Consider the following 54,032-nt stretch of genomic DNA (forward strand, 5'->3'; position numbering starts at 1 on the left):
ACCAGCGGCACGAGGTGGAGGCGGCGCGTTTCGCGTTCCAGCAGGCCTGGCAGAAGGAGACCGTCGGGACCCGGCCGACCGGCACCGGCGGGCTCGGCTTCGGGCTGAAGTGGAACATGGGCTGGATGCACGATTCGCTGGAGTACATCGCGCACGAGCCGGTGCACCGCAAGTACCACCACCACGAGATGACGTTCTCGATGGTGTACGCCTACAGCGAGAACTACGTCCTGCCGATCTCCCACGACGAGGTCGTGCACGGCAAGCAGGCGCTGGTGTCGAAGATGCCCGGCGACTGGTGGCAGCGGCGCGCCACCCACCGGGCCTACCTCGGCTTCATGTGGGGCCACCCCGGCAAGCAACTGCTGTTCATGGGGCAGGAGTTCGCGCAGGGCGCCGAGTGGTCGGTGGAGCACGGCCCGGAGTGGTGGCTGCTCGACGACGGCTACCACTCGGCGGGCGACCACCGGGGCGTGCGCGATCTGGTGCGCGATCTGAACGCGGCGTACCGGGCGACTCCGGCGCTGTGGCAGTGCGACACCCGCCCGGAGGGCTTCCGGTGGGTGGCGGTGGACTCGGCCGACGACAACGTCTTCGCGTTCCTGCGCCACGACGCCGAGGGCAGGCCGCTCCTGGCGGTGTCGAACTTCTCCCCCGTGGTCCGGCAGGACTACGGCCTGTGGGTGCCGGGTGACGTCGTCGCCTGGGAGGAGCGCCTCAACACCGACGACACGCGCTACGGCGGCAGCGGTGTCACCAACCCGGATCCGGTCAAACCGGAGGACGGCCATGTCCGGATCACGCTGCCTCCACTGGCCACGGTGTGGCTGACGCCGTTCGCCGGGTGAAGTCCCGCCGTCCCACCAGGTGTCCTCCCCGCTGAGAGGGGCACTGGGGGTCGTACCACCGGGAGCACCCGGTGGTACGACGCGGCAGGGCACAGAAGGGCGGGCATCAGGTGCGCACCGTGGGAGTGGAGGAGGAACTCCTCCTGGTCGATCCGGAGACCGGGGAACCGCGGGCGCTGTCCGCAGCGGTGCTCGCCCGGGCGGAGAAGAACGGCGCGGATCAGGACGTGTTCGAGAAGGAACTCCACGAGCAGATGCTGGAGTTCGCCACCCATCCGCAATCGTCCATGGAGAGCCTGCGCGCGGAGATCGTCCGCTGCCGCACGGAGGCGGCGCGGCACGCGGAGGAGATCGGCTGCACCGTGGCGGCGCTCGCCACCTCACCGCTGCCGGTCAGCCCCGCCGTCGGCTTCGGCCGGCGCTACCAGTGGATGGCGGAGCAGTACGGCATCGCCACCCGCGAGCAGCTCGTCATGGGCTGCCACGTGCACGTGTCGGTCGAGTCCGACGAGGAGGGCGTCGCGGTCGTCGACCGGTTGCGGCCCTGGCTCCCGGTGCTGCGGGCGATCAGTGCGAACTCGCCGTTCTGGCAGGGCAGGGACACGGGCTACAACAGCTACCGCAGCCGGGTGTGGCTGCGCTGGCCGTCGGCCGGCCCGACCGAGATCTTCGGCTCGGCCGAGCGGTACAACCGGCTCATCGCGGACATGGTGGCCACCGGGGCGCTCCTCGACGACGGGATGATCTACTTCGACGCGCGGCTGTCGCAGCGGTACCCGACCGTGGAGCTGCGCGTCTCGGACGTCTGTCTGCACTCCGGCACGGCCGTGCTGATCGCCACGCTGGTCCGGGGGCTCGTCGAGACCGCCGCACGTGAGTGGCGAGCGGGCCGCGAGCCGCTGGACCACAGTGTCAGCCTGCTGCGGCTGGCCGACTGGCAGGCGGCCCGGTCCGGACTCGCGGGCGAGCTGCTGCACCCCGCGACCATGCGGCGCATGCCCGCCGAAGCCGTCGTCCGCGCCCTGCTGGACCACGTCGGGGAGGCCCTCGACGATTCGGGTGATCTGGCGCGGGCCGAGGCCGCCTGTGACGAACTGCTGCGGGAGGGCAACGGGGCTCAGGTGCAGCGCGCGCTGATGGAGCGCACGGGAAGTCTTCGGGACGTCGTCACGGAGTGCGTCCGCCGTACGCAGGCGTGAGGCGTCCCGGCATGCCCGGACGGTGGGCTCAGAGGATCAGGACGAGGGCGTAGGCCAGGAAGAACGCCGCGATCAGCACGGTGACGACGATGATCACGGTCAGCGGGGCCTTGGCCCAGCCCTTGGTGGGGTTGTGCGTCTCGCGGGGCAGCGTCTCCGGCATGCTGCTCTCCGCGGGTGGGGTCTCGCCCGGCGGAACACCGCCGCCGGGTTCCAGACCTGGGGTGCGTTCGGGTTCGGGATCGGGGCTGATGTGAGTCATGTCGTCCGGGTCCCCCGATCACGCCGAGATCATCAGCGGGTCCAGTTCCGTATTTTCCGACCCCGAAGGGTCCCGACTCGACTACATTCGAGCACCGCCGATGACGGTACCCGTCGGCAATGTCACACCCCGTACACGTCAGGAGCAGTGCATGCGCGACCTCGCCCTCGCTCCCCCGGCCGTGGCGCCTCTGACCGGCGGGCTCGCCGACAGCGTCTTCGAGACGGCGGACCGCGAACCGGCCCGGCCGATGCTCGCCCGCCGGGCCGATCCCGCCTCCGCGGTCTGGGAGGAGGTGACGGCGATCGAACTGCGCGACGAGGTGGTGGACGCCGCCAAGGGGCTGATCGCCTCGGGGATCGCGCCGGGCCATCGCGTGGCGATCATGGCGCGCACCCGGTTCGAATGGACGATCCTGTGCTACGCGCTGTGGGCCGTGGGCGCCGAGGTCGTCCCGGTCTACCCGACGGCCTCACGCGACCAGGTGGAGTGGATCCTGCGGGACGCGGGGTGCGTGGCGGTGGTCGTCGAGGACGAGCAGGGCGTCATGACCGTCGGCTCGGTGTGCGCGTCGCTGCCGCTGCTGCGTCACGTCTGGCAGCTGGACGCGGGCGCCCTGGCGGACCTGACGATGCGCGGCGAGCTGATCCCGCTCGCCACGGTCGACTCGATGCGCCGCATCGTGCTGCCGGACTCCACCGCCGTCATCGCCTACACCTCCGGCACCTCCGGCCACGCCATGGGCTGCGCTCTCAGCCACCGCAACCTCGCCGGCCCCTGCGACACGCTGCTGGCGGGCTGGGGGCACACCGCGGCGCCGCGCGGGGAGCAGGGCTCCGTGCTCGCGTTCCTGCCCTTCTCCCATGTGTACGGGCTGATGATCCAGGGTCTGTGCGTGCGCGGCGGGCTGCTGATGGGGCACCAGGCCGACCTGAGCGGGGAGGCGCTGTCCTCGGCGCTCCAGTCGTTCCGGCCCACGTACCTCTACGCGGTTCCGTCGGTCCTGGAGAAGATCTACAAGAACTTCCTGCGCACCGCTCAGCAGGGCGGTCACGGCGCCCTCTTCGAGCGGGCCGCCGAGACCGCCCGGGACTTCGCCGCGGCCCTGGAGCGCCAGCGGCTGGCCCGCGGCCGCGGGCCCGGCTTCGACCTGCGGCTCCAGCACGCGCTGTACGAGCGCACGGTGTACCGCAGGCTGCGGGCCGCGCTGGGCGGACGGGTGCGGCGGGCGACGTCCGGCGGTTCCCCCCTCAGCCGCGAGCTGTCCCTCTTCTACGAGGGCATCGGCATCTACGTGCACGACGGGTACGGCCTGACGGAGACCGCGGGCGGGGTGACGATGCAGCCGCTCGGGCGGGAGAAGTCCGGGACGGTCGGGCAGGCCCTGCCGGGCATGGAGATCCAGGTGGCCGGGGACGGGGAGATCCTGGTGCGGGGCCCCTCGGTGTTCCAGGGATACGTGGGCGACCAGGCCGCCACCCGGGCGGCGCTGCGCGGCGGGTGGCTCGCCACCGGCGATCTCGGGCAGCTGGACACGGAGGGCTATCTGACGATCACCGGCCGCAAGAAGGACATCATCGTCACCAGCAGCGGCAAGAGTGTCGCCCCGCTGGCACTGGAGCAGCGGCTGCGGATGCACCCGCTCATCCACCAGGCGGTGGTCGTCGGGGACAACCGGCCCTGTGTCGGCGCCCTGATCACGCTGGATCCGGAGTTCCTGGCGCACTGGCGGGCCGGGCTGGCGCTCCAGGGCGAGATGCGGGAGGCCCGGGAGGAGAACGCGCTGCGGGAGGAGGTCGCGCGGGCCGTGGCAGCGGCCAACAGCGTGGTGTCGCCGTCGGAGTCGATCCGGGTGTTCCGGGTTCTGCCGGAGTCGTTCGACGTGACCAACGGGCTGCTCACACCGTCGATGAAGCTGCGCCGGGACGAGATCGTGCGCCACTACGCTTCCGAGATCGAGGCGATGTACCGGTCGCGGAGGCGTCCCGGGCGGCCGAGCGCCCCGGACGAACCGTCGAACTGGGACGATTCCGACAACGTGTTCCGCTGAGCGTGCGGCCGGACGCGTAGGCCTCGTCCCCTCGGGAACACGCAACAGTGGCGACGCAAGAGAAAGGACGACAGCCCTGACGACAGCCCTAGCTGACGCCCGGGCCGGAAAGGCGATATGTCAACCGAGCCGCGTGGGGACGACGCCCTGACCTCCGAGGAGATCCCGAGCCGCACGAACAGCTTCGTGGGCGAGCCGCATGACGTGACAGGCGCGCGGCTGGCCGCGGAGGAGTTCCTGCGTGATCTGGCACGCTCCTCCCCGCCCTCTGCTCCCGAGTACTGGGACGACATCCTGCTGGTGGTGACGGAACTGGCCGCCAACGCGGTCCAGTACGCCCCGGGTCCGTTCGCGCTGCGCATGCGCAGGACGTTCGACGGGGTGCATGTGGTCCTGCACGACACCAGCACCACTGAGCCCGCCCCTCGCCCCTTCGATCCGCGCAGCGGCGGCGGGGGCATCGGCTGGCATCTGATCCACACGCTGTGCGACCAGGTCAGCGTGGTGGCCGACGACCGGGGCAAGGACGTGCACGTGTTCATGCCCTGGTGAGCCGGGAGCGTCACGGGCGCGCCGCGCCCGTGACCAGCCCGGACGGCTCAGACCGCGGCCGTCTCGCGTGGCGGCAGCCGGTCGTAGTAGTCACCCACGGCCCGCAGGTACTCCCGGTCCCGGGTCTCGCTGTCGGTCTGGAAGCGCGGCGCCGCCTTGGCGTCCCCCCTGCTGCACGCCAGTGTGACCTTCCTCCCCGTGATGTCGATGCCGGTGACGACTCCGGCCGGTACCAGGACGCTGCGGCCGAACACCCAGACGCCGGTGTCGACGACCAGGTGCCGCATGCCGTGTGGGTCGGCCTCCCGGTCCACGTGCCCGATCGTTCCGTCGGTCGCGGCGACGGCGAAACCGGTCAGGTCCTGCCCCTCCGTGTGACCGCTGTCCGGCGCGTACGACCAGATTCTGTCGATGGCCACGCTGCCCCATCCTCCCTGGCGATGTGCGGATCGCATGTTCTCCGGCGGGCGCCCCGCGCCCGCCCCGTCCCACAGCAGCAATTACCCTCCTGTCGCAAGCGCATTCGGCGCACACGCCTGCTACCGCACGCGACTTCCGGCGGCCGGTCCCGACGATGTCCGGCCGAGGGGGCATGGAGGACGGTTTCCGGGGTAATCGCGGGGGCGCGGTGACATCCGAGTCCGCCGGTGAAGGGAGGCGCATGAGGAACGGAAGTCGAGTCCGGAGAACGACCGGGATCCCCTCGCACCGCGGTCATCCCCAGAGGTGACCAGCCCAGGCCGTAGTACTTGTTGGAGGTATCCGTGCCCCTCGCCCAGAACCCGCTGTCCGTGGAAGTCGAACTGCCCCGGGAGGACGTGGCCCTGATCACGGTCGACGGCTACCTGGACGTCGACACCGCGACCGAGTTCCAGGCCCATCTGGCCAACCAACTCCACCACGGCCGACGGCACTTCCTGCTCGACCTGTCGTCCGTCCCCTTCATGGACTCGTCCGGGATGAACATCATCCTGCGGGTGTACCAGGAGACCCGTAAGACCGAGGGCAGCGTGCACGTCATCAGCCCGGCACCGGCCGTGCGGCGCATCCTCGACCTGACCGGCGTCAGCATCACCGTGCCGATATCGGAGAGTGTCGACGAGGCCCTGACCCGTGTCGACGAAGGACAGCAGCAGCCCGCGGACCCGGAGGGGCCGAACGTCTGACGGTCCGGGTGCACCCCAGGGCAGGGCGCCGGCGAAGGCCGGTGGCCCGGGGCCCTCGCTCCGCCCTGCCCGGGCGACGGCTCGCTCTTCGCACACCTCCGACGGCGGCTCCAACCGCCGTATCCCTGAACCGGATCGCTTGCGCCGGAGCAGGTGTCGTGCGAGGTCGGCGCATGGTTAGAGTTGTCGCCCGGCAAGTGTCACATCGCCGTCTCGTTGCCAGAAGCGGGCTCGGCCGACGCAACGCGGATGAGGAGAGAACCAGGTGCCGGAGCACGAAGCGGACGGACAACTCGCCACGCCCAGCCACGAGGTCAGGGACTTCCTGCACCGCCGGCGTGAGCAGATCGCCCAGCGGTGGGCGGACGAGCCTCTGTTCCGCACCGTGTTCACCGTCTCGCGCGACGAGGCGGTGGAAGCGGGCAAGGCCGTCGTGGACGCACTGGCCCAGGTGGCCGACTCGGAGCAGGTGGAGGACCCGGACGCCGCGGGATTCAGCGGCGTGCGCGAGCAGCTGGCCCGGATGGGAGCGGCCCGGTCCCGGGCCGGACTGAGCAACACCCAGGTCTCCGGCGAACTGGCCGCCCTGCGACCGCCCGTGGAGAACCTGCTGGCCGCCGATCTGGAGCAGGCTCCGCCCGAGCACCTGAGGGCCTGTTCGACCGCCCTGACCGTGCTGATGGGCACCCTGCGGCTGGTCGCCATGCAGACCGCGCTGAGCGAGTGGCAGGCGCTCAGCGACCGGCAGCGGATGCAGCTCATGGAGGTGGCCACGCCCGTGATCCGGCTGTGGGACGGCATCGTGGCCGTGCCGCTCATCGGGACGCTCGACAGCGCCCGCAGCCAGATCGTGATGGAGACGCTGCTGAACGCCGTCGTGGAGCAGCACGCGCGGTTCGCGATCCTCGACATCACCGGGGTCCCGACGGTCGACTCGCTGGTGGCGCAGCATCTGATGAAGACGGTCGCCGCGGCGCGGCTCATGGGCGCCGAGTGCATCGTCTCGGGCATCCGCCCCGCCATCGCGCAGACCATCGTGCATCTGGGGCTGGACCTGGACGTGATCACGCGTGCGAACCTGGCCGACGCGCTGGGCTACGCGCTGCACCAGCTCGGTGCGGACATCGTGAACCCGGGTACGGGTCAGCGGTGAACGACGCCCGCTCCCGCCCCGTGACCGGCCACGTGCCGGTCCTCCGGCTCGGCGACGTCCTGCTCGTCACGCTCCAGGGGGACCTGCACGACAGCACGGCGCAGCAGCTCCAGCAGGACCTCGCCGAGACCATCTCCCGTACCGGGGTGCACGGGGTCCTCATCGACATCTCCGGTGTGGAGATCGTCGACTCCTTCCTCGGCCGGGTGCTGGCCGAGATCGCCGCGCAGGCCAAGCTGCTGGCCGCGCGCACGGTGGTGGCCGGTATGCGCCCGGCCGTCGCCATCACCCTGGTCGAGCTGGGACTGACGCTGCCGGGGCTGAGCACCGCGCTCAGCACCGAGGCCGGCATGGAGCTCCTCGCCCAGCGGGCCCCGGTGCGCCTTTCCGGCGGCCCGCGTCAGGAGAGTCCGTGATGCACACCGCCGCGGGCGTGGAGGCCTGCTTGCCCATCCGGTCGGACATGGACCTGGTGTGGGTGCGACAGCACGTACGGCAGGCCGCCGCCCGGCTCGGCTTCGGTCTGGTGGACCAGACCAAGATCATCACCGCGGCCAGCGAGCTGGCCCGCAACACCCTGGTGCACGGTGGTGGCGGACAGATGGAGGCGACGCGCGCCGGCACTGCTGGTGCGCAGGGGCTGCGACTGGTCTTCAGCGACGAGGGGCCGGGCATCGCCGACCTGGACCTGGCGCTGAGCGACGGTTACACCTCCGGCGGCGGTCTGGGGATGGGGCTGAGCGGCGCGCGACGCCTGGTGCACGACTTCGACATCGACACCACGCCGGGGTCGGGCACCACGGTGCGGGTCACCTGCTGGGTGGGCCGGCCGCCGCGTCCGCGCGAGGAGGTCTGATGCCACGGGTGTGGGACGTGCCGGTGCGCGACGCGACCCGGGTGCGCGACGCGCGGGTCGCGGCGGAGGGCGCGGCCGCGCTGGCCGGGCTGGACGAGCGGCGGACCGCTGCGGCCGCGCTGGTCGCGACCGAGCTCGCGACGAATCTGCTGAAGCACGCCGACGGCGGTCAGGTGCTCATCGACATCGTCGCCCCGCCCGTGCTGAGGGAGGACCGGGAGGGGTCCAGGGTGGTGCAGATCGCCGCGATCGACCACGGCCCGGGCATCCACGACGTTTCCGCGGCGCTGCGCGACGGCTTCTCCACGACCCGCTCGCTCGGCGCGGGCCTCGGCACGTGCCTGCGCCTCTCCGACGACTTCGCCCTGCACAGTGTTCCCGGCCGCGGCACGGTCGCGGTGGCCCGCGTCAGCGCGACGCCCCGGGCCGGTGAGGCGTCGGTGCGGCCCGGAGGCAGGGTGGCCGCCGGCGGACGGTGGCCGGGCGGCGAGCCGCCGTTCGGCGCGGTGGCCTGCGGCGGCCTGACGGGCCACGCGGCGGTGCCCGGCACCGCGCCGGACTTCCCGGGGCCCGGCCCGGCGGCGGCCGGCCGTACGCGGGAGACGGAGCCGGGGCTCCACGGAGCAGCGGGCCGCGACGACCTCACCGGCACTCACATGCCGTGCGGCCGGCCCGGGCCGCACGCGGAACCGGCCCACGGCCTCACCGGCACCGGCACCGGCACCGGCACCGGCACAGCGGAGGCGGAAGCGACGTCCTCGTGGGCAGCGGCGCACGCCACGGCAGGCGCCGGCGCTCCCGGCGAACAGGCCGGCCTCCCGGCAGCGCCGGAGCACGACTCGTCCGGCCCCGGGATGCCCGGCCGCCGGGCCGGTGACCAGGCCGCACCGCCCCAGGACCCGGCAGACGGCAGGCGCACGGGCAGAGGCCCGCGGACGCACGAGCCGGACGAACGAGCACCGGTCCGCATCGCCCCTGGGGCCGCCTCGCAGAACCGTTCCTTGCCGGTCGCGGGCGTGCGGGCCGGCGGGGTGAACGTCCCTTATGGCGGAGCCGAGTACTCCGGGGACGCCTGGGGCTGGGTCCGGGCCGGGGACCGGGTGACGCTGATGCTGGCGGACGGGCTGGGTCACGGGCCGGAGGCCGCGCGGGCCTCGTCCGCCGCGGTCACGGCGCTGCACCGCTGGGCCCACCTCTCCCCCGCCGAGTCGCTGCGGCGGCTGCACGACGCGCTGCGGGACACCCGGGGCGCGGCCGTCGCCGTGGCCCAGCTCGACCTGTCGGCCGGGCGGCTGCGGTTCGCCGGCATCGGCAACGTGGGAGCACGGCTGCGCACCGGCGGTGTCTGGCGGGCCCTGCTGTCGCGGCCCGGCATCGTCGGGGTCCACCGGCCCGCGACCCTGCGCGAGGAGCAGGCCGACTGGACGGACGACCCCCTGCTGATCCTGCACACCGACGGCCTGCCCAGCCGCTGGACGCCGCCGTCCGACCCCGGTCTGCACGCGACCGACCCGGCCGTGACGGCCGCCGTGACGATACGTGACGCCAGCAGTCCCGCCCGGCCGGTGCGGGACGACACCGCCGTGGCCGTGCTGACCTCGACACCGCCGGAACACCCATGATGCGCACTTGGCAGATCACCACCGTCACCGACGCGGCCCGCGCCCGCATCTCGCTCGCGCGCCTGGCCGCCGCGTACGGTGTGCCCACCGTCGAACGGACCCGGCTGGCCTCCGCCCTCAGCGCCCACCTGCGTCAGTGCCTCACCAAGGGCGGCACCTGGCGGCTCACCATGGACCTGGCGGGCTCCCCCACCGAGGAGGGGCTGCTGCACGTCGTCGTGACCCCGTCGCCGGAGGCCTGCGCCGCCGGGGAGCCGCTCTGGGAGGTCACGGTCCCCTGCCCCGAGACGGCCGAGGCCGCCGAGGACGGCACCGTCGCCGCCGACCCCGCCGCCCTGTCGGAGGCGCTGCTCGGCGCCGACGAGGACACGGCCGTCGTGCTGGACAAGCTCACCGAGCAGGAGGACCTGGTCCTCTTCCACCGCGAGGAGCTGCACCAGACCAACCAGGGCGTGCTGGCCCTGCACGCCGAACTGGACGCGGCCGGGCGGGCCCAGCGCGAGGCCTTCGCCGCCGAGCGCAGCGCCCGCAACGAGGCGGAGAGCGCCCGGCGCCGGCTGACGTTCCTCGCGGACGCGAGTGCCGTGCTGACGGCGTCGCTGAATCACGAGGAGATCGTGCGCCGGCTGCCGGACCTGCTGGTGCCGGAGTACGCGAGCAGCGTCGACGTCTGGCTCTTCGACCACGAGGAGGACAAGCACCGGTCGGCGCCGCATCCGGCCGCCGCCGTCGTCGCGGCCCGCACGGGGCGGCCCCAGTACGCCGCCGACCACCCGGGCAACCTGCCCGGCGTCGAGGACCAGCCGCCGTCGGCGCTGGATCCCGGGCGGCCGCTGCTGTGTGTGCCGCTGCCGACACGACGGGCCCCGCTGGGGGTCCTGACGCTGTCGCCGCCCGGCGGGCGCTGGGATCCGGACGACGCGGTGATGCTGATCGAGCTCACCCGGCGGGCCAGCATCGCCATCGACAACGCCCGGCGCTTCGAGCACAACCGGGACATCGCCGAGACGCTTCAGCGCGCCCTGCTGACCGACCTGCCCGCCACTGCGGGCCTCAGTCTGGCCGCGCGGTACCTTCCGGCCACGCACGGGCTGAACATCGGCGGCGACTGGTACGACGCGTTCCCCCAGCGGGACGGCGGTCTCATCACCGTCATCGGCGACGTGACCGGACACGGTCTGCACGCGGCGGTCATGATGAGCCAGCTGCGCACCGCGCTACGGGCGTACGCCGTCGACGGCGACAGCCCGGGCCGGCTGCTGACCCGGCTGCACCGCTTCCTGCACCACCTCCAGCCGGACCTGTACGCCACCGCCGTCATCGCCCGGTTCCACCCGGACGAGCCCACCCTGACCTGGGCCGCCGCGGGGCATCCGCCGCCGGTGCTGCGCCTGCCCGACGGCACCGTGCGCACCCTGGACGCCAAGCCCGGCGCGATGCTCGGCATCCCCCTCACCCAGGAGATCGCCGACCACACGGAGCAACTGGAGCCCGGCTCGACCCTCGCGCTGTACACGGACGGGCTGGTGGAGCGGCGTGCGCAAGGCATAGACCCGGGTATCGAGCGGCTGGCCTCGGCGCTCGGCGGATTCCGTTCCGCGGAACTGGACGCGGACCTGGAGGGCTCGGCGGACCGGCTCCTGCATCCGCTGCTGAGCGACTCCGAGCGGGACGACGACGTATGCCTGTTGCTGTGTCATGTCCAAGGTGGCGCAGGGTCCTGACGGCGGGTCCGGCCGGCCGGGTATGCACGCGTTCTTCACTCCCGCCTGGTGCTTTTCGGCCACGGTGCGGGCATGGTGGTGATCGACGCGTTCGTCTGCCTGCCGCGTCCGACTGGCGCGCCCGTGGGACACACGGTGGGATCGAAAGGGTGCGAACCAGCGATCCAGGGGCAGTCGGAAGGCGTTCGAGGCAGACCGCCTGGAGCCGCAGAAAGGGATGAACACCGTGACACGACCCAGGATCCTGGTGGTTGGCGCAGGCTTCGCCGGTGTGGAGTGCGTCCGCCGTCTGGAACGGAAACTCTCCCCGGACGAGGCCGACGTCACGCTGGTGACGCCGTTCGCCTACCAGCTCTACCTGCCGCTGCTCCCCCAGGTCGCCTCCGGCGTGCTGACGCCGCAGTCGATCGCCGTCTCGCTGCGCCGCAGCAAGAAGTACCGCACGCGGATCATTCCGGGCGGCGCCATCGGCGTGGACCTGAAGTCCAAGGTCTGTGTCATCCGCACCATCACCGACGAGATCGTCAACGAGCCGTACGACTACATCGTGCTGGCGCCCGGCAGCATCACGCGCACCTTCGACATTCCGGGGCTGACGGATCACGCGTTCGGGATGAAGACGCTCGCCGAGGCGGCGTACATCCGGGACCACGTCATCTCGCAGCTGGACCTGGCCGACGCGAGCCAGGACCCCGCGGAGCGGGCCTCGCGGCTACAGTTCGTGGTGGTCGGCGGCGGTTACGCGGGCACCGAGACGGCGGCGTGCCTGCAACGGCTGACGCACGCGGCGGTCAAGCGCTACCCGCGGCTGGACCCGGGTCTGATCAAGTGGCACCTGATCGACATCGCGCCGAAGCTGATGCCGGAGCTGGGCGACAAGCTCGGCAGCAGCGCGCAGGAGATCCTGCGCCGGCGGGGCATCGAGATCTCCCTGGGCACCTCCATCGCCAAGGCGGGCCCCGAGGAGGTCACCTTCACCGACGGGCGGGTGATCCCGACCCGCACGCTCATCTGGACCGCCGGGGTCGTCGCCAGTCCGCTCATCGCCACGCTCGGCGCGGAGACGGTCAAGGGGCGGCTCGCGGTCGCCCCGGAGATGAACCTGCCGGGCGACGACGGGGTGTTCGCGCTCGGCGACTCGGCCGCGGTTCCCGACCTGGCCAAGGGGGACGGGGCCATGTGCCCGCCCACCGCGCAGCACGCCCTGCGGCAGGGCAGGCACGTCGCCGACAACGTCATCGCGTCGTTGCGGGGTCAGGTGATGAAGCCGTACGTCCACAAGGACCTCGGGCTCGTCGTCGACCTCGGCGGCACCGACGCGGTGTCCAAGCCGCTGGGCATCGAACTGCGGGGGCTGCCCGCCCAGGCCGTGGCCCGTGGCTACCACTGGTCGGCGCTGCGCACCAACGTGGCCAAGACGCGGGTCATGACGAACTGGCTGCTCAACGCCGTCGCGGGCGACGATTTCGTGCGGACGGGGTTCCAGGCCCGCAAGGCCGCCCGGCTGAAGGACTTCGAGTACACGGACGCCTATCTGTCGCCGGAGCAGGTGCGGGCGCAGGTCGAGGGGGCCGGCCGGCCGGAGTAGGACCGGGCCGGGCGGGAGCGTCCGCCCGTGGCGTGTCATGCTGAGATACGGATCTTGGTGTGAGTCGGGAGAGAGTGCGGCGGTGTGAGGGCAGCGGGACGCGCGGTGCGGGCACGACTGCGGGACCGGATCGCGGCGAACGACCCCGGTCTGCTGCGTCTGACGGCCGGGCTGCGGACGGTCGGCGCGATCGCGCTGACCCTGGCCGTGCTCTCCCTGCTGCGGGCCGATGTGCACGTTCTGGTGGCGGGGGCCATGGCGGCGATGGTCGCCACCTTCGCCATCCGGGAGAAGCAGCTCTCCGCCCAGGCCGTGACGCTGGCGCTGGGGCTGCCGGTGGCCGCGGCCTCGCTGTCCCTGGGCGCGGTCCTCAACACGCGTCTCTTCGTCGGTGACGTCTTCTTCGTCGTCCTGATCTTCTGCGCGGTCTACGGCCGCCGGTTCGGAGACCGGGGCACCGCGCTCGGGCTGATCGGCTTCCAGATCTACTTCCTGTCCCTGTTCGTCGGCGCCACGGCCGCCACGCTGCCCGCGCTGTGCGGTGCCATGGCCGTGGCGTTCTGCTCCAGTGCCCTGATGCGGTTCGCGGTCGTACCCGCGACGCCCGCCGGTGTGCTGTTGCGGCTGCGCCTGGCCTTCCGGGCGCGGCTGGCCCAGCTGGTGGCCGCCCAGGCCGAACTCCTCGACGCTCCCGCGGACGAGATGGACAAGGCGCTGGAGGCCGTCCGCGACGGCACCGCGCGGCTCCACGAGACGGCGATGATGATCCAGGGACGGCTGGAGGAGGGCACCCCGGACGAATCGGCGGCGCGGCTGGTGCAGCGCAGGATCGCCGACGCCGAGATCGCCGCAGAGCGGCTCGGCCTGCTGCTGCTGACCGCCCGGACCGCCGAACGGGCGGACACGCTCACCCTGCACCTGCCGGGCGCGCCCGCCCCGTCGGTGGCCGCGCCGGAGCTGCCGGACGAGGCGGGCGCCACGCTGCGCCGCGATCTGCAGGCGCTGCATGCCCTGGTGCTGCGGGCCGGCAGCGGTGACACGGGCACCGGTCTGGCCCATGTGCGCAACCGGCTGCTCGGCTACCGGGACGAGGAGAACCTTCCGCCCGCCTCGGCCGCCGTCCAGGACGTCTTCCGCGGCATCGGCGAGTCGGCCCGCGCGGTGCTCGGGCTGCGGATCGCCCTGGACGGCCCGCAGGACGAGTCGGACGACAGCCCCGCGACGGCCCGCTCCCGCGAGGAACTGGACGCCGAGGACGCCGCGATCGACGGCGGCGGCGAGGAAGCGGCGCAGGAAGAGCAGACCGGGCTGCGGCGGCCCACCACACGGGCGGCCGTGCAGGTCGCCGTCGGATCCTCACTGGCCATCGTGGGCGGTGAACTGCTGTCCACGCAGCGCTGGTATTGGGCGGTGCTGACGTGCTGGATCGTCTTCCTCAACACCGCGTCCACGGGCGAGATCCTGGTGAAGGGGTACCGGCGGCTGCTGGGCACGGTGTTCGGCGTGGTGGCCGGCATCGTCCTGGCGGGGCTGGTCGGCCGGCACACCTGGACGGCGTTCGCCCTGGTCCTGGTGCTGATCTTCGCCATGTTCTACACGGCGCCGCTGTCGTACACGCTGATGTCGTTCTTCGTCACGGCGATGCTGGGGCTGCTGTACACCCTGCTGCACACCTACAGCCTCGACGTGCTGGTGCTGCGGATCGAGGAGACGGCCCTCGGCGCGGCCTGCGGGGTGGTCGCGGCGGCGCTGGTCCTGCCCGTTCGGACGGACCGCCGTACGGACGAACTGCTCGGCACCGTGCTGGAGCGGCTGGCCGAGGTCACGGAGGCCGCGGTCGGCCAGCTCAGCGGCGGACCGGCGGACGAACTGCTGGACAAGGCGCGCGACCTCGACCAGGCGCTGGCCGATCTGCGGGCCGCGACCCAGCCGCTGATCCATCCGGTCACCCCGCTGCGGACCCGCCGCCACACGGCCCGGTACGTGGTGGCGCTGCTGGAGACGTGCGCGTACCACGCACGGACGCTGGCCGCGACCGCCGAGCTGCTGCCCACGCACCCCTCGATCGCGGCGGACCCGCGACTGCGCGGGGCCGCCGGGCGCACGGTGCGCAACATCGGGGTCATCGCGGCCCGGGTCGCCGACGAGCACGCGGGCGTGCAGGTCGAGACCGGGCCGAGCATCGCCTCCCTGCTGGGATCCGACGCCGGCACACCGCGCTACGGCCGCATCACCGACCGCGTGCTGCGGCATCTGGAGCGGCTGGACGAGGCCGTGGTGGGCCTCGCCCGGCCGCTGGGCGTGCCGGTGGCGGCGCCCAAGGCGTGACGCCCCGACGGGCTTACGGCCGCCGTCAGAAGTCGGTGGGCAGTCCGCTCACCTCGGCGATGCCCCGCAGTTCCTCGGTCTGCTTGTGCCGGTCCCGGATGTAGTCGGCTATCTCGCCGAGCCGGATCGGGTCGGATGCGGTGGTGGCGTCCGTGACGATCCGGACCGGGCCGGTGTCGTCGACGTGGAGTTCGACCACCTCGTTGTCCAGGCGGCCGGTGACGGCGGTGGCGATGACGAGGGCCACCTCGTCACGGACCTCCTGGGGCAGTTCGTCGTCGGGCCCGGAGTCGAGCGCGAAGTCGAGGCTGGACAGGCGTTCCTCTTCGATCGCCTCGAGGACCGGTTCCACCGCGCGCATCAGAAGGCGGTAGTCCTCCGTGTCCATCCGGATGCGCAGGAGGTCCAGGTACACGTCCACGGGCCGGCCGTCGCCATGCGGAATCTCGGAATCGCTCATTGGCTTCGTGTTCCCCACGAGACGCGGCTCAGACGCGTCGCCACCGGGCCATGGCGAACGAGAACACTCCGAAGAGCACCAGCCCGGCCGCGACGCACACCAGCAGCCAGGGCCCGAGCGGGGTGTCGGCGAAGGTGCGCAGGGTGTCGTCGAGTCCCTTGGCCTTGTCGGGTTCGTAGTCGATGGCGGCGCGGACGGCGAAGATGCCCGCCACCGCGAACACCAGCCCGCGGGCGGCGCCGCCGCCGACGCCGGTGACGTCCACGAGCTGCCGCGTCCGCCGGCTCATCTGCCCGAGCCGGAGCTTGTCGTGGTACTTGCGCAGCACCGCGCGTACGGCGATCCAGCCGCCGGCGCCGACGATCACCAGGCCGGCCGCGCCGACCAGCCACTGGCCGCCGGGTATCTCCAGGGCCCTGGCCGTGGCGTCGCGAGACTGCTGGTCGCTGGATCCGCTGCTCTGGTGGCGGCTGATCGCGAACGTCAGCACCGAGTAGGCGACGAAGACGTAGAAGGCGAAGCGGACCGTCGCCATCAGCCGCTTGCGGGCGCTGCGGCCGTCCTTGCCGACCGACCCGAAGAGCGCCTCGGACAGCCGCCACAGGGCCATGCCGACCAGCCCGATGCCCAGCGCCCACAGCAGCACCGCGCCGAACGGCTTCTGCGCCAGTTCCTGAAGCGCTCCCCCGCGGTCGGCCTGCCGGCCGGTGTCGCCGAAGGCGATCTGCAGGGCCAGCGCTCCGACGAGCAGATAGATCACGCCCCGGGCGGCGAAACCCGCCCGTGCCGCCCCCTCGGTCACCGAACCCCGCGCCATCCGCCGGGCCCGGAACCGACCGCTCTGTGCCATCGCACTCGTGTTCATGTCGACCTCCCGGCAGTGCGGATGCCCCGGGTCGGCGTTCACACACCCTGCACAACGCCCGGACCAGCGGATTCCGGTTCCGCGCCGGGTGCTGCCGGCACAGCCGTACGGTGACGCCCCTCCCACAGCGGGCTCAGGAGCGCCGGAACCTCGAACCGCGGCCGGCGCGGCCGAGGGCGTGCAGGTGCTCCAGGGCGTCCAGGACCACCGTGCGGTCGTGCCAGGCGAGCCAGCGCCCGGCCTCGCCGCCCACGGTGTCGAGGGCCTTGGTCTGGGCCGCCGTCAGTCCGTCCAGGGGCCGGTCCATGTGGGCCGAGACCATGCCGACGCACAGCCCGGACTCGGTCGTCAGCGGGACGCTGTGGCAGGCCCTGCTGCCCGCCGCGAGGATGGCCTGCCGGGCGGGTTCGGTGAACACCGGAGCGCTCTCCACGTCGTGCACGGTGACCTGGGAGACGTCCCGGGCGGCCTGCGCGCAGGACGTGCCGTCCTCGCCGACGTGGGCGAAGAAGTCGACGAAGTCGGCCGTGAGCCCGGTGTGCTTCACGATGCGCAGGCCTCCCCGGACCGGATCGGTGAGCTGCACGTTGCCCATGTCGGTGCCGGTCACCGTCAAGGTGGCCCTCAGCACGGCCTTCAGGACGGCTCCGCGGCTGCCGGAGCCGGACCGGTGCGCCTCGGTGAAGGTCAGCTCGGGCTCCGGCCCGCGGACGCGCTGCGGGAACCACAGGGCGTCCGGACCGCCGGGGCGCGGTGCGGTCACCAGGACTCCGGCCAGGGTGTGCAGCTTGACGTTGTAGCGCTGGGACGCGCGCTGCATCAGCGCGAAGGCGCTCTCCCCGTCCGGCAGCGCGTACCGCTCCTGAAGGATGCCCTGCGCCTGCGAGATCAGCGGGCGCACCCGGGCCCGGGCGCGCAGGTCGCGCAGCTCGGCGCGCAGGCGCTCCAGCTCGCCGTCGTCGGCGGCTGCCGCCCGCCCCGCTGTGGACATGGAACTCCTAGGGTGTCGTCGTCGTGACGCGCAGGGGCCCGGCCGCGGCTTGTGCCGTCGGCCGGGCCCCGTCGCGCCTCGTCTCCCCCGGCGTCAGGGGCGCGCGGGGATCAGGCGGGCTCCGTGGCCGGCATGCGCCGTCCGGCCATCGGCGCGACGGGTTCGCGTGCCGGTGCGGGTGCGGCCGCGAGCCACTGGTGAGCGGCTTCCAGGGCACGCTTGACGTCCCGGGTGCCGGTGGACACGCACAGCGTGTATGCCAGGTCCCGTGCCCTGGGGTTCAGCTCCACCGGTCCGCGGGCGGACTCGGCGGCCGCCAGTGCCTCGTACTCCTCGACGAGTCGGCGCAGCACGGCGGGGTTGGGCCTCAGCATGGTCATTGCTCCTCGTGGGGTCGGATGGTCAGGCCGTCGCGGAGGTGCCGCCGCTCCCCCGGTTGCCCGTCCGCTGCCCCAGGACCTCGTCGCGCACGCGGGCGCAGCTGCGGTTGATGAGGCGGGAGACGTGCATCTGGGAGATGCCGAGGTGGTCGGCGATACGGCTCTGGGTCATGTCCTCGAAGAAGCGCATGTAGAGGATGGCCCGTTCGCGTTCCGGCAGCCGGCGCAGGCCTTCCTTGGCGGACTCGCGGTCCACGACGACGTCGTAGGACGAGTCCGACGCACCGAGGGTGTCGGCGAGGCTGTAGCCGTCGTCGTCGGCCGACAGCTCGGCGTCCAGCGACAGGGTGCTGAAGCTGTCCAGGGCTTCGAGCCCGGCGTTGACCTCTTCCTCGCTGAGGCCGGTGTGGGTGGCGAGGTCCGCCACCGAGGGCTCGGGGCTGCCCGGGTTCTGGGTGAGTTCACGGCGTGCCACCCGCACCTTGTTGCGCAGCTCCTGCACACGGCGGGGGACCCGCAGGGCCCACATGCGGTCCCGGAAGTGCCGCTTGACCTCGCCGGTGATGGTGGGGACGGCGTAACTCTCGAAGGCACCCCGGCTCGGGTCGAACCGGTCGACGGCCTTGACCAGGCCCAGGGCGGCGACCTGCCGGAGATCTTCGATCGACTCCCCGCGGTCGCGGAAGCGGCCGGCGATGCGGTGGGCCATGGGCAGCCACAGGGTGACCAGTTCGTCGCGGACGGCCTCCCGCTCGGGGCCTTCCTCCAGCTCCGCCATCCGGGCGAAGAGAGCGGCGGTGTCGGGGGCGTCGTCGTGACGCCGCCGGGAAGCGGGGGCCGTCGTTTCGGGCGTGCCGGGACGATGGGTGGGCGTTTCGATGAGCATGCGGATTCGCTCCTGAACGGTGGTTTCAGGGACTGACCGCGGGAAGGACGCTGCCCGGATCGCCTGGAGGGCCTCCGGGGCAGTCATACCGCTCCCGCTGGCGCGCCTCCGGTCCGAAGCACGAAACTGCGTCTGCCCTGACCCCGGTGGAACAAACTCCGCTTTGCAGTGCAATCTGTCGAGTGCCGGCTCACGGGCGTTCAGGACAGGGGGACGACAGCAGTGATGCACTTGCCCCCGGCGGGCAGGTCCGACACCCGTACGTCGCGGGCGAGCCGGCAGACGATGGGCCAGCCGTGGCCGCCGTGCCGCAGCCGGCCGTGCGGATCGGTGCGGGGCGCGGTCACGGGCAGCGCGTCACTGCGGTCACTCACCGAGACCCGTACACCCGGGCCGTCGACGTCCACCTGGAAGTCGGTGACGCCCCCGCCGTGCAGGATCGCGTTGGTGGTGAGTTCGGAGGCGACGAGCAGGGCGTCGGACAGGGCGTCCGTGTCGCACGGGGTGTGGGTGGCGCGGCAGCGCTCGGCCACGGCCCGCTCCACCGCCCGGCGCGCCTCGGCGGGTTTGCACGGCCGGGCCCGGTGGGCGCCGGGCGGCTCGAACACGGAATCGATCATGTGCTCCTCGCACATTCTGCAGCTCCCTGACAGCACGGACGGAAAACGGGTCCGGACCGCGTTCCGGGGCCGCCCGCACGGGCCTGCCCAGGGGTCCGCCGACCCACTGCTTGCCTAGACCTGCCGCGACATCCGGGGCGCGCACCGCGCGAGCGCCGCGGTCTTACTCTTCGGCTCACCTCTCCCCGCACCTGCAAACCTCCGGTCCGCCCGGAAGACCCGAAAACACCCCGGACGGCCGGGACTCGATGTCATCTCCGTGCTCTGGACGGGTAGGCGGGGTGCATGACCGATGTGGTGGATTCCGACGAGCTGTTGCGGCGCATCCAGCGTGCGAGGGAGTGCGCGGTGCAGGAGGAGCGGACGTGGCGGACCAGGAGCGAGGAGCTGGACGCGACGGATCCGCAGGGGGCCCGCGACGCGACCGTGCGGCGGATGTCGTACGAGGCGGTGCTGCGGGTGCTGGACGAGATCGTGGCCCCGGGCACACACGCCCCGAAGGGGTGAGCGGGCGCGGAGCGGTGCCGGTGCGGGCACGGCCGGATTGCGAGGGCACACGCCGGGAACCCGGTGCGCATGACAGCCGACCACACGCGAGCACCGGTTCTGGAAGCCCTGGAGGAGTACCGCCGCACGGGGCACCTGTCGTTCACGCCGCCCGGGCACAAGCAGGCCCGCGGAGCGGACCCGGCGGTCCGGAGGATCCTCGGTGACGCGGTGTTCCACGGCGACGTGCTGGCCTCGGGCGGCCTGGACGACCGGCTCACCAGGGGCCGGGTGCTGCAACGCGCCCAGGAGCTGATGGCCGACGCGGTGCACGCCGAGCACACGTTCTTCAGCACCTGTGGGAGCTCGCTGTCGGTGAAGGCCGCGATGCTGTCGGTCGCGGGCCCGCACGAGAAGCTCCTGGTCGGGCGCGACGCCCACAAGTCGGTGGTGGCGGGGCTGATCATCTCCGGTATCGAGCCCGTCTGGGTCGAGCCCCGGTGGGACGCCGAACGCAACCTCGCCCATCCCCCGTCCGCCGAGGAGTTCGACCAGGCCTTCGACGCGCATCCGGACGCCCGCGGCGCCCTGGTCACGAGTCCCACGCCGTACGGCGGCTGCGCGGACCTGCGGGCGATCGCCGATGTCTGTCACCGGCGCTCGCGCCCGCTGATCGTCGACGAGGCGTGGGGCGCCCATCTGCCGTTCCATCCGGACCTTCCGTCCTGGGCGATGGACGCGGGGGCGGACATTTGTGTGACGAGCATCCACAAGATGGGCAGCGGTCTGGAGCAGGGCTCGGTCTTCCACCTCCAGGGCGACCTGGTGCCGCCGGAGCTGCTGGGGATGCGCGCGGACCTGCTGGGCACCACCAGCCCCTCGGTCCTGATCTTCGCGGGCCTCGACGGCTGGCGGCGGCAGATGGCGTTGCGCGGCAAGGAGTTGATGGGCGGTGCGTTGGAGCTCGCCGCCGAGGTCCGGGCCGCCATCGAGGAGATCGACGGGCTGCATGTCAACGACCGCAACGACTTCTGCGGCCCGGGACTGGCCGACGACCTCGACCCGCTGCCCGGCGTCATCGACCTCACCGGCCTCGGGATCACCGGTTTCCAGGCGGCGGACTGGCTGCGCGAGCACCGGCACATCGACGCGCACCTCGTGGACCACCGCCGCATCGGCGCGCAGATCACCCACGGCGACGACCGGGAGACCACCGGGGAGCTGCTGGAGGCGCTGCGCGACCTCGCCCGGGCGGCCGGCGACCTGCCCAGGGCGCCGAGGGTGGAGGTGCCGTCGCCGACGGCGCTGCGGATGGAGCAGGCGGTGCTGCCCCGCGACGCGTTCTTCGGTCCGGCCGAAGGCGTGCCGGTGTCCGAGGCGGCCGGGCGGGTCGCGGCCGAGATGATCACGCCGTATCCGCCCGGCATCCCCGCGGTCCTCCCGGGCGAGCGCCTGACCGAGCCGGTCCTGGCGTACTTGCGGACGGGCCTGGACGCGGGCATGCACCTGCCGGACCCCGAGGACCCGGAGTTGGCGACGGTCCGCGTGCTCGCTCGGTGACTCCCGGGCGTGAAACAGGTCACGCCACCCGGTCCTGGGGGCGCATACACCGCCCAGATGGTTTACCGTTCATTCATACGTGGTGACGGAGTCGACCCCTCGTCCTCCGTGCGCCACCGCTTACGGCCCTGGCTGGTCTCCCCCGTCCAGCCAGGGCTTTTTCATGCCCGGCGCATCGGCCTGAAGAAGTCGCGTACGCCGAGGTGCTCAGGGCCCCGGCAGCGGCTGAAATGGGCTTAGGGGCCCGTGCACCCCAGCGACAGCACCGCAGTCGACCACCCGGCGAGGAGCTCCGCATGACCAAAGCGATCAAACTCCTGACCGCCCTGCCTCCGCCCCAGCGGCAGCGTCTCATGACCCTCGCCCGGGAGGTGTCCTTCCCCGAGGACGCCCGCATCTTCGAGGCGGACGGCAGGGCCGACCGCTTCTGGGTCATCCGCTCGGGCGCCGTCTCGCTGGACCAGCAGGTGAACTCCCTCCAGCGGGTGACCGTGGCCAGCCTCGGCGCGGGCGACCTGCTCGGCTGGTCCTGGCTGTTCCCGCCGTACACCTGGGACTTCGGCGCGGTGGCGTTCAGCCCGGTGCGGGCCTACGAGTTCGACGCCCAGGCCGTGCTGGGGCTGTGCGAGGAGGACCCGGAACTGGGGATGATGCTGGTGCGCAATGTCGCCGAGGTGCTCGCGCACCGGCTGGAGATGACCCGGGGCAAGCTCATGGAGCAGTACACGCTGCACCGGCGTGGAGCCCTGTGAGACGTCAGACGCGGTAGCGCCGCAGCGCCGGAACGGCGGCGGCCAGCACCAGCATCACGGCGACGACCAGCAGTCCGCCGCCCGCGACGGCGACGCGGGGGCCGAAGGCGGAGCCCGCGGTGCCGTGCAGCACGTCGGCCAGGCGCGGGCCGCCCGCCACGACGACGGTGAAGACGCCCTGCATGCGCCCGCGCATCTCGTCGGTCGCGGCGGACAGCAGGATCGCCCCGCGGAAGACCATGGAGACCATGTCGGCCACCCCGGCGAGGGCGAGGAACGCCACCGCGATCCACAGGTTGCGGCTCAGACCGAAGCCGGTGATGGCCACTCCCCAGGCGACGACCGCGCCGATGACCATCCAGCCGTGCCGCCGGGCCCGGGAGAAGGTGCCGGAGAACAGCCCGCCCAGCACGGCGCCGACGGGGATCGCCGCGAACAGCAGGCCGAGCGCCAGACCTTCGCCGTAGGGGGCGTAGGTCTGGGAGGCGAGCTGCGGGAACAGGGCGCGGGGCATGCCGAGCACCATGGCGATGATGTCGGCGAGGAACGACAGCAGCAGCACGGTGTGCCCGGAGATGTAGCGGAAGCCGGCGGCGATCTCCTTCACGCCCGCGCGCCGCACCGCCGCGCCGGCCAGGGGCGGCAGCGACGGCAGCCGGTACACGGCCCACACCGTCACGCACAGGGCCAGGGCGTCGATGAGGTACAGCTCGGGCAGCCCGATGACGGGGATGAGGGCACCGGCGAGCAGCGGACCCGCCACCTGCCCGGTCTGCATGACGGTCGAGCCGAGGGCGCCCGCCGCGGGCAACTCGTCCTCGGGGACGAGCCGGGCTATGGAGGCGTTGCGGGCCGGCGCGTTGAGGCCCCAGAAGGCCTGCTGGACCGCCAGCAGCAGCATGAGGGCTCCCACCGACTCCAGGCCCACGAAGGCCTGGAGCCAGAACAGCAGCGAGGTGACGGCGATGCCGCTGTTGGTGATCAGCAGCAGTCTGCGCCGGTCCATGGTGTCGGCGATCGCCCCGCCCCACAGCGCGAACACGATCAGGGGCACGAGACCGGCCAGGCTCGCGGCGCCGACCCATGCGGAGGAGCCGGTGATGTCGTAGATCTGCTTGGGGACGGCGACGGCGGTGAGCTGACTGCCGACGGCCGTGACGATGGTCGAGCCCCACAGCCGCCGGTAGGCGGGCCGGCGCAGGGGGCGGGTGTCCATGGCCCAGCGCCGCCGGGACGTCCGGGGTTCGGGCTCCCGCTCTTCGGTCGTGCTCTCGCTCGCGTCCACGCGCCGCTTCCTCGATGCTCGCTACATCTTTCGGGCGGGCATCACTATCGCACCCGTCACCGCCGGGCCGGCGGCGGGTCTCAGCTTCCGGCGATCAGCACGGCACCGAGCACGATCATGGTGGCGGCGACCAGGCCGTCCAGCACGCGCCAGGCGGCCGGCTTGGCGAGGAACCGGCCGAGCATCCGGGCGCCGAAACCGAGGGCGGTGAACCAGCACAGGCTGGCCAGCACCGCGCCGAGGCCGAACGTCCAGCGCAGGGAACCGTGGTCGGCGGCGACGGAGCCCAGCAGGAACACGGTGTCCAGGTAGACGTGGGGATTCAGCCAGGTCATCGCCAGGCAGGTGAGCACGGCCCGGCGCACCGAGCCGGCCGCCTCCCCGTCCGTCCGCAGCCCCTCGCCGCCGGGCCGGAACACCCGGCGGGCGGCCAGGGCCCCGTAGACCAGCAGGAACGCGCCGCCTGTCCAGCCGACCGCCGTCAACACGCCCGGCCACCGCACCACCACCGCGCCGACCCCACCGACCCCGAGGGCGATCAGCGCCGCGTCCGACAGGGCGCAGATGGCGACCACGGCGAGGACGGCCTGTCGGCGCACGCCCTGGCGCAGGACGAAGGCGTTCTGGGCTCCGATGGCGACGATCAGGGACAGGCCGGTGCCGAAACCGGCGGCGCCGGCGGTGAAGGTGCTGGTCATGGCGTCGACGCTACGGACGCACCCGCCCTGGGTCCAGCTAAAGATTCTTACGTATCATTAGCAACCGTGATGATGACGGATCTGCCGCTTGATCAGGTGCGGACCCTGCTCGCCGTCGTGGACGAGGGCACGTTCGACGCGGCGGCGGCCGCGCTGCATGTGACGCCGTCGGCGATCAGCCAGCGGGTGAAGGCGCTGGAGCAGCGCACGGGACGTGTCCTGTTGCTGCGCACGAAGCCGGTGCGGCCGACCGAGTCGGGTGAGGTGCTGGTGCGGCTGGCCCGCCAGGTGGCGCGACTGGAGCACGACGCGTACGCGGAGCTCGGACTGAGCGGCGACGGGGAGCCCACCCGGGTGTCCGTGGCGGTGAACGCGGACTCGCTGGCCACCTGGTTCCTGCCCGTCCTCTCGCGGGTTCCCAAGGAGCTGCGGCTCTGCTTCGAGCTGCGCCGCGAGGACGAGGACCACACCGCCGCCCTGCTGCGGGAGGGCACGGTGATGGCGGCGGTGACCTCGTCACCGGATCCCGTGCCGGGCTGCTCGGTCCGGCCGCTCGGACGGATGCGCTACCTCCCCGCGGCCACGCCGGACTTCGCCGGGCGCCACCTCGGCGGCACTCTGGCGGAGGCGCTGACCCAGGCCCCCGTGGTGGTCTTCGACCGGCGCGACGACTTCCAGGACGGCTTCGTCCGGCGGCTCACCCGGGGGCGCAACGGCGCGAGCGCGCTGCGGCACTACGTGCCGACCTCGGAGGGCTTCGTCGAGGCCGTGGCCGCGGGGCTGGGCTGGGGCCTGGTTCCGGAGCCCCAGGCGGATCCGCTGCTGGGCGAGGGCCGGCTCGTGGAGATCGCCCCGGGCCGCACGGTCGACGTGCCGCTGTACTGGCAGCAGTGGAAGCTCGACTCGCCCGCCCTGGCGCAGGTAGCGGAGACGGTGACGGCGACGGCGGCGCAGGCGCTGCGGCCTTGACGCCTCAGTTCCCGAGGGTCTCCAGGCAGGCCGCCGCGCTGTCCAGCAGCATCTCCAGGGCCGCCGGATAGGCACTGGTGAGCATGCGGGTGGCGAGCAGGGGCGCCGCCTCGGCGATGCGGGGATGGGTGGTGGCGGGAAGGCGGGCGTACGTCGAGCGCCACATGTCCTCGTCGGCGTGCAGCGAGTCGCTGGGCAGGGCCAGGGAGGCGGCGTCCAGGGCGGCGAAGGCCAGGGTCTGGTCGATGAAGGCGTGGTAGATGCGCACGGTGTCGGGCAACGGGAAGCCGGCCGTGCGCAGGACGTCCAGGACGGCCTCGTCGGCGGCCAGCTCGTGGGCCCGGCCCGTGACCCGGTTCGTGGTCAGCAGGGCCGCTTGCGGATGGGCGAGGTACGCGGCGTGGATGCGCAGCCCGAAGGACCGCAGGTCCGCCCGCCACTCCCCCGTGCGCCGCCAGCCCGCCAGGGCCTGGCCGATGAGCGCGTCGCCGATGGCGAGGGTCAGGTCGTCCATGCCCCGGAAGTAGCGGTAGAGCGTGCTCGGGTCGGCGTCCAGGGCGAGACCCAGCCGGCGCGCGGTCAGTCCCGCGCTGCCGTGTTCGCGCAGCATGCGCAGCGCGGTCTCGACGATCAGTTCCTCGGACAGCACGGTGCCGCTCCTGGTGGGCCTGCGCCGGCGGCGTTTGTCCTCGGGTACCACGGGCTTGGGCACGGCGGGCTCCCTCCCCGGGGACCGGCCCCGGTCCTTATGCCAACGCCATTGACCTTATGACAGAGGGCGGCGTTTCATCTCCCCCAGGGCGCGTCGCGTTCTTCGCACATAGGGAGTTTTCTGTCATGCGTGTACTGCTCGTGGGTGCCGGTGGTGTGGGCGGGGCGATCACCCGGATCGCGGCCCGGAGGCCGTTCTTCGAGGCCATGGTGGTGGCCGACTACGATCCGGCGCGGGCGGAGGCGGCCGTAGCGGCGCTGGACGGCGATCCGCGGTTCACCGCCGAGCAGGTGGACGCGGGCGACGAGGCGGCGGTGACCCGCCTGCTGGCCTGGCACCGCTGCGACGTCCTCCTCAACGCCACCGACCCCCGCTTCGTGATGCCGTTGTTCCGGGCGGCCCGCGCCGCGGGCGCCACCTATGTCGACATGGCCATGTCGCTGTCCCGCCCGCACGCCGAGCGGCCGTACGAGGAGTGCGGGGTCAAGCTCGGCGACGAGCAGTTCGCGCAGGCCGCCGACTGGGAGAAGGAGGGGCTGCTGGCCCTCGTCGGCATGGGTGTGGAGCCGGGCCTGTCGGACGTGTTCGCGCGGCACGCCGCCGACGAACTCTTCGACGAGATCGAGGAGATCGGCATCCGCGACGGCGCGAACCTGACCGTCGACGGCTACGACTTCGCGCCCTCGTTCAGCATCTGGACCACCATCGAGGAGTGCCTCAACCCGCCGGTCGTCTTCGAGACGGGCAAGGGCTGGTTCACCACCGAGCCCTTCAGTGAGCCCGAGGTCTTCGACTTTCCCGAGGGCATCGGTCCGGTCGAGTGCGTGAACGTGGAGCACGAGGAGGTGCTGCTCGTCCCGCGCTGGGTCGACGCCCGCCGGGTGACCTTCAAGTACGGCCTGGGCCGGGAGTTCGTCGAGACGCTGAAGACGCTGCACCTGCTGGGCCTGGACCGCACCGACCCGGTGACCGTGCCCGGGACGGACGGGCCGGTGCAGGTCTCGCCCCGGGACGTGGTCGCCGCGTGTCTGCCCGACCCGGCGACGCTGGGCGAGCGGATGCACGGCAAGACGTGCGCGGGCACCTGGGTGCGGGGTGTGAAGGACGGTGAGCCGCGCGAGGTGTACCTCTACCACGTGGTCGACAACCAGTGGTCCATGACGGAGTACGGCTCCCAGGCCGTGGTGTGGCAGACGGCGGTCAACCCCGTGGTCGCGCTCGAACTCCTGGCGACCGGCGCCTGGTCCGGTGCGGGGGTCCTCGGCCCGGAGGCCTTCCCGGCGCGGCCCTTCCTGGACCTGCTGACGGACTACGGCTCCCCCTGGGGCATGCGGGAGCAGTGAACCACTGTCCGGGAACGCCCTGTTTCAGGGTGCATCGACAGGTCACCCGAAAAGGAGTAAGCAGACGAGAGAGCACGTTTCTACTGCGATGCAGGTGACTTCGATGGACAACTGGCGAGACCACGCTGCCTGTCGGCACGAGGACCCCGAGCTCTTCTTCCCGATCGGCACCTCCGGCCCGGCTCTGCTGCAGACCGAGCAGGCCAAGGCGGTGTGCCGACGGCGCTGCCCCGTGCAGGAGCAGTGTCTGCAATGGGCCCTGGACACGGGGCAGTCCATCGGCGTGTGGGGCGGGACGAGCGAGAACGAACGGCGTGCGCTGAAGCGCCGCACGGCCGCCCGCCGCCGCTCCGGCTGACACCGGCCGCCACCCCTGGGGACTCAGCTGCGCCGCAGCGGGCCCCAGGGGTTTTGCTGCCGCGCCACCTCCGCCTTCGCCTCGTCGATGACCCGCCGGTCGATCCGGCACAGCGGGCGGACGTCGGTGACCAGCGGCTCGTTGTCCGGGCCGCGGGCGGCCTCCTTGCCGGCGAGCACCCAGGGGTGGACGCCCGGCCCCTTGTCGTGCGGCAGATGGGCGTAGTCGTGCAGGCGGCGGGCGACCCGCACGCGGACCGGCCGGTCCTGCCACCACTCCTCGACGCCGAGCGGACCGGCGGACGGCCCGCTCGGCTCCGGGCGGTGCGGACACCCGGCCGGGGTTAAGCTCGCGGCACTTCCGGACCGCCGAGAAGAGGAGCCGACCATGGGCGTGCGCGTGCGTCGTGTCTACGATCCCGCCGAGCCGGAGGACGGGGTGCGGGTCCTGGTCGACCGGCTGTGGCCGCGCGGCCTGGCGAAGGACGCGGCACGGGTGGACGAGTGGCCCAAGGCGATCACGCCGTCGACGGAGCTGCGGCGCTGGTACCACGCGGGCGAGGGCTCGTACGAGGAGTTCGCCGAGCGCTACGAGGAAGAGCTCGCCGCCGACGAGGCCGCCGAGGCCCTCGACGGGGTGCGTGCGCTGCTCCGCAAGGGGGACGTGACGCTGCTGACCGCTTCGAAGACGCCACAGGAGAGCCACGCGACGGTACTGGCCCGCCTCCTCCGTGCGTGAGGCGGGCCGTCCGGCGCGGTCAGGCGGTCTGCTGGGCCGCAGCGCGCCCCGCCGCCCGCCCCGAGAAGAGGCAGCCGCCGAGGAAGGTGCCCTCCAGGGCGTTGTAGCCGTGGACACCGCCGCCGCCGAAACCGGCTACCTCACCGGCCGCGTACAGCCCCTCGACCGGCTTGCCGTCGCCCCCGAGGGCGCGCGAGTCGAGGTCGGTCTGGATGCCGCCGAGGGTCTTGCGGGTGAGGATGTGCAGCTTGACGCCGATCAGCGGCCCGGCCGCCGGGTCGAGGATACGGTGCGGGGTGGCGACCCGGCCGAGGCGGTCGCCGATGTAGCGGCGGGCGTTGCGGATGCCCTGCACCTGGGCGTCCTTGGCGTAGGGGTTGGCGATCTGTAGGTCGCGGGCCTCGATCTGGCGCTTGATGCCGGCCGCGTCGAGGAGCGGCTTGTCGGTGAGTTCGTTCATCTTCGCGACGAGCTGCTCGACGGTGGGGGCGGTCACGAAGTCGGCGCCCTTGCGCAGGAAGGCGTCGACCGGTCCGGGCGCGCCCTTGCCGAGGATGCGTTCCTTGAGGAATCCGGCGCGGTCCTTGGCGGTGATGTCGGGGTTCTGCTCGGAGCCCGACAGGGCGAACTCCTTCTCGATGATCTTCTGCGAGAGGATGAACCAGGAGTGGTCGTAGCCGGCGATGTCCTCGGTGGTGCGCAGGTGCCTCAGGGTGCCCAGGGTGTCGTAGCCGGGCAGGAAGGGCCCGGGAAGGCGGCGGCCGAGGGCGTCGAACCACATCGAGGACGGTCCGGGCAGGATGCGGATGCCGTGGCCGGGCCAGATCGGGTCCCAGTTCTGCAGGCCCTCCGTGTAGTGCCACATGCGGTCGCGGTTGACCAGCCGGACGCCCGCCTCGGCGCTGATGTCGAGCATCCGCCCGTCCACGTAGGCGGGGACGCCGGTGACCATCTCACGCGGCGGGGTGCCGAGGCGTTCGGGCCAGTAGCGGCGCACGATGTCGTGGTTGGCGCCGATGCCGCCGCTGGTGACGATGACGGCCTGGGCGGTGAGTTCGAACTCGCCGATCGCCTCCCGGCTGGAGGCGACACCCCGGGGTGAGGGGTCCTCGGCCAGGACCGTGCCGCGTACGCCCCGGGCGGTGCCGCCCTCGACGACGAGCGCGTCGACGCGGTGACGGTGGTGGAAGGTGAGCAGGCCGTCGCGGGCGGCCTGCTTGGCGTACCGCACGAACGGTTCGACGACGCCCGTGCCCGTGCCCCAGGCGACGTGGAAGCGGGGCACGGAGTTGCCGTGCCCGTGTGCCGTGAGGTCGCCGCGCTCGGCCCAGCCGACGGTGGGCAGGAACGTGATGCCGTGCCCGTCGAGCCAGGACCGCTTCTCCCCCGCGGCGAACTCGACGTAGGCGCGGGCCCAGCGCACGGCCCAGGAGTCCTCGTCCTCCAGCCGGTCGAAGCCGGCGCTGCCGCGCCAGTCGTTCCAGGCGAGGTCGAAGGAGTCCTTGATGCCCAGGCGCCGCTGTTCGGGCGAGCCGACGAGGAACAGCCCGCCGAAGGACCAGAAGGCCTGGCCGCCGAGGTTGGCCGCGTTCTCCTGGTCGACAAGGGCGACGCGCCGGCCCCTGCTGGTCAGCTCGTGTGCCGCGACCAGACCGGCGAGACCCGCTCCGACGACGATGACATCGGCATCCATGGCGACCGTTCCCTTCTTCAGTTCTTCGAGTGGGCGAGGGTGCCGCTGCCGTCCGTCAGCAGGGCCGTGAGCAGTTGCTTCAGCCAGCCGCGGGCGTGCTCCACGTCCCGGTCCAGCAGCAGTTGCGTGGTGACGCCGTCGTACGCGGCGACCACGGCACGGGCGGCGCCGTCGGTGTCGCCCAGTACGGCGGGCAGCGCGGTGTGCCCGCGGGCCCGGCCGAGCCGGTCGGCGATGGCCTGCCGCAGCCGCGCGCGGTGTTCGAGCAGGCCTCGTGCGACCTCCGGGTCGCGGGCGGCGTGCACGAGGAAGTCCGTCTTCACCAGGAGCCAGTCGCGGTCGAGGAGCAGCACGTCGGTGACCCGGTCCACGGCGGCGGGCACGTCGAGGTCGGGCCCGTCGAGGGCGAGGGCCCCGGCCACCTGCTCGGCGATCAGGTCGGCGCGCTGGCGGTAGAGGGCGAAGAACAGCTCGTCGAGGCTGGAGAAGTTGGAGTAGAAGGCGCCTCTGCTGTAGCCGGCGGCCTCGCAGACCTCCTCGATCGAGACGTGCCCGAAGCCCTTGGCCGCGAACACGGTGAAGGCCGCCTCCAGGAGGTTGGCGCGGGTGCGGACCCGGCGTCTGGTGACGCGTCCGGTGCTTCCCTCGACAGCCATGCCCAGCCCTCCTTTCGATACATGACTGTATTGGATGCACCGATGTATCGAAAGACCGAGGTCATATGGAACACATTTTCGATTCAGGAGTACGCTGGGTCCATGCACCTCCAGGGCTCCCTCTTCGACCAGGCCGACGAGCTGCGCCTCGGCCGCCTGGACCGGATCAGCCGTACCGACCTGGGCTTCGGTGCCTGGCTGGACGTACTGCCCGGGTGGCTCCACGGGTCGGACGCGCTGTTCGAACAGCTGGCGGCCGAGGTGCCGTGGCGGGCGGAGCGGCGCACGATGTACGACCACGTGGTCGACGTCCCCCGCCTGCTCGCCTTCTACGGCGTGGACGACCGGCTGCCGCACCCGGTGCTGGCCGAGGCGCGGGAGGCGCTGAGCGCCCACTACGGCGAGGAGCTGGGCGAGCCGTTCACCACGGCCGGGCTGTGCTACTACCGCGACGGCCGCGACAGTGTGGCCTGGCACGGCGACCGGATCGGGCGCGGTGCGCGCGAGGACACGATGGTCGCGATCCTGTCGGTCGGAGCGCCCCGGGACCTGCTGCTGCGTCCCGTCGGGGGCGGCCGGGACACCGTCCGCCGTCCGCTGGGCCATGGCGACCTCGTCGTGATGGGCGGTTCCTGCCAGCGCACCTGGGAGCACGCGATCCCCAAGAGCACGCGCGCGACGGGGCCGCGCATCAGCATCCAGTTCCGCCCGCACGGCGTGCGGTGAGGGCGTACCGGACGGCCGGCCGCGCGGCTGCCCGCGCAGAGGGGTACCGGACGGCCGGCCCGGCGGCCGCCCGCGCAGAGGGCGTGCCGAACGACCCGCCGCACGGCCCCCGTTGATGCGGACCCGGCGATTCCGTCCACCGCGGGGTCTGCTTTCCTTCTCCCATCGGGCCGGTACCGGGACCACACGAGGCGGGCGATCATGCGGGCGGACGTACACCACGTCGCGGACGGCACCTATCTGGTGCACGGCTCCCATACGAACTGGGTGATCCTCACGGAGGGGGACGCCGTCACGCTGGTCGACACCGGCTACCCCGGGGACCGGGAACAGCTCCTGGCCTCCCTCGCCGAGGTGGGCAGTTCCCCTGAGGCCGTCGCGGCCGTGCTGATCACGCACGCCCACAACGACCACCTGGGCAACGCCGAGTACCTGCGCGCCGCCCACGGCACGCCCGTCCACCTGCACGAGGCCGAAGTGCCGCACGCGCGCCGGGAGTTCCTCCACCAGGTGTCCATCGGCACGGTACTGAAGAACGGCTGGCGCCCGGGGGTGCTGCCGTGGGCGGTGCACGCCCTGCGCTCGGGCGGCACGGACCACGTCCCCGTCATGGCTCCGCAGGCGTTCCCGGCGGCGGGCGCCCTGGACCTGCCCGGGCGGCCGGTGCCGGTGCACACACCCGGCCACACCGACGGGCACTGCGCCTACCACCTGCCCGGCACCGGCGTGCTGATCTCCGGGGACGCCCTGGTCAGCGGGCACCCCACCACGCGGGCTGAGGGGCCGCAGCTGCTGCCGGACATGTTCCACCACGAGCGGCCGCGTGCCCTGGCCTCCCTGGACGTCCTGGCGGAGCTGGAGGGCGAACTGCTGCTCCCCGGGCACGGGCCGGTCCACCGCGGCCCGGTGCGGGACGCCGCTCTCCGGGCCCGGGAACGCGCCCTCTAATCTGATGTGACGATCGGCGGCGAGACAAGGACACCCGGCCCATGGCACTGCAGATCAGCGCGACCAACCCGGAGCACCCCGCGCTCCTGCTGGAACTGCCGTGGGACGTGCCCCTGGAGGAGTGGCCGGAGGAGTACCTGGTGCCGCTGCCGCGCGGCATCTCCCGCCACGTGGTGCGCTACTCGCGGGCGGGCGACGAGGTGATCGCCGTCAAGGAGCTGGCCGAGCGCCCGGCGCTGCGCGAGTACGACATGCTGCGCGACCTGGACCGGCTCGGCATCCCCTCGGTGGACCCGCTGGCCGTGGTCACGGGCCGCACCGACGCGAGCGGCGCCCCGCTGGAGAGCGTGCTGGTCACCCGGCACCTGGGCGGTTCGATGCCGTACCGCTCGATGTTCGAGACGACCATGCGCCCGGCCACCATGCACCGGCTGATGGACGCGCTCGCCGTGCTCCTGGTGCGGCTGCACCTGGCCGGGTTCGCCTGGGGCGACTGCTCCTTGTCGAACACCCTCTTCCGGCGCGACGCGGGCGCCTACGCCGCCTACCTGGTCGACGCCGAGACCGGTGACCTGCATCCGCAGCTCAGCCAGGGGCAGCGCGAGTACGACCTCGACCTCGCCCGCGTGAACATCAGCGGGGAGCTGCTGGACCTGGAGGCGTCGGGGGCGCTGCACCCGTCAGTGGACCCGATCGAGTTCGGCATGGAGATCTGCGCCCGCTACCGCGGCCTGTGGGACGAACTGACCCGGGCCTCCGTCTACCCGGCCGGGAAGTACCACTACATAGAGCGCCGGATCCGCCGCCTGAACGACCTCGGGTTCGACGTCGCGGAGATGCAGATCGAGCACGCCTCGAACGGCGACACGGTCAGCTTCGTGCCCAAGGTCGTCGACGCGGGCCACCACCAGCGGCAGCTGCTGCGCCTGACCGGTCTCGACACGGAGGAGAACCAGGCCCGGCGGCTGCTGAACGACCTGGAGAGCTGGATGGCGACCCAGGACGACTACGCGCCGGGCGATCCTCCCCCAAGTTCTCGGCTTCGCTCGAACAGGGGGGACCCCCATGGAGCCCGCCCTGAAGTCCTGGCGCACCGCTGGGTGCGGGAGGTGTTCCGGCCGACCGTGCGGGCCGTGCCCCTCGAACTGCGCGGCGCGATGGACCCGGCGGAGATCTACCACCAGCTCCTCGAACACCGCTGGTACCTCTCCGAGCGGGCCCAGCACGACATCGGGCTCGACGCGGTGGTCGAGGACTACATTCGCAACATCCTGCCCAAGGCCCGCAAGACGCTGCAACCGACGGCGGAGTGAGCGGCCGGTGCCCTCACCCGTGGGGCACCACCGCCACCGGGCAGTCCGCGTGGTGCAGCATCCCGTGGGCCACCGAGCCGATGCGGGCCCCGACGGCCGTGCGATGGGCCCGGCGGCCGACGACCATCAGCTGGGCCGTCCCGGCCACCGACAGCAGCACCTGGCTGGCGCTGCCCATCTCGACGTGTTCCTCGACCGGCACGTCGGGGAAGCGTTCCCGCCAGGGCCGGACCGCGGCGGCCAGGCTCTTCTTCTCGTACGGCTCCAGCCCGCCGGCCTCGTCGAGGAGCTTCAGCGAGCCCGGGCTGTAGGCGAAGACGGGAGGCAGGTTCCAGGCCCGGACGACCCGGACGGTCGCCCCGCGAGCGGCGGCCGTCTCGAAGGCGAAGCGCAACGCCTCCGCACTGTCCTCCGGGTCGCCCTGCTGGCCGACGACGATCTCGCGCCCGGCGGCCTCGGACGAGGGCTGGTCACCGGCCCGGACGAGCACCACGGGCCGGGTGGCCGCGGCGATCACCTGCTGGCCGACCGAGCCGAGCAGGAATCCGACGATGCGACCGTGCCCGCGTGAGCCGAGCACCAGCGTCTCGGCGTCGGCCGCGGCGGCGACCAGGGTGTCGGCCACCGCGCCCTCGATGACGTCGGTGGTCACCGCGAGGTCCGGATGCCGTGCGGTGACCGTCCCGACGGCCTCGCTCACGGCGCTGTGCACCCATTCGCCCTGGCTGTCGGCGTCGCCCTCGATCCCCGCTTCCAGCGCCTGCTGCGGCTGGAACCGCCAGGCGTGCACCACACGCAGCGGCCGCTCGCGGCGTACCGCCTCCCGTGCCGCCCAGGCCAGGGCCGCGAGGCTCTCCTGCGATCCGTCGACCCCTGCGGTGATCGGGCGTGTCATCCCGCTGCCTCCCTAGTCACGACCACTACCTGCTGCCGCCCAGTCTTCACCACGCCCGCCGGAAGCGGATCTCCGTATCGAAGCGCTGCGCAGCGATCGAACATACGATGGGCGGAGGTCGGCGCGGTGCTCCGGGCGCCGCGCCGTGAGTCGACCGCCCGGCGTGGGGGACGTATGGCACAGGCCGCCGATTCGGCGCGGACCGTCATCATGACCGTGGACGACGACCCGGGTGTCTCCCGGGCCGTTGCCCGGGACCTGAGGCGGCGGTACGGCGCGTCGTACCGGATCGTGCGGGCGGAGTCCGGCGAGTCCGCGCTGGAGGCGCTGCGGGAACTGAAGCTGCGCGGCGACCTCGTTGCGGTGATCCTGGCCGACTACCGGATGCCGCAGATGAACGGCATCGAGTTCCTCGAACAGGCCCTGGACGTCCACCCGGGCGCGCGGCGCGTGCTGCTGACCGCCTACGCGGACACGAACGCCGCGATCGACGCGATCAACGTCGTCGACCTCGACCACTACCTGCTGAAGCCGTGGGACCCGCCCGAGGAGAAGCTGTACCCGGTCCTCGACGATCTGCTCCAGGCATGGCGGTCCAGCGACTTCCGGCCCGTGCCCAGCACCAAGGTCGTGGGGCACCGGTGGTCGTCACGCTCCTCGGACGTACGGGAGTTCCTGGCCCGCAACCAGGTGCCGTACCGCTGGTACTCCGCCGACGAGCCGGAGGGGCGGCGGCTGCTGGCGGCGGCCGGCGAGGACGGGATGCGGCTGCCGGTGGTCATCACACCCGACGGGACACCGCTGGTGGAGCCGGAGGCCGTCGACCTCGCCGCCCGGGTCGGTCTGGCGACGACCCCGACGGCCGACTTCTACGACCTCGTCGTCATCGGTGGCGGCCCGGCCGGGCTCGGCGCGGCGGTCTACGGCGCCTCCGAGGGGCTGCGGACGGTGCTGGTGGAGCGGTCGGCGACCGGCGGGCAGGCCGGGCAGAGCTCCCGCATCGAGAACTACCTGGGCTTCCCCGACGGCGTGTCGGGGGCCCAGCTCACCGACCGGGCGCGGCGGCAGGCGGCCAAGTTCGGCGCCGAGATCCTCACCGCGCGCGAGGTGACGGCCCTGGAGGTCAACGGCGCCGCCCGGATCGTGCGGTTCTCCGACGGCTCGGCGGTCGCCGCGCACAGCGTGATCCTGGCGACCGGCGTGTCCTACCGGCAGCTGGCGGCGCCCGGCTGCGAGGACCTGACCGGCTGCGGGGTCTACTACGGGTCGGCCCTGACGGAGGCCCCCGCCTGCCAGGGCCAGGACGTGTACATCGTGGGCGGCGCCAACTCGGCCGGGCAGGCGGCCATGTACCTGTCCCGGGGTGCCAAGTCGGTGACGCTGCTGGTGCGCGGCGAGTCGCTGGCGGCGTCGATGTCGCACTACCTGATCCAGCAGATCGAGGAGTCGCCCAACATCCAGGTCCGTGCCCGCACGGTCGTCGAGGAGGCGCACGGCGACGGCCGGCTGGAGCGGCTGACGCTGCGGGACGTGGAGAGCGGACAGACCGAACAGGTCGACGCCCAGTGGGTGTTCGTGTTCATCGGCGCGGCCCCGCTGACCGGCTGGCTGGACGGGACGGTGCTGCGGGACGAGCGCGGGTTCATCCTCGCCGGGCCCGATCTGAGCGCCGACGGCCGCCCGCCCGAGGGCTGGGAGCTGGACCGTCCGCCGTACCACCTGGAGACCAACGTGCCCGGCGTGTTCGTGGCGGGCGACGCCCGCTCCGAGTCCGCGAAGCGGGTCGCGTCCGCCGTCGGAGAGGGAGCCATGGCCGTGATGCTCGTCCACCGGTACCTGGAGCAGTCGTGAGCGGGCGGTCGGCACCCTGCAACCCGCAGGAGATCGGGGCGCTGTTCCTGTTCGAGAAGCTCACGCCCGAGCAGCTCGGCCGGCTGTGCGCCGAGGGCCGCGTGGAGCGGTTCGAGCCCGGGCCCGTGTACACCGAGGGCGAGCCCGCCACCTGCTTCTACGTGATGCTCGAAGGCACGGTGGTGCTCTACCGCCGGGTCGGCGGGGACGACGTGGAGGTGACCCGGACCTCCCAGCGCGGGGTGTACGCGGGATCGATGCAGGCGTACCTGGGCGACCGGGTGCGGCAGGTCTACAACAACTCCATGCGCGTCACGGAGCCGACGCGGTTCTTCGTGCTGCCCGCCGACACGTTCGCGGGGATCATGCAGGAGTGGTTCCCGATGGCGGTGCATCTGCTGGAGGGGCTGTTCTTCGGTTCGAAGAGCACACAGCGGGCGATCGGCCAGCGGGAACGGCTGCTGGCGCTGGGCTCGTTGTCCGCGGGGCTCACCCACGAGCTGAACAACCCCGCCGCGGCGGCCGTGCGGGCGACGGCGACCCTGCGGGAACGGGTCGGCAAGATGCGCCACAAGCTGGCGGTCATCGCGCAGGGTTCCTACTCCCCCGAGGTCATGGCCAACCTGATCGACATCCAGGAGCGCACGGCCGAACGGGTCGCGAAGGCACCGGGCTTGAGTCCGCTGGAGGCCTCCGACCGGGAGGACGCCGTGTCCGACTGGCTGGACGACCAGGGCATCCCGGAGGGCTGGCGGATCGCGCCCACCTTCGTCCAGGCCGGTCTCGACGTGGACTGGCTGGACCAGGTCAAGGCGGCGGTGGACGAGGACATCCTGCCGAGCGCGATCGGGTGGCTCAACTACACCGTCGAGACCGAGCTGCTGATGGACGAGATCAACGACTCGACCGCCCGCATCTCGCACCTCGTGGACGCGGCGAAGCAGTACTCGCAGCTCGACCGGGCGCCCTTCCGCCACGCCGACGTGCACGAACTCCTCGACTCCACCCTGCTGATGCTGTCGGGCAAGATCGGCAAGCGGATCGAGGTCGTCAAGGACTACGACCGTACGCTGCCGGAGATCCCCGCGTATCCGGCGGAGCTCAACCAGGTGTGGACGAACCTCATCGACAACGCGGTCGCGGCGATGAACAGTGCGGGCGGGGAGGGGACGTTGACGGTGCGGACGGCCGCGGACCACGACCGGCTGCTGGTGGAGTTCCGCGACACCGGCGTCGGGATCCCGGCGGAGGACCGGGGGCGCATCTTCGACCCCTTCTTCACCACCAAGCCCGTGGGTGAGGGGACCGGGCTCGGGCTCGACATCTCCTGGCGGATCGTGGTCAACAAGCACCACGGGAACATCCAGGTGGAGTCGGAGCCGGGCGACACGCGTTTCCAGGTACTGCTTCCGCTGACGGCGGTCGAGGAGGAGTCGGCATGAGTGCGGAGAACGGAATCGACCCGGGTGCCGCGCCGAGCGGCAGTGGCTGCGCGGAGTGCGACGCGGCGGGCGGGTGGTGGTTCCATCTGCGGCGGTGTGCGCAGTGCGGGCACGTGGGGTGCTGTGACAGTTCGCCGGCGAAGCACGCGACGGGGCACTTCCGGGAGACCGGGCATCGGTTCGTGCAGAGCTTCGAGCCGGGCGAGGACTGGTACTGGAACTACGAGACGAACGAGTTGTACGAGGGCGGGCCGGAGCTGGCCGAGCCGGTGAGTCACCCGGCCGACCAGCCTGCGCCGGGTCCGGCGGGACGGGTGCCGGCGGACTGGGCGAAGGTGTTGCGCGCCTAGGATTTCGGCGCTCGCTGTCCGGTGGCGGTCGCGGGCCGTCTCCGGTTGGTCGCGCCCACGCGGCGGAGCCGCACCATGTCAGAGCCCCGCGCCCCTGAACAAGAAGGTTGGTCCTGTGCAGCAGGCTTCATCGGCCACGCCCGTCGTCGGGCGGGACGCCGAACTCACGCGGCTCTCCGGTGTCCTGGAGCGGGCGCGCGGCGGTGAGGCGAGGGCCGTGCTGATCGCCGGGGACGCCGGCGTCGGCAAGACCCGCGTGCTCGACGAGGCCGGCGGGCTGGCCGCCGCGACGGGCATGACCGTCGTCACCGGGCACTGCGTGGATCTCGGTGACGTCGGGCTGCCGTATCTGCCGTTCACGGAGATCCTGGGGGCGCTGGCCGCCGACGAGCGGTTCTCGGCTGCTCTGGCCACGTATCCCGTGGTCGAGCGGCTGCTGGGGGCCGGATCCGATGCCGTGCGGGACGTGGACGGGCGGTTGCGGCTGTTCGAGGGGATGGCGGGCCTGCTGGCCGATGTGGCGGAGGTCGCGCCGCTGCTGCTCGTGCTGGAGGATCTGCACTGGGCCGACCAGTCCTCGCGGGATCTGCTGCGGTTCCTGCTCGGCCGGGGCGTGCTCCGGCACCGGCTGGCGGTGTTCGCCTCGTACCGGACCGACGACCTGCACCGCAGGCATCCGCTGCGGCCCCTGCTGGCGGAGCTGATACGGCTGCCCGTCGTCGAGCGGCTGGAGTTGCGGCCGCTGGCCGACCCCGACGTGGACCGGCTGGTGCGCGCCCTGGAGCCCAGGCCGCTGCCGGAGGCGACGGTGCGCCGGATCGTGGAGCGGGCCGAGGGCAACGCGTTCTACGCGGAGGAGTTGCTGGCCGCCACCGACACAGAGTCCGGTGGGGTGCCCAGCGGCCTCGCCGATGTGCTGCTGATCCGTTTCGAGCAGCTCTCCGAGACAGCGCAGCAGGTGCTGCGGACCGCCGCCGTGGCCGGGCGCCGGGTGGATCACGATCTGCTGCGGGAGGCGGCCGGACTGCCGGAGACGGAGCTGGAGTCGGCGCTGCGGGCCGCGGTGGGGCGGCAGCTGCTCGTCGCCGGGGACGACGACACGTACTCCTTCCGGCACGCCCTCGCCCGCGAAGCCGTCTACGCCGATCTGCTGCCCGGGGAGCGGGCGAGGCTGCACGGCGCGTTCGCGCGGTTGCTCGCCGGGCGCGGGCACCGGGCCGAGAGTGCCGCCGAGCGCGCCCACCACTACCGGGAGAGCCACGACCTGGCCGAGGCGCTGGCCGCTTCGCTGGAGGCCGCCGATCACGCCCAGCAGGTCGGCGCGCCGGCCGAGGAGCAGCGGCATCTCGAAACGGCCCTGGATCTGTGGCCGGCTGTCGGCGCCGAGGCCCGTCCGTCGGGCGTGGGTGTCGACCGGGTGACGCTGACCCTGCGGGCCTCCGCGGCGGCCGCGCACGCCGGGGAGCTGCACCGGGCGGTCGCCCTCACCCGGTCCGCGCTGGCGGAGCTGGGCCAGGACACCGACTCCGAACTCGCCGCCCGGGTCCGCTACACGCTCGCCGGTGACCTGCTGCGGGTGGACAGCCTGACGGCGGCGTTCGCCTACAGCAGCGAGGCCCTGGCGATGATCCCGGAGGACCCTCCGTCACACACGTGGGTGTGGGCGGCGGCCACCCATGTCCTGGCCGCACGGCACGTCGGGGAGAACGAGACCGCGCTGAAGGTCGCCCGCCGGGCCCTGGGCGTGGCGGAGCGGCTGCGGGTGACCGACGCCCAGGCGGACCTGCTGATCTCGCTGGCCGTCTTCGACGGCGAGGGGCGGCGCGGCCTGGAGGGCCGTCAGCGGCTGCACAAGGCCAGGGAACTGGCCCGGAGTTCGGGCAACGCGCCCGTGGAGCTGCGTGCTCTGTTCAACCTGGCCATGGGCTGCTACGAGTCCGGTGCCCTGTCGGAGTGCGTGCCCTTCCTGACGGAGGGCCTGGACCGGGCGCGGCAGGCCGGGCTGCTGTCGTCGCCGTATCCGCTGGAGATGCGCTACCTGCGGCTGTTGGTGCTCAGCGTGCTGGGCCGCTGGGACGAATGTGTGCGCGCGGCGGCGGTCGACGCCGAGGTGCTGCCGGCCGCAGGCGGGTACACGATGGGCCCCGCCTTGTTCGTGGCCCTCGCGCGGGGAGACGTCGCGGCGGCCGACCGGGCGCGTGCCCTGCTCAAGGGACCGTTCGACTGGATGGCCGCCTTGGTGGCGGGCATCGTGCTCACCGAGGCCGCGGCGCTGCGGAGTGACCCCGAGGAAGCGGTGCGGTGGGCGCGGTCCACGGTCACGGCGCTCACCGATCAGACGGGCGCCCGTCCCGATGTGGCGGTCCGGCTCGCCGCCCTGGCGCTGGCGGCGGTGGCCGACGCGGCCGCCGGGCTGCGGCTGACCGGGGACGAGGCCGGGGCGCACCGCTGGACGGGTACCGCGTCGGAACTGGTGGAACTGGCGCGGGCCACTGCGGCCCGGGGCGAACACGGCGCCGCCCAGGGTCCCGAGGGGCAGGCCTGGCTGGCGCGGGCCGAGGCGGAGTGGGTCCGGGCCCGGTCGGGACCGGACGTGGCGGCGTGGGCGGCGGCGGTGACCGCGTTCGGCTACGGCGACGTCTACGAGCGGGCGCGGTGCCGGCTGCGGTACGCCGAAGCCCTGGTGGCGGCCGGGCAGCGCGAGGAGGCCGCCGTCGAGGCCCGGGCGGTCCGGGAGACCGCGGACCTCCTGGACGCAGCGCCCCTGCGGGACCGGGTGGACACCCTGATCCGTCGCGGCCGGCTCTCGGACAGGCCCGGCGGCGACGGCGGGGCGGCCGTACTCACGGCGCGCGAGCAGGACGTGCTGCGGCTGCTCGCGCTGGGCCGCAGCAACCGTCAGATCGGTGAGGAGCTGTTCATCAGCGGTAAGACCGCGAGCGTCCACGTCTCCAACATCCTCGCCAAGCTGGGCGCGTCGAGCCGCGGCGAGGCCGTGGCGATCGCCTACCGCGAGGGCCTGATCACCCCGGAGCCGTCGGCGTCCGGCTGACCGGCGGGAGCAGGAGTCTGGTTCGGCGGCCGTCGTGGGTCGTCCGACGCCGCCGGCCCGCCGCACGCTCCGTCGGCCATGGCCGCCACCACGGTGCGGGCCGGTGCGGTGCGGCGGACCGGCGGCGTCGGACGTGGGCAGTGTGCGGGCCTCGCGCTGTGGCGGGCGGTGTCAGCGGGTTCCGCAGTCGAGGCTCCCGGGATCGACGGCGTCGGCCATCGCCCGCATCCCGTTGTCGTTGGGGTGCAGGTGGTCGCCGCCGTCGAAGGCGGGCAGCAGCCGTTCCGGATCGGAGGGGTCGAGCAGGACGTGGTCGAAGTCGGTGACCGCGTCGAACTCGCCGCCGTCGCGGATGAAGGCGTTGACCTGCCGTCGCACCGCTTCCCCGGCGGGGTCCCACTCCTGCCAGCCCTTGTAGGGGGCGATCGTGGCGCCGACGACGCACTTCCCGGCCGCGTGCGCCCGGTCGATCAGCTTGCGGTAGCCGGCGATCAGCCCGGCGCCCGCGGCAGCGGGCTCGGCCTTGATGTCGTTGACGCCCTGGAAGAGGAACACGGTGCGGACGCCCGGGAGGGAGAGCGCGTCCCGCTCCATGCGGTTCAGCGCGCTCTGCCCGGGGCCGTCGAGGAGGACCTTGTTCCCGGCGATGCCCGCGTTGGCCACGCCTTCGACCGTGGTGCCGGATGCGGCCAGGCGGCGGGCCAGGTAGTCGGGCCAGCGGCGGTTGCGGTCGGTCGTGGACTGCCAGCCGTCGGTGATGGAGTCGCCGAGGGCGGCCACGGCGCCGGTCCCCTTGCGGGGCCGTACGGTGACGGCGTCGAGGTAGAACCAGGAGCCGGTCCGCCGCTTCCAGTTCGCCGCGCCCTCCTCGGCGGCGTGGTCACCGCGCGTGGTGTACGACGTCTGCATCGCCAGCCAGTGCCCGGTGAGCGCGCCGCCCGCCCGGGGCACGTGCAGGCTGACGGCGAGCGTGCGCCCGGCGGGGACGTGGCCGGGCAGCGGGTCGCTGTAGACGATGCCCCCGGCGGGGACGGTGACGGAGCGGGCGCCGCCGAAGGTCAGGCGCCTGTTGCTGCCGGGGACGAGTGCGGCGCCGCGGCGTTGCAGCCCCGCGTGGACGTTGCCGAACGTGACCGGCCGGTCGCCGAAGGCGTTGGACAGCCGCACCCTGAGGTCGCTGCCCCCGACGCTGGTGCGCACCATCAGCCGGTAGCCGCGGTCGGCCGCCGCCTCGCCGACGTGACCCGCTGAGGAGGCCCAGGTGACCACGGAGCGCCCGGCCGCCGTGGGGGCGCCGGGCGGCGGGCTCGGCTGGTCCCCGGGAGGTACCGTGCCGGTTCCGCAGCCCAGCGCGACGCAGGTGGAGAGGGCGGACAGGGCGGCACGGCAGCGGGGGCGTGCGGTGCGGGGCATCGTCGGCGCTCCTTCGGCCGGTCGGTCGGATGCGGGCGGTGTCGCGGGACCAGGTACCCGGCGTGCGAGGTTCCTGCTGGTCGTCCCGGCGTACGACACGGTAGTGGTGCGGCCGCCGGCCCTGTGCGGGGTGGCCCCGGCGGGCGTGCCGCGCCGCCGCGCCGGCCGGCTACGCAGCCGCCGCGCACGACGCGCTCGGCGTCGGCCCGGGCGACCGCGGTGGAGAGGCGACTACGGGAAGGCCGGTACGGGGAGGCCGGTACGGGGAGGCCGGTGCAGGGAGGCCAGTACCGGGAGGCCGATACCAGGAGGCCCGTGCAGGGAGGCCGGTGCAGGAAGGCCGGTGCGGGAACCCCCGTGCTCCGACGGCCGTTGTCCGGGCAACCGGTCCCGTGCGGGGAGGGCAGGGCGGCACGATGAACGAGTTGGTTCCCGGGGGAAATCTGACCCTCCCCGGCGGTGCGGTGAACGTCCGGGTGCCCGGGCCGTTCGACCTGTCCGCGCTCGTGACGGACGACGGCGGAAAGGTCCGCGGCGACGGCGACTTCGTCTTCTACAACCAGCCGTCGGCGCCGGGAGCCGTCCTGCGGGGCGACACGCTCACCGTGGACCCGCAGGGGCTGCGCCCCGGCGCGACCCGGGTCACCGTCGTCGTCAGCCCCTCGGACCCCGCGACCGCGCTCGGCGTCCTGCCCTCCCCGACGCTCCACGTCGCCGACGCGCACGGCAGCCCGCTCACCCGCTTCACCCCGCCGTCCCCTGGGCAGGAGGCGGTCCTGCTGCTCGCGGAGCTCTACCGGCGCGGCGGCCGCTGGAAGCTGCGCGCCCTGGGCCAGGGGTACGCCGACGGACTGGCGGGCCTGGCTCGGGACTTCGGCGTCGACGTCGTGGACGACCCCGCCCCCGGCGCCTCCTCCTGCGCTCCCGGCGCCTCCCCCGCCCCCGATCCCGGCGGCTTCCTTCCCTTGGTCAACGCCGCGCGGACCGCGTCCGGTTCATCACCCCTCCACCTGGACGCCCGCCTGGTGTCGGCGGCTCGGGAGCACGCCGCCGCCATGGCCGCCGCCGGGCGTCTCGGCGTCGAGACACGCGACGGCGTCTCCGTCTACCAGCGCGTCGTCGGCTCCGGGTTCACGTACCTCACCCTCGGCGAGCATCTGGTGTCCGGACCGCGTACGGCCGCCGAGTTCGTCGCGTACTGCGTGCGCACGGACGGGGCCCGGCGCACCCTGCACGACCCGGCGTTCACCCACGCCGGACTCGCCCACGTGCACGACGGCCCGTCCGGTGACACCTTCTGGACGGCGCTGTGGGCGAGGCCGTTCACGCCGGACGGACTGGCCGGCACGGCCGCGGCCGTCGTCGACCTCACCAACCGGGAGCGAGCCCGGGCCGGGCTCCCGCCCCTGGCCGCCGATCCGTTGCTCACCACGGCGGCCCAGGCGCACAGCGCGGACATGGTGGCCCGCGCCTTCTACGCCCACACCGCCCCCGACGGTTCCCGGCCCTGGGACCGGGCCGCCGCGGCCGGTTCGACCCGGCGCACCATCGGCGAGAACATCGCCTGCGGCCAGCGTTCCCCGGCCGACGTCGTGGAGGGCTGGATGAACAGCCCCGGGCACCGGGCCAACATCCTCGGACCGGGCTTCACCCACATCGGCATCGGCTTCGCCGGCGGCGGCCGGGCCGGCACGTACTGGACGCAGCTCTTCGGCGGTTGACGCCTGCGACCGCACTGCACGACCCCGCCTCCCGCGCGATCTTGGCGGAGGGAGACGCTCCGGGCGAGGATGCCCGTATGAAGGGTGACCTCTTTTCCAGTGAGCACATGGTGCAGCCGGCCGTGGCGCCGGGCATGACGATCGAGAACTCCAAGTGCATCCGGTACACGGTGAACGGCGAGATGCTCGCCCGGCAGGGCGCGATGATCTCCTACCGCGGCAACCTCCAGTTCGAGCGCAAGGGCCAGGGCGTGGGCGGCATGCTCAAGCGCGCGGTCACCGGTGAGGGGCTGCCGCTGATGGCGGTGCGCGGGCAGGGCGAGGCCTGGTTCGCGCACGAGGCGCAGAACTGCTTCATCGTCGACGTCGAGCCGGGCGACGAGTTCACGGTCAACGGCCGCAACGTCCTGTGTTTCGACGCCACGTTGTCGTACCGCATCGCGACCGTGAAGGGCGCCGGCATGACCGGCGGCGGCCTGTTCAACAGCGTCTTCACGGGGCACGGCAGGCTGGGCCTGGTGTGCGAGGGCAATCCGCTGGTCATCCCCGTCTCGCCGCAGTACCCGGTGTACGTCGACACGGACGCGATCGTCGGCTGGACCGCGGGTCTTCAGACCTCGTTGCACCGTTCCCAGTCCATCGGCTCCATGCTGCGCGGCGGCTCCGGCGAGGCGGTTCAACTGCTGCTCCAGGGCGAGGGGTACGTCGTCGTCCGGCCGAGCGAGGCGACACCGCAGAAGGCCGGCCAGCACTGAGCGCCCGTCAGGTGATCTGCGCCTCAGAGGCAACCCGGTCCGTGCCGCCGACGTCTTGATCGGCAACAGGTGATGCCCTGGCCCTTGCGGCCAGGGCAGGTCTCCCCCCTTCTATACACGTCATGTATACGCACCGCGTATACATGAGGCGTATACGGACCGAAAGGCTTCGATGTACGGCAAGGCATTCGCCCCGGAGTACCAGGGCGCGCTCACCACTCTGTCCGTCAACTCCTCACTGACCGACGTCCTGGCCGCCGGTACCGAGCAGTTGAGAGCGGCCGAGCGCGCCGGTCAGCCCGGCGAGGTGGCGCGTTCCGGGCTCGCGGTGGCCGAGGCGCACCGCCGGCTGGGCCGGGTCGAGGACGCGGACCGTGCGTGGAAGGCGAGCTACCGCGCGGCCCGGCAGGCCGGGGACGTCGGGGCGATGGCCTGGGCCCTGTGGAGCGGGGGCACGCTGGCCCGGCAGCGCGGCGCGCTCCCGCTGGCCCGCAGGCTGCTTCAGCTCGCCGCCGACCTGGGCGAACAGGGCGGGGACATCGTCGTCCGCGGCTACTCGCTGGCCGGCCTGGCCGAGACCGGCCGCATCCAGGGCGACTACGAGGCCGTCGGCCGGCTGCACGAGCAGTTGCTCGCCGAGGCCCGGCGGCGCGGGGAGGCCCGGCACACGGTGTGGGCACTGGAGGGCATCGCACAGATGCACCGCAACACCGGGCGCTACGACACGGCGTACGCGCTGTTCGAGGAGGCCGCCGAGATCGCCGCCCGGGCCGACGACCGGCGCGGCCACGCCTGGGCGTTGCGCGGGCTGGCCGATGTGGTGTCGGTGCGCGACGGCGACACCGAGCGGGCCCTGGAGCTGCTGAGCGAGGCGGAGACGACGTGCCGCGCGATGCGGCTGTCCAGCGCGCTGGCCTACAACCACAAGATGCGCGGCAACGTCCTGTACCGGGCGGGGCGTTACGCGCAGGCACGCGAGCTGTACGAGCAGGCGCTCGAAGAGTTCCGCGAGATGAGCGAGCCGCGCGGGGAGGCGCTGTCGCGGCTGGGACTCGCCAAGTCCCTGGCCCGCCTGGGCCGCGACCGCGACGAGACGGCGGCCGAACTGGCCGACCTCGCCGGTCTGCTGGAGCGCATCGGCCTCCAGCACGCCCGCCGGATGGTGGCCCGGGCCCACGAAGAACTCGGTATACCCGCGGCCGGGCGGGCGACGGAGGCAGCACGGTGACGGCTCTGCCGACGACCCTGAGGGCGGCGACGGCAACCGGCTCCGGCCGCAGTGCCCCGGCCGCCCGGACGGCACGCCCTGGCGAGCCGCGTGATCTCGCGATCGGCGCCGACGACATCCCCCAGGTCCTCCACAGGTGCCGCGCCCTGGTCCGGCCGGCCCTGGAAGAAGCCGTCGGACGGCTGCACCCGTGGGTCGGCGAGATGGCCGCGTACTCCTTCGGCTGGTGCGAGGTCGGCGGCGCGCCGGCCGTCACCTCCGGCGGCAAGGGCGTACGGCAGGCGCTCGCGGTGCTGGGCGCCGAGGCTGCCGGCGCTCCGGGGCGGGCCGGGGTGGCGGCGGCCGTCGCGGTGGAGCTGGTGCACACCTTCTCCCTGCTGCACGACGACATCATGGACGGCGACGCCGACCGGCGGGGCCGCCCGACCGTGTGGAAGGCCTACGGCACAGGGCCCGCGGTGCTCGCTGGCGACGCCCTGTTCGCCCTGGCCGTCGAGACCCTCGCCGCGCAGCCACGAGGCGCCGGGGCCGTTCGGACGCTGTCCGTGGCACTGGGTGACCTGGTGCGCGGACAGGCGGACGACCTGCTCTTCGCCGACCGCCCGTGGACAGGGCCGGAACGGGTGCGGCCGGACGAGTACCGGGCGATGGCCGAGCGCAAGACGGGCGCGCTGCTGGGCTGTGCGGCAGCACTGGGTGCCGTGCTCGGGGGTGCCGGTCCCGGGACGGCCGCCGCGCTCGACCGGGCGGGCCGGCATCTCGGCGTCGCGTTCCAGATCGTCGACGACGTGCTGGGAATCTGGGGCGATCCCCGCGTCACCGGCAAGCCGGTCCACGGTGATCTGCGCGAGCGGAAGAAGACGTTCCCGGTGCTGGTGGCACTCGGCTCCCCGCTGGGCGACCGCATCGCCGCACTCCTGGAGACGGAGGACACGCCGGAGACGGCCGCGACGCTGATCGAGGAGGCGGGCGGCCGTTCGGCGGCGATGGCGGAGGCCCGGAGGCACGTCACAGCCGTCGAGACGGCGCTCGCCGGGGCGTCCTTGGCCACGGGGGCCGCCGGCGACCTGCGATCGCTGCTCGCCTACCTGGTTCGACGCGAGGCCTGAACCGACGCGAACGGCCCCGCGACGGCGGGCAAGGACGCTCCCGGACGGAAGGCCGTTCAGGGCTCCGTCGCTTCGGTCCGCGCCGGCGATCCGGGCCGCTGTCGGGGAATCCTTCGCGGAATTCATCGGAGGGCTCGGAGTTCAGACGTTGTACACGTCCGCATTTACCGCCGGTTACCACCAGGCCGGGCCGGAATTTCCTAATGCACGGCCTGCCGCGGGCTAATTCCTCGCGCCCGCGGCGGCCCGGGCGGCCGTGGTGAACCGCACCCGAGCCCGCGAAAGACCGTTTTCCCTCGCACACTTGAGCCCATCTCTTGAACAAAAGACAAGAATGAACACGGAGTTGCGATCGGATTGAACGCGGACGGGCTCACTCCCCGTACCTCTGGAAAAGGTGAGAGCCAGGTTTCCAGCGAGGGATGGCCATGGGCAGGGCGCACGTCTCCACACACCAGTTGGTCGCCGGCCGGTACCGGCTGCTCGAGATCATCCAGCGGGAGACCAACCGCATCTGCTGGTACGCCGAGGACACCGGGACCGGCGAGATCTCCCGCCCGTGCCTCGTGACCCAGATCGGGCTCCCGGAGGACCCGCGCGGAGCCGAGCGCCGGGCCGCCGCCCGCCTGCTGCGCACGACCGAGAACATGGCGCTGCTGTGCCCCGGCCGCATCGCCACGGTGGTCGACGCCGTGGAGGAGGCCGGCGCGCTGTGGACCGTCAACGAGTGGATCGACGGCACCCCTCTCGGCGAACTCCTCTCGGAGCAGGGCACCTTCAACTACGTGCGGGCGGCGCGGATCGGCCTGGAGCTGCTCGACGTGCTGGACGCCGCGCACGCCCAGGGCATCACACACGGCGAGCTCAGCCCGGGCCAGGTGTTCGTGCGCGAGGATCACTCGGTCGTCGTCACCGGCTTCGGTCTGGCCGGCGCGACCCTCGCACCGCGTCTGACGGCACCGGCGTACGCATCCCCGGAGCAGGCCCGTGACCAGCGCATCGGTCCCGCGGCCGATCTGTGGGCGCTGGGCGCGATCCTGTACACGATGGTCGAGGGGCGCCCGCCGTTCCGGGACCGGGGACGCCCGGAGAACACCCTGAAGGGCGTGGACCGGTTGCCGCTGCGCACGCCGGTGCGCGCCGGGCCGCTCACCCAGGGCGTGCAGGGGCTGCTCCGCAAGGACTCACGGGAGCGGCTGACCCGCCCGGTCGTGCGCGAGGCGCTGACCCGTGCGCTCAGCGAGGATCCCGAGGCGGCCCTGGCCGCCACGCCGGTCCCCCGGTTGCGCGGAGCCTATGCCGCGATGCGGCCGGGGAGCCCGGCGTGGAGCAGACGGACCATGGTGGCGGGGACGGCCCTGGCCGTCGTCACCGTCGCCGTCGCCGTGCTCGCCGCGACCCAGGGGCTGCCCGGCACGGACGGTGGCAGCGACGCGGCCGAATCACCGGCCCGGCCGCCGGCCTCCGCCGCCACACCGGGCGAGAGCACCGGTGGCGACAGCCCCGGCCCGTCGGCGCCGCCCAGCCCGCCCGAGTCCCCCTCCCCCACCCCCACGCCGTCCTCCACGTCCCCCACTCCCACGCCGTCCGCCCCGGCCACGGCCCTGCCGCCCGGCTTCCAGCGCTACCGGGCGGCGGAGGGCTTCTCCATCGCGCTGCCCGAGGGCTGGAAGCGTCTGGACACCGACCGCGACGGCGCTGCGTACCGGGTCGTCTTCGGCGCGAAGGGGGACGACCGCACGCTGGCCGTCACCTACAGCGAGCAGGCGGGTCCGGACCCCGTGGCCGTGTGGCGGGACGACGTCGAGCCGAACCTCAAGCAGGCCGACGACTACGACCGGATCGGAGCGATCCGCGCGACGACGTACCAGGGCCGCCGGGCCGCCGACATGGAGTGGACCGCTGACGTCGACGGCGCCCGGGTGCACACCCTCGGCCGTGGTGTCCTGCTGGGCGGCGGCCGGAGTTTCTCGCTGCGCTGGACCACCCCGGACGCCGACTGGGAGGACGCCGCCAACCAGGAGGTGCTGCGCACGTTCTTCCAGACCTTCCGGCCCGGCTCAGACTGAGGGGCGCGGGGCGCACAGGGTGCTGAGACGTCCGCCGTGCAGCGGCCGGGTGCGCCAGGACGCGGTGAGCGTCCCGTCGGCGAGGGAGCAGGTCAGTGCCAGGCGGTGCGGGGTCTCCAGGAACACCACGTCCACGGCCAGCGTGCCGGCATCGGTCCAGCCGCCGCTCACCGCGGTCGGCACGGGTTCCTCGGCGACCGTCCAGCCCTCCCCCGCGAGACGCAGGGCGAGCCGGTCCGGGTGGTCCGGCCGGTCGCCTTCCCCGGTGAGGGTGAGCGTCCAGCCGTCCGCGTCCCGGTCGAGCCCGGCCGACCGGACCGGCCCGGCCCCCGCGGAGGGCCCCGCGGAGGGCGTGAACGCGGCGGCTGTCCACTCCCGCTCCCGTTCCGGGGGTACGGGCCGGCCCGGGGCGGGCGGCAGCGCGAGCCGGGCGAGGCGCTCGCGCAGCTGCGCGTCGGCGTCCGCGCGGCCGGTCAGCGGCCCGGGCCCGAAGGCGGGCAGCAGATGCTCCCAGACGAGGTTCAGGTACTCCTGCATCCGCTCGGTCGCCGCGGTGGAGGCGACGACCACGTCGTGCTCCGGCAGCACCAGGCAGAACTGGCCGTACGCGCCGTCGCCCCGGTAGCCGTGCCGGGACGTCCAGAACTGATAGCCGTACCCCCGGTCCCAGTCCTGCCGTTCCACGTCACCCATGGCCCCCGCGGTCGGTATGTGGGGCTGCGAGGCCCGGGCCGCCCACCCTTGAGGCAACAGCCGCCTGCCCTCCCACAGCCCGTCGCACAGATACAGCCGGCCGAGCCGGGCGACGGCGTCGGTGGTGGCGTGCAGGCCGCTGAAGCCGAGCTCGCGGCCGGCACGGTCACGGCGCCAGGCCACCTCGCCGATGCCCAGCGGATCCAGCAGCCGGGGCCGCAGGTAGTCACTGAGCGACTGCCCGGTCACCCGCTGGACGATCGCGGCGAGCGTGTAGGTGGCGGGCTGGTTGTAGGCGAAGACCGTGCCCGGGTCGTCGTCGGGCGGCAGCTGGAGGAACCCTCGGACGGGTTCGGCGGGGTCCCGCCCGAAGGCTTCGTGGACGGTGTCCCGCCGGTGGCCGCTCGCCATGGACGCCACATGCCGTACCAGCATGGCCCGGCTGCGCGGATCGGTGATGCCGGCCTCGAACTCCGGGAAGTACGAGATCACCGGCGCGTCGAAGTCGAGCAGCCCCTCGGCCTCGGCCAGCGCGGCCGCGGTCCCGGTGAAGCTCTTGCTGAGCGAGTACATCAGGTGGAGGCGTTCGGCGGTGTACGGCGCCCACCAGCCGGAGGCCACCAGGTGCCCGTGCCGCATGATCATCAGGCTGTGCGGCTCGATCCCGGGGGCGGCTTCGAGGGCGTCGAGGAAGGCGTGGACGCCGCAGGCGTCGACACCCTGGGCGGCCGGACCGGACATCGGCAGGGAGGAAGCGCTCATGGATGCATCCTGCACCCGTCGGCGACCTTGATCGAGCAGTTTCCGGGCCCGCTGTCAGGGGACTCGCCGGTTATGGTGCAAATCGGATACACGATGATGACCGAGCAGGCCGGCCCCCGTGACCTCGTCGACCATGTGGTCCGGGCCGAGGAGGCCGGCTTCGACTTCTCGGTGACCTCCGACCACTACTTCCCCTGGCTGCGCTCACAGGGTCACTCGCCGTACGCGTGGGCCGTGCTCGGCGCCGCCGCCCAGGCCACGTCCCGTATCCCGCTGATGACGTATGTGACGTGCCCGACGTTCCGCTACCACCCCGCGGTGGTGGCGCAGAAGGCGGCGACGGTGCAGTTGCTGTCCGAGGGCCGGTTCCGGCTGGGACTGGGCTCGGGCGAGAACCTCAACGAGCACGTCGTGGGCGGCGGCTGGCCCTCCGTCGACGTGCGGCACGAGATGTTCGAGGAGGCCGTGGAGATCATCCGCGCCCTCTTCGAGGGCGGGCACGTCAACCACCGCGGCACGCACTTCGACGTGGAGTCGGCCCGGCTGTGGGACCTCCCCGACGAGGCGCCGCCGATCGGGGTCGCCGTCTCCGGCGAGCGGTCGTGCGAACTCGCGGGGCGGCTCGGGGACCTGGTGATCGCGACGGAGCCCAAGCCCGGGCTGCTGGAGGCCTTCGACCGGCACGGCGGCCAGGGCAAGCCCCGGGTGGGCCAGCTGCCGGTCTGCTACGACCCCGACCGGGACACGGCCGTCAAGCGGGCGCACTCCCAGTTCCGCTGGTTCGGCAGCGGCTGGAAGGTCAACTCGGAGCTGCCGCACCCGGATTCCTTCGAGGCGGCGACCCAGTTCGTCACGCAGGACGACGTCGCCGACGCCATTGCGTGCGGTGACGACCCGGACGCGTTCGTCGAGGCCGTCCGCCCGTACGCCGAGGCCGGGTTCACCGAGGTCGCCCTCGTGCAGATCGGTGGCGAGTCACAGCCGGCGTATCTGGACTGGTCGGAGAAGACGCTGCTGCCCGCGCTGCGCGACGCGTTCGGCTGAAGCCCTCGGCCAGCGTCTCGACGGCCTGTTCCACCGACTGAGCCCTCCGCCCAGGGGGGCTCTTCTTCACGAGCGCGCTCACCCGCTGGGCCTCCTCCGTCGTGGGCAGGAACCCGGCGAGCAGCAGGGGCAGCAACAGCCGCCGCACGAGCACTTCGCTCTCCGAGGTGACCTGCGGCCTGCGCACCACCGAGACGTTGACCCGGATCGCGTGTTCGTTGCCGGGCGGGACGCCCGCACGCTCCGTCTCGATCGCGGCGTAGCGGAAGCCGTGCGCCAGGTCGCAGGCCGGGCAGCCGGCCGGGCCGCGGGCGAGCCGGCCACCGCAGTCGGGGCACGCCAGCCGGTCGAGGGCCGCGTCCACGATCCGCCAGTCGTGCCGGTGCGGTTCGGCCGCGACCATCTCGGCGAGCGCCCGTTCCTGGTCGCCGCCCGCGACGGTGTCCCACTGCCGCAGGAAGGCGGCCCACTCCCCCTCGACGATGCCGTCCACGAGGTCACGGCAGACGGCACAGCCGGGGGCACCGCCGTACGCGTAGCCGCGGCACTCCGTACAGCGGCGCAGCGTGAGGTCCGTCTCCTGTCGCACCATGCCGAGCATCGTCGCGCACGCGCGCCCCGTGAGGACAACGGTTTTCGGACGGGCCGCCGCCCGGGCGTGAACAGCGAGGTCAACGGGTGCCGCTAGGCTTCCGTGCGCACCTCGTGCCGTCCCGTCCGCCCCGCCTCAGGAGAGTCGTCCGTGACCGTTGCCATCACCCCGCCCGAGACGTCCCCCGCCGCCCCGGCACCCGTCTCCGACCACGTCGCGCAAGACGCGCGGGAGTTCGGGGCGTACGCCCGGACCGGCGGGTGGGCCTTCGGACTGAAGGTGGCGCGCAGCGTGCGGCCCGGCGGGCAGGGCGCGGACGAGACACCGAAGGTGTCCGCGAAGGAGTTCGCGGAACTCGCCGGCTGCTCCCCGGAGCGGGTCATGCGTTACTACAAGGCGTGGGACCGGGCGGCCGACGACGGGATGGTCCCGCACTTCGAGGCGTTGGCGCCCGGTCAGGAGGTCGAACTGCCGGACGCCGACGTGTGGCTGGGCTACTACGTCTCCCGCAACAGTGCGACCTCCGAACGCGGCACCGCCATCACCGAGGCGGCCGAGGCGGAGGGCATCCGGCCCACGAAGGCCCTGGAGGTCGCGGAGAACCCCACCGCCCTGCGCGCCGCGATCCTCGCCGACCCCTCCACCGCCCGCGCGGCCCGCCAGGCCCTGCTGGACCGGGTCCGGGAGGACCCGGACCTCCAGTCGGAGCTGGCCCGTGACGTGGTGCGCACCGACGAGCTGAAGAAGGCCGTCGCCGGGGAGAGCAGGGCGGCCGACCGGATCGGGTACGTGCGCCAGATCGCCGAGTCGGGGCAGATCAGGACGCCCGCCGGGCAGACCGTCGACGCGCCCGCCGATCTGCGCCAGGAGGCCGAGCGGCACCTGTCCCTCATCGACGAGCTGGACGAGGGCGAGGACGCCGGCGAGTGGGCCGCCGAGGCGTACGACACGATGAAGTCCCTCGTCGTCGACGTCGTGGAGGCCGATCCGGGGCTGCGGGTGCAGGAGCGGCGCACGAAGTTCTACAGCAGCCTGCAGAAGGCGACCAAGGTGTTCGAGGAGCTGACCTTCGACGACGCCGGGGAGTTCTACGAGGACGACATGGTGCAGCGTCTGGAGGATCTGCAGCGGGCCGTCGCCGTCTGCATCGAGTCGCTGCGGGGTGCTCGCGGGACCTCGGCCTCGTCGTACTCGCCGTCCTTGGCCGTCAGCATCAGGATCGGCACGTCGTGCCCGGCGGCGCGCAGGGCGGCGCAGACCCGGTAGCCG

50 protein-coding genes and 2 pseudogenes are annotated in these 54,032 nt (G+C 72.9%); 34 read left to right on the forward strand and 18 right to left on the reverse strand.

Annotated features, from left to right (window positions below; all coding sequences use genetic code 11):
- Positions 1-848: alpha amylase C-terminal domain-containing protein (locus AB0E85_RS30280; RefSeq protein WP_361933730.1), on the forward strand; the 848-nt coding region annotated here is incomplete at its 5' end.
- A gap of 110 nt (positions 849-958) precedes the next feature.
- Complete coding sequence (locus tag AB0E85_RS30285) at positions 959-2,047, forward strand: glutamate--cysteine ligase (RefSeq protein ID WP_361933732.1); 1,089 nt, start codon at positions 959-961, stop codon at positions 2,045-2,047.
- Between the two features lie 28 nt (positions 2,048-2,075).
- Here the strand turns inward: AB0E85_RS30285 and AB0E85_RS30290 are convergent, their stop codons facing one another.
- A complete protein-coding gene (locus AB0E85_RS30290) occupies positions 2,076-2,309 on the reverse strand; it encodes a DUF6480 family protein (protein WP_107460137.1) in 234 nt (77 codons plus the stop codon).
- A 151-nt stretch (positions 2,310-2,460) separates the two neighbouring features.
- Between AB0E85_RS30290 and AB0E85_RS30295 the strand changes: the two genes are divergently transcribed.
- Both AB0E85_RS30295 and AB0E85_RS30300 read left to right on the forward strand, forming a co-directional pair.
- Entirely contained in the window at positions 2,461-4,359 is a 1,899-nt protein-coding gene (locus AB0E85_RS30295; protein ID WP_361933735.1) for an AMP-dependent synthetase/ligase, read from the forward strand.
- A 117-nt stretch (positions 4,360-4,476) separates the two neighbouring features.
- On the forward strand, positions 4,477-4,911 hold the full coding sequence (locus AB0E85_RS30300; protein WP_033309377.1) for an ATP-binding protein: 435 nt from the start codon (positions 4,477-4,479) through the stop codon (positions 4,909-4,911).
- A 47-nt stretch (positions 4,912-4,958) separates the two neighbouring features.
- Here AB0E85_RS30300 and AB0E85_RS30305 read toward each other — a convergent pair whose 3' ends face one another.
- Positions 4,959-5,330, reverse strand: coding sequence for a PRC-barrel domain containing protein (locus tag AB0E85_RS30305; protein WP_361933737.1), 372 nt, complete (start codon positions 5,328-5,330; stop codon positions 4,959-4,961).
- 345 nt (positions 5,331-5,675) lie between these two features.
- On the opposite strand from AB0E85_RS30305, the gene AB0E85_RS30310 reads away from it, so the two are divergent.
- The 9 genes and pseudogenes from AB0E85_RS30310 (at position 5,676) to AB0E85_RS30350 (ending at position 15,348) form a co-directional block, all read left to right on the forward strand.
- Positions 5,676-6,077 carry an STAS domain-containing protein gene (locus AB0E85_RS30310; RefSeq protein WP_361933740.1) on the forward strand — a complete coding sequence of 134 codons (402 nt, stop codon included), beginning with the start codon at positions 5,676-5,678 and terminating at the stop codon, positions 6,075-6,077.
- Between the two features lie 265 nt (positions 6,078-6,342).
- A complete protein-coding gene (locus AB0E85_RS30315; RefSeq protein ID WP_361933743.1) occupies positions 6,343-7,230 on the forward strand; it encodes an STAS domain-containing protein in 888 nt (295 codons plus the stop codon).
- Positions 7,227-7,646 carry an STAS domain-containing protein gene (locus AB0E85_RS30320; RefSeq protein ID WP_361933745.1) on the forward strand — a complete coding sequence of 140 codons (420 nt, stop codon included), beginning with the start codon at positions 7,227-7,229 and terminating at the stop codon, positions 7,644-7,646. The genes AB0E85_RS30315 and AB0E85_RS30320 overlap by 4 nt, the downstream gene beginning before the upstream one ends.
- A complete protein-coding gene (locus AB0E85_RS30325) occupies positions 7,646-8,086 on the forward strand; it encodes an anti-sigma regulatory factor (protein ID WP_361933836.1) in 441 nt (146 codons plus the stop codon). The genes AB0E85_RS30320 and AB0E85_RS30325 overlap by 1 nt, the downstream gene beginning before the upstream one ends.
- Positions 8,086-8,496, forward strand: a pseudogene (locus tag AB0E85_RS30330) (anti-sigma regulatory factor); the annotation flags it as partial. The gene AB0E85_RS30325 and the pseudogene AB0E85_RS30330, both read left to right, overlap by 1 nt.
- Before the next feature lie 606 nt (positions 8,497-9,102).
- Positions 9,103-9,708 (forward strand): annotated as a pseudogene (locus AB0E85_RS30335) (SpoIIE family protein phosphatase); the annotation flags it as partial.
- Entirely contained in the window at positions 9,705-11,432 is a 1,728-nt protein-coding gene (locus AB0E85_RS30340) for a SpoIIE family protein phosphatase (protein ID WP_361933747.1), read from the forward strand. The pseudogene AB0E85_RS30335 and the gene AB0E85_RS30340, both read left to right, overlap by 4 nt.
- Positions 11,433-11,649: 217 nt before the next feature.
- Positions 11,650-13,020, forward strand: a complete 1,371-nt coding sequence (locus tag AB0E85_RS30345) for an NAD(P)/FAD-dependent oxidoreductase (protein ID WP_361933750.1) — start codon at positions 11,650-11,652, stop codon at positions 13,018-13,020.
- Between the two features lie 84 nt (positions 13,021-13,104).
- Positions 13,105-15,348 (forward strand): FUSC family protein, encoded by a 2,244-nt coding sequence (locus AB0E85_RS30350; protein ID WP_361933752.1) that lies wholly within the window; start codon positions 13,105-13,107, stop codon positions 15,346-15,348.
- Between the two features lie 25 nt (positions 15,349-15,373).
- On the opposite strand, the gene AB0E85_RS30355 is transcribed toward AB0E85_RS30350, so the two are convergent.
- The 6 genes from AB0E85_RS30355 to AB0E85_RS30380 all read right to left on the reverse strand — a co-directional run bounded on the left by AB0E85_RS30355 (position 15,374) and on the right by AB0E85_RS30380 (position 19,565).
- Entirely contained in the window at positions 15,374-15,808 is a 435-nt protein-coding gene (locus AB0E85_RS30355) for a hypothetical protein (protein WP_062924908.1), read from the reverse strand.
- Between the two features lie 28 nt (positions 15,809-15,836).
- Complete coding sequence (locus AB0E85_RS30360) at positions 15,837-16,673, reverse strand: DUF1206 domain-containing protein (protein ID WP_361933756.1); 837 nt, start codon at positions 16,671-16,673, stop codon at positions 15,837-15,839.
- Between the two features lie 133 nt (positions 16,674-16,806).
- Entirely contained in the window at positions 16,807-17,664 is an 858-nt protein-coding gene (locus tag AB0E85_RS30365) for an ANTAR domain-containing protein (RefSeq protein WP_361933758.1), read from the reverse strand.
- Positions 17,665-17,774: 110 nt separating this feature from the next.
- Positions 17,775-18,038: a DUF5133 domain-containing protein gene (locus tag AB0E85_RS30370; protein ID WP_361933760.1), complete on the reverse strand. Its 264-nt coding sequence runs from the start codon at positions 18,036-18,038 to the stop codon at positions 17,775-17,777.
- 28 nt (positions 18,039-18,066) lie between these two features.
- Positions 18,067-18,930: a SigB/SigF/SigG family RNA polymerase sigma factor gene (locus AB0E85_RS30375; protein WP_361933763.1), complete on the reverse strand. Its 864-nt coding sequence runs from the start codon at positions 18,928-18,930 to the stop codon at positions 18,067-18,069.
- Between the two features lie 200 nt (positions 18,931-19,130).
- Complete coding sequence (locus AB0E85_RS30380; protein ID WP_062924912.1) at positions 19,131-19,565, reverse strand: ATP-binding protein; 435 nt, start codon at positions 19,563-19,565, stop codon at positions 19,131-19,133.
- 270 nt (positions 19,566-19,835) lie between these two features.
- On the opposite strand from AB0E85_RS30380, the gene AB0E85_RS30385 reads away from it, so the two are divergent.
- The 3 genes from AB0E85_RS30385 to AB0E85_RS30395 all read left to right on the forward strand — a co-directional run bounded on the left by AB0E85_RS30385 (position 19,836) and on the right by AB0E85_RS30395 (position 22,348).
- The gene (locus AB0E85_RS30385; protein ID WP_361933765.1) at positions 19,836-20,057 is read left to right on the forward strand and encodes a hypothetical protein; all 222 of its coding nucleotides are present in this window, start codon (positions 19,836-19,838) and stop codon (positions 20,055-20,057) included.
- Positions 20,058-20,126: 69 nt separating this feature from the next.
- Entirely contained in the window at positions 20,127-21,596 is a 1,470-nt protein-coding gene (locus AB0E85_RS30390; protein ID WP_361933767.1) for an ornithine decarboxylase, read from the forward strand.
- Between the two features lie 296 nt (positions 21,597-21,892).
- Positions 21,893-22,348, forward strand: coding sequence for a cyclic nucleotide-binding domain-containing protein (locus AB0E85_RS30395; RefSeq protein WP_161368419.1), 456 nt, complete (start codon positions 21,893-21,895; stop codon positions 22,346-22,348).
- 4 nt (positions 22,349-22,352) lie between these two features.
- Here AB0E85_RS30395 and AB0E85_RS30400 read toward each other — a convergent pair whose 3' ends face one another.
- A complete protein-coding gene (locus AB0E85_RS30400; RefSeq protein ID WP_361933769.1) occupies positions 22,353-23,633 on the reverse strand; it encodes an MFS transporter in 1,281 nt (426 codons plus the stop codon).
- Positions 23,634-23,713: 80 nt separating this feature from the next.
- A complete protein-coding gene (locus AB0E85_RS30405) occupies positions 23,714-24,331 on the reverse strand; it encodes a LysE/ArgO family amino acid transporter (protein ID WP_361933771.1) in 618 nt (205 codons plus the stop codon).
- 69 nt (positions 24,332-24,400) lie between these two features.
- Between AB0E85_RS30405 and AB0E85_RS30410 the strand changes: the two genes are divergently transcribed.
- On the forward strand, positions 24,401-25,300 hold the full coding sequence (locus AB0E85_RS30410) for a LysR family transcriptional regulator ArgP (RefSeq protein ID WP_361933839.1): 900 nt from the start codon (positions 24,401-24,403) through the stop codon (positions 25,298-25,300).
- A 4-nt stretch (positions 25,301-25,304) separates the two neighbouring features.
- Here AB0E85_RS30410 and AB0E85_RS30415 read toward each other — a convergent pair whose 3' ends face one another.
- Complete coding sequence (locus AB0E85_RS30415; RefSeq protein WP_361933774.1) at positions 25,305-26,012, reverse strand: TetR/AcrR family transcriptional regulator; 708 nt, start codon at positions 26,010-26,012, stop codon at positions 25,305-25,307.
- Between the two features lie 125 nt (positions 26,013-26,137).
- On the opposite strand from AB0E85_RS30415, the gene AB0E85_RS30420 reads away from it, so the two are divergent.
- Positions 26,138-27,355 (forward strand): saccharopine dehydrogenase C-terminal domain-containing protein, encoded by a 1,218-nt coding sequence (locus AB0E85_RS30420; RefSeq protein WP_361933776.1) that lies wholly within the window; start codon positions 26,138-26,140, stop codon positions 27,353-27,355.
- A gap of 103 nt (positions 27,356-27,458) precedes the next feature.
- Entirely contained in the window at positions 27,459-27,713 is a 255-nt protein-coding gene (locus tag AB0E85_RS30425; protein WP_030844076.1) for a WhiB family transcriptional regulator, read from the forward strand.
- Positions 27,714-27,736: 23 nt separating this feature from the next.
- Here AB0E85_RS30425 and AB0E85_RS30430 read toward each other — a convergent pair whose 3' ends face one another.
- Positions 27,737-28,102: a DUF6098 family protein gene (locus AB0E85_RS30430; RefSeq protein ID WP_361933778.1), complete on the reverse strand. Its 366-nt coding sequence runs from the start codon at positions 28,100-28,102 to the stop codon at positions 27,737-27,739.
- Between AB0E85_RS30430 and AB0E85_RS30435 the strand changes: the two genes are divergently transcribed.
- On the forward strand, positions 28,101-28,451 hold the full coding sequence (locus AB0E85_RS30435) for a DUF488 family protein (protein ID WP_361933781.1): 351 nt from the start codon (positions 28,101-28,103) through the stop codon (positions 28,449-28,451). The two genes, AB0E85_RS30430 and AB0E85_RS30435, sit on opposite strands and share 2 nt — an antisense overlap.
- Before the next feature lie 19 nt (positions 28,452-28,470).
- Here the strand turns inward: AB0E85_RS30435 and AB0E85_RS30440 are convergent, their stop codons facing one another.
- Together AB0E85_RS30440 and AB0E85_RS30445 are read right to left on the reverse strand one after the other, a co-directional pair.
- The gene (locus tag AB0E85_RS30440) at positions 28,471-30,144 is read right to left on the reverse strand and encodes an FAD-binding dehydrogenase (RefSeq protein ID WP_361933784.1); all 1,674 of its coding nucleotides are present in this window, start codon (positions 30,142-30,144) and stop codon (positions 28,471-28,473) included.
- A 17-nt stretch (positions 30,145-30,161) separates the two neighbouring features.
- A complete protein-coding gene (locus AB0E85_RS30445) occupies positions 30,162-30,800 on the reverse strand; it encodes a TetR/AcrR family transcriptional regulator (RefSeq protein WP_361933787.1) in 639 nt (212 codons plus the stop codon).
- Positions 30,801-30,902: 102 nt separating this feature from the next.
- On the opposite strand from AB0E85_RS30445, the gene AB0E85_RS30450 reads away from it, so the two are divergent.
- From AB0E85_RS30450 to AB0E85_RS30460, 3 genes are all read left to right on the forward strand, one after another.
- Positions 30,903-31,526: an alpha-ketoglutarate-dependent dioxygenase AlkB gene (locus AB0E85_RS30450; protein WP_361933789.1), complete on the forward strand. Its 624-nt coding sequence runs from the start codon at positions 30,903-30,905 to the stop codon at positions 31,524-31,526.
- 201 nt (positions 31,527-31,727) lie between these two features.
- Positions 31,728-32,474, forward strand: coding sequence for an MBL fold metallo-hydrolase (locus tag AB0E85_RS30455; protein WP_361933792.1), 747 nt, complete (start codon positions 31,728-31,730; stop codon positions 32,472-32,474).
- A gap of 41 nt (positions 32,475-32,515) precedes the next feature.
- A complete protein-coding gene (locus AB0E85_RS30460) occupies positions 32,516-33,787 on the forward strand; it encodes a DUF4032 domain-containing protein (protein ID WP_361933796.1) in 1,272 nt (423 codons plus the stop codon).
- Between the two features lie 13 nt (positions 33,788-33,800).
- Here AB0E85_RS30460 and AB0E85_RS30465 read toward each other — a convergent pair whose 3' ends face one another.
- Positions 33,801-34,682, reverse strand: a complete 882-nt coding sequence (locus AB0E85_RS30465) for a universal stress protein (protein ID WP_361933799.1) — start codon at positions 34,680-34,682, stop codon at positions 33,801-33,803.
- 174 nt (positions 34,683-34,856) lie between these two features.
- Between AB0E85_RS30465 and AB0E85_RS30470 the strand changes: the two genes are divergently transcribed.
- The 4 genes from AB0E85_RS30470 to AB0E85_RS30485 all read left to right on the forward strand — a co-directional run bounded on the left by AB0E85_RS30470 (position 34,857) and on the right by AB0E85_RS30485 (position 41,377).
- The gene (locus tag AB0E85_RS30470) at positions 34,857-36,533 is read left to right on the forward strand and encodes an FAD-dependent oxidoreductase (protein WP_361933802.1); all 1,677 of its coding nucleotides are present in this window, start codon (positions 34,857-34,859) and stop codon (positions 36,531-36,533) included.
- Positions 36,530-37,975, forward strand: coding sequence for an ATP-binding protein (locus AB0E85_RS30475; protein WP_361933804.1), 1,446 nt, complete (start codon positions 36,530-36,532; stop codon positions 37,973-37,975). Before AB0E85_RS30470 ends, AB0E85_RS30475 begins: the two co-directional genes overlap by 4 nt.
- Positions 37,972-38,325, forward strand: a complete 354-nt coding sequence (locus AB0E85_RS30480; protein ID WP_361933807.1) for a UBP-type zinc finger domain-containing protein — start codon at positions 37,972-37,974, stop codon at positions 38,323-38,325. The genes AB0E85_RS30475 and AB0E85_RS30480 overlap by 4 nt, the downstream gene beginning before the upstream one ends.
- Positions 38,326-38,440: 115 nt before the next feature.
- Positions 38,441-41,377: an AAA family ATPase gene (locus AB0E85_RS30485; protein ID WP_361933810.1), complete on the forward strand. Its 2,937-nt coding sequence runs from the start codon at positions 38,441-38,443 to the stop codon at positions 41,375-41,377.
- A gap of 171 nt (positions 41,378-41,548) precedes the next feature.
- Here the strand turns inward: AB0E85_RS30485 and AB0E85_RS30490 are convergent, their stop codons facing one another.
- The gene (locus AB0E85_RS30490) at positions 41,549-42,790 is read right to left on the reverse strand and encodes an SGNH/GDSL hydrolase family protein (protein WP_361933813.1); all 1,242 of its coding nucleotides are present in this window, start codon (positions 42,788-42,790) and stop codon (positions 41,549-41,551) included.
- A 416-nt stretch (positions 42,791-43,206) separates the two neighbouring features.
- Between AB0E85_RS30490 and AB0E85_RS30495 the strand changes: the two genes are divergently transcribed.
- The 5 genes from AB0E85_RS30495 (at position 43,207) to AB0E85_RS30515 (ending at position 49,672) form a co-directional block, all read left to right on the forward strand.
- The gene (locus tag AB0E85_RS30495) at positions 43,207-44,511 is read left to right on the forward strand and encodes a CAP domain-containing protein (protein ID WP_361933816.1); all 1,305 of its coding nucleotides are present in this window, start codon (positions 43,207-43,209) and stop codon (positions 44,509-44,511) included.
- A 77-nt stretch (positions 44,512-44,588) separates the two neighbouring features.
- Complete coding sequence (locus tag AB0E85_RS30500) at positions 44,589-45,266, forward strand: AIM24 family protein (protein WP_361933819.1); 678 nt, start codon at positions 44,589-44,591, stop codon at positions 45,264-45,266.
- Positions 45,267-45,438: 172 nt separating this feature from the next.
- The gene (locus AB0E85_RS30505; protein WP_361933820.1) at positions 45,439-46,494 is read left to right on the forward strand and encodes a tetratricopeptide repeat protein; all 1,056 of its coding nucleotides are present in this window, start codon (positions 45,439-45,441) and stop codon (positions 46,492-46,494) included.
- 101 nt (positions 46,495-46,595) lie between these two features.
- Positions 46,596-47,603, forward strand: a complete 1,008-nt coding sequence (locus AB0E85_RS30510; protein ID WP_361933842.1) for a polyprenyl synthetase family protein — start codon at positions 46,596-46,598, stop codon at positions 47,601-47,603.
- A gap of 428 nt (positions 47,604-48,031) precedes the next feature.
- Positions 48,032-49,672: a serine/threonine-protein kinase gene (locus AB0E85_RS30515; RefSeq protein ID WP_361933823.1), complete on the forward strand. Its 1,641-nt coding sequence runs from the start codon at positions 48,032-48,034 to the stop codon at positions 49,670-49,672.
- Here the strand turns inward: AB0E85_RS30515 and AB0E85_RS30520 are convergent.
- Entirely contained in the window at positions 49,664-51,127 is a 1,464-nt protein-coding gene (locus AB0E85_RS30520) for a serine hydrolase domain-containing protein (protein WP_361933825.1), read from the reverse strand. The two genes, AB0E85_RS30515 and AB0E85_RS30520, sit on opposite strands and share 9 nt — an antisense overlap.
- 72 nt (positions 51,128-51,199) lie before the next feature.
- Between AB0E85_RS30520 and AB0E85_RS30525 the strand changes: the two genes are divergently transcribed.
- Positions 51,200-52,171: an LLM class F420-dependent oxidoreductase gene (locus tag AB0E85_RS30525; RefSeq protein WP_361933828.1), complete on the forward strand. Its 972-nt coding sequence runs from the start codon at positions 51,200-51,202 to the stop codon at positions 52,169-52,171.
- On the opposite strand, the gene AB0E85_RS30530 is transcribed toward AB0E85_RS30525, so the two are convergent.
- Entirely contained in the window at positions 52,068-52,763 is a 696-nt protein-coding gene (locus tag AB0E85_RS30530) for a hypothetical protein (protein ID WP_361933830.1), read from the reverse strand. The genes AB0E85_RS30525 and AB0E85_RS30530 overlap by 104 nt on opposite strands.
- Positions 52,764-52,913: 150 nt before the next feature.
- Here AB0E85_RS30530 and AB0E85_RS30535 point away from each other — a divergent pair, with 150 nt between their 5' ends.
- Positions 52,914-54,029 carry a hypothetical protein gene (locus AB0E85_RS30535; protein ID WP_361933833.1) on the forward strand — a complete coding sequence of 372 codons (1,116 nt, stop codon included), beginning with the start codon at positions 52,914-52,916 and terminating at the stop codon, positions 54,027-54,029.
- Positions 54,030-54,032: the final 3 nt, after the last annotated feature.

Source organism: Streptomyces sp. NPDC029044, assembly GCF_040637495.1.
Taxonomy (GTDB): Bacteria; Actinomycetota; Actinomycetes; order Streptomycetales; family Streptomycetaceae; genus Streptomyces.

Bases quoted from the DNA above. Each gene is read 5' to 3' on its own strand.
- AB0E85_RS30290 (WP_107460137.1), bottom strand. From the start codon at position 2,309: ATGACTCACATCAGCCCCGATCCCGAACCCGAACGCACCCCAGGTCTG.
- AB0E85_RS30295 (WP_361933735.1), top strand. From the start codon at position 2,461: ATGCGCGACCTCGCCCTCGCTCCCCCGGCCGTGGCGCCTCTGACCGGC.
- AB0E85_RS30300 (WP_033309377.1), top strand. From the start codon at position 4,477: ATGTCAACCGAGCCGCGTGGGGACGACGCCCTGACCTCCGAGGAGATC.
- AB0E85_RS30325 (WP_361933836.1), top strand. From the start codon at position 7,646: ATGCACACCGCCGCGGGCGTGGAGGCCTGCTTGCCCATCCGGTCGGAC.
- AB0E85_RS30340 (WP_361933747.1), top strand. From the start codon at position 9,705: ATGATGCGCACTTGGCAGATCACCACCGTCACCGACGCGGCCCGCGCC.
- AB0E85_RS30345 (WP_361933750.1), top strand. From the start codon at position 11,650: ATGAACACCGTGACACGACCCAGGATCCTGGTGGTTGGCGCAGGCTTC.
- AB0E85_RS30355 (WP_062924908.1), bottom strand. From the start codon at position 15,808: ATGAGCGATTCCGAGATTCCGCATGGCGACGGCCGGCCCGTGGACGTG.
- AB0E85_RS30360 (WP_361933756.1), bottom strand. From the start codon at position 16,673: ATGAACACGAGTGCGATGGCACAGAGCGGTCGGTTCCGGGCCCGGCGG.
- AB0E85_RS30365 (WP_361933758.1), bottom strand. From the start codon at position 17,664: ATGTCCACAGCGGGGCGGGCGGCAGCCGCCGACGACGGCGAGCTGGAG.
- AB0E85_RS30370 (WP_361933760.1), bottom strand. From the start codon at position 18,038: ATGCTGAGGCCCAACCCCGCCGTGCTGCGCCGACTCGTCGAGGAGTAC.
- AB0E85_RS30375 (WP_361933763.1), bottom strand. From the start codon at position 18,930: ATGCTCATCGAAACGCCCACCCATCGTCCCGGCACGCCCGAAACGACG.
- AB0E85_RS30380 (WP_062924912.1), bottom strand. From the start codon at position 19,565: ATGTGCGAGGAGCACATGATCGATTCCGTGTTCGAGCCGCCCGGCGCC.
- AB0E85_RS30385 (WP_361933765.1), top strand. From the start codon at position 19,836: ATGACCGATGTGGTGGATTCCGACGAGCTGTTGCGGCGCATCCAGCGT.
- AB0E85_RS30390 (WP_361933767.1), top strand. From the start codon at position 20,127: ATGACAGCCGACCACACGCGAGCACCGGTTCTGGAAGCCCTGGAGGAG.
- AB0E85_RS30395 (WP_161368419.1), top strand. From the start codon at position 21,893: ATGACCAAAGCGATCAAACTCCTGACCGCCCTGCCTCCGCCCCAGCGG.
- AB0E85_RS30405 (WP_361933771.1), bottom strand. From the start codon at position 24,331: ATGACCAGCACCTTCACCGCCGGCGCCGCCGGTTTCGGCACCGGCCTG.
- AB0E85_RS30410 (WP_361933839.1), top strand. From the start codon at position 24,401: ATGATGACGGATCTGCCGCTTGATCAGGTGCGGACCCTGCTCGCCGTC.
- AB0E85_RS30420 (WP_361933776.1), top strand. From the start codon at position 26,138: ATGCGTGTACTGCTCGTGGGTGCCGGTGGTGTGGGCGGGGCGATCACC.
- AB0E85_RS30425 (WP_030844076.1), top strand. From the start codon at position 27,459: ATGGACAACTGGCGAGACCACGCTGCCTGTCGGCACGAGGACCCCGAG.
- AB0E85_RS30435 (WP_361933781.1), top strand. From the start codon at position 28,101: ATGGGCGTGCGCGTGCGTCGTGTCTACGATCCCGCCGAGCCGGAGGAC.
- AB0E85_RS30430 (WP_361933778.1), bottom strand. From the start codon at position 28,102: ATGGTCGGCTCCTCTTCTCGGCGGTCCGGAAGTGCCGCGAGCTTAACC.
- AB0E85_RS30440 (WP_361933784.1), bottom strand. From the start codon at position 30,144: ATGGATGCCGATGTCATCGTCGTCGGAGCGGGTCTCGCCGGTCTGGTC.
- AB0E85_RS30445 (WP_361933787.1), bottom strand. From the start codon at position 30,800: ATGGCTGTCGAGGGAAGCACCGGACGCGTCACCAGACGCCGGGTCCGC.
- AB0E85_RS30450 (WP_361933789.1), top strand. From the start codon at position 30,903: ATGCACCTCCAGGGCTCCCTCTTCGACCAGGCCGACGAGCTGCGCCTC.
- AB0E85_RS30455 (WP_361933792.1), top strand. From the start codon at position 31,728: ATGCGGGCGGACGTACACCACGTCGCGGACGGCACCTATCTGGTGCAC.
- AB0E85_RS30460 (WP_361933796.1), top strand. From the start codon at position 32,516: ATGGCACTGCAGATCAGCGCGACCAACCCGGAGCACCCCGCGCTCCTG.
- AB0E85_RS30465 (WP_361933799.1), bottom strand. From the start codon at position 34,682: ATGACACGCCCGATCACCGCAGGGGTCGACGGATCGCAGGAGAGCCTC.
- AB0E85_RS30470 (WP_361933802.1), top strand. From the start codon at position 34,857: ATGGCACAGGCCGCCGATTCGGCGCGGACCGTCATCATGACCGTGGAC.
- AB0E85_RS30480 (WP_361933807.1), top strand. From the start codon at position 37,972: ATGAGTGCGGAGAACGGAATCGACCCGGGTGCCGCGCCGAGCGGCAGT.
- AB0E85_RS30490 (WP_361933813.1), bottom strand. From the start codon at position 42,790: ATGCCCCGCACCGCACGCCCCCGCTGCCGTGCCGCCCTGTCCGCCCTC.
- AB0E85_RS30495 (WP_361933816.1), top strand. From the start codon at position 43,207: ATGAACGAGTTGGTTCCCGGGGGAAATCTGACCCTCCCCGGCGGTGCG.
- AB0E85_RS30500 (WP_361933819.1), top strand. From the start codon at position 44,589: ATGAAGGGTGACCTCTTTTCCAGTGAGCACATGGTGCAGCCGGCCGTG.
- AB0E85_RS30505 (WP_361933820.1), top strand. From the start codon at position 45,439: ATGTACGGCAAGGCATTCGCCCCGGAGTACCAGGGCGCGCTCACCACT.
- AB0E85_RS30515 (WP_361933823.1), top strand. From the start codon at position 48,032: ATGGGCAGGGCGCACGTCTCCACACACCAGTTGGTCGCCGGCCGGTAC.
- AB0E85_RS30520 (WP_361933825.1), bottom strand. From the start codon at position 51,127: ATGAGCGCTTCCTCCCTGCCGATGTCCGGTCCGGCCGCCCAGGGTGTC.
- AB0E85_RS30525 (WP_361933828.1), top strand. From the start codon at position 51,200: ATGGTGCAAATCGGATACACGATGATGACCGAGCAGGCCGGCCCCCGT.
- AB0E85_RS30530 (WP_361933830.1), bottom strand. From the start codon at position 52,763: ATGGTGCGACAGGAGACGGACCTCACGCTGCGCCGCTGTACGGAGTGC.